Origin of the sequence: Streptococcus sp. 596553, assembly GCF_900411395.1 — a bacterium.
Classification (GTDB): Bacteria; Bacillota; Bacilli; order Lactobacillales; family Streptococcaceae; genus Streptococcus; species Streptococcus mitis_BA.
The window spans coordinates 1-41955 of the sequence record NZ_OXCQ01000012.1 but is presented as its reverse complement, the minus strand read 5'-3'; the positions used below and the strand labels follow the sequence as shown (position 1 = coordinate 41955).

The window sequence follows — 41955 nt, the reverse complement described above, 5'->3', positions numbered from 1 at the left end:
GGATTTCGGAACTTTGAAAACTTCAAAAAACGGATTTTTATCGCTCTGAATATCAAAAAAGAAAGGACGAAATTTGTCCTTTCTCGAGCTTAGCTTTTCTTCAACCCACTACAGTTGACAAAGAGCCATTTTTAATAGTTATTGTCTCTGGTAAAACCTAAAAAAGAGGGCTCTATTCGAGTCCCTCTCTCTAATTAGTCTGCATAAATATATGTCACAAAACCTTCAGAAGTCGTTGTTGGATTAAACCATCCACGGTGGTTTCCAAGTGTGCGATTACCTGCATAGTTTGATTCTGATACTTGGATACGTGTTGTTGATTCAACAGCTGTAACAACCGCTACGTGTCCATATCCACCATCGTTCCAACATGCAATTGCTCCAACTTGAGGTGTCGATCCTGTACGGAATCCTGCTGCAGCTGCACTTGTAGCCCACTGTGCTCCATTACCCCAGTAGTCTCCAGCCCAAGGTGCTAATGTTTTAACTCCCCATGTACATTCTCCAATTGGATAAGTTGAGGCATCCGTGTTATATGTTGGACGTACTTTAGCCTGAACAGGTGCTACTGCAGATTCAGATACTGCTTGTACCTGTGCTGTTAGGTTTGTATTCCCTGAAGCAAGTACTGATTGTTGTTGGCTAGCTTGTTTTTCTTTATAAGCTGCTTCTGCTGCCGCAGCTGCACGAGCCTCTGCCTCAGCTGCTGCTTTTTGTTCTAATAGACTTGCCTTTTCCCCTTCAGCTGTCGCTTTCTCAGCAGCAAGACTCAATTCAGCAGCTTTTAGTTCTGCCTGTTTCGTAGTCAATGCTTGAGCATCATCAGCTAATTTTTGTTGATTAGCAATTACAGTATTGATAGCATCATTATTTGCTACTTGTTTTTCAGAAATAGCTTTTTTATCTGCCTTTTGTTGTTCTAACATTTTGTTATTCGCAGATACGATTTCACTCATTGCAGCAACACGTGAAATAGCTTCTGTAATTGATTTTGAGTTTACGATTGTATTGATGTAGCTAGTTGCGGCTCCATTTGTTTGAGCACTACGAGCTTGTTTTTCCAAAGATTGGTTACGAGAAACAATGTTTTTAGAAAGTTCTGTAATCTCACCCTCGAGTTTCTTAGATTCTGCTTGTAATCTATCATTTTCAGATTGCAAGTTAGATTGCTCTGCTTGAATAGCAGATACTTGCTCCTGAATTTGATCAACTTGTTTTTGTGCTTCTTCTTGTTGTGCTGTTAAGTTACTAATTTTATTATCTTGAGCAGCAATTTTGTCATCAGTTGTTTCTGCATGGGCAGTCGTCAATACTGCTGCCTGGGAAACCATTACTGTACTTAATAAAAGCGAGGCTAAGATTTTTTTCTTCATGGTTAATAAATACTCCTTCTGTTTAAGACAATACTAGTATACCAAAAAAAACTCCAATAAATATTACGCCTTTGTTACATTTATATGTCGTTCTTATAGATAATATTTTTCAAAAATAAATTGAAAAACAGTAATCCATAAAAAATTTAAAATCATCGTCGGTACCAAACCATATACTATAAAAATCGACATGTTATCCACTGTCAGCCCTACCATAAAAGCCAAAAGATAACTACCCATTTCAAACAGGAAGGTCAGGACAATCATAGAGAGCATTCGTGTCCAACGATTCAACAAAATAACACTATTCAATTTATGAAGAAAGGCTCCCAATAAGATAAATAAGAGAGTTGCAATCCCTATTAGATGGAAAAAGTAAACATCGTAAACCAAGCCCACCATAAAACAATAGACTAGGTAGAGATACTCTGATACTTCTATCGTCTCAAATAAGAGAAATAGAAAAAGAAAATGACTAGCTAAATGTACATGGGGGAAAAATGAGCCCAGAAGCTGGCTAATATGGGCGTCAATTAGAACAAAGAAAGGGAGCAATAAAAACACTCCAACCCGCTTCAACTGTCTCATTATGAATTCCCCACTAATTCTATCACATCCACATTATGAGTATCTGCACTCAATTTAACAGTTACTTCTCGTGTCAAATAGTCTGTACTGTGCATTGTGGCAACCACTTCACCAACAGGAATATCCGCAACGTTAAAGTTTCCTAATCCACCCGTTGTCACCTTATCGCCTGCACTAATATCGCTATTGCTATTTAATTGGCTAATTTTAAGAACTTCATTTTCCTTGTCGTAGCCAACAATAATTCCATAAATTGTGGTAGTGCCGTGTTGAATTTTAACAGAAATCTTATCAGTATTTTCTGTGTTTGTCAGAAGGTTGACCATAGTAGAGTTGTCCTCCACTTTTGAAACACTCCCAATCAAGCCACCATTTGCAATAGCTAACATGTTCTCAGAAGCCCCTTTTGATCTACCTGCATCTAAGGTCAACTCCTGCTTCCAAGATACCGGAGAACGCATAATAACATCTGCTGCTAAAGTCTTTGTGGCTTGCAATTTAGACCTCATATCAAGCAATTGGCGCAATTGTTCATTTTCTGTCTTTAAACTTTCCGCCTCATTTGATTTAACTTCTAACTGGTAAATCTGTTTCTTCAAACTTTCATTTTCATTATATGTTCGTGTCAAATGAGCCAGATCTGATTTGACAGAATCAAACCACCGAAAAGGTTTTTGCACAACCCTATCAACCAATGAGATTCCATCTCCTAATTTTGTCACAATTGTACTTGAATAAGTCGTCGCTAAGAGAGCTGACACAAGCAGAACAGTGACAAAAACAATAATGACATATTTTGATTTTTTAAAACGGTTCATATCCCTACCTTTATATCAAGAACTGTTACAGTAACTTTTAATCAATTCTTTAAATGCTACTAAGATTTTAAGAAAAATAAGCAACAACCAAGTACGAGAATAACAAGAATGGTCAGCGTATCCTTTCGAGTCCATTTCAATTGTCGGTATTGACTTCTACCTTTTCCACCCTGATAACCACGCGCTTCCATGGCGATAGCCAAGGAATCTGCACGTTTTAAACTTGTCGCAAAAAGAGGAATCAAAATGGGAATCATCGCCTTTACTTTTTGAACGATGCTTCCTTCACCAAAATCCACTCCACGTGCTTTCTGCGCATTCATAATCCGCGTCGTATCATCCATCAATGTTGGAACAAAACGTAGACTCATGGACAGCATCAATCCAATTTCATGAACTGGAACTTTCACACGCTTTAAAGGCGCTAACAAAGCTTCGACAGCTGATGCCAAACTTAAGGGCATGGTTGTTAAGGTTAACAAAGTTGAAAAGAAAATAATCAATACAAAGCGACAAAAAATAATTCCAGCTTGTTGCAAAGCATAATCCGTGATTCTCACAAACGAAAACTCAAATAAAACATTCCCATTAGAAATGAAAAACAGTTGAAAAATAGTTGTGAAGGCAATCAAGAAAAACATAGACTTCAAGCCCTGAATAAAAAATGAAAGAGATACTCCTGACAAGGCAATAAATATCCCTGTCGCTATAAAAAGAATTAAATTTGTCATGGGATTATTAGCCCAAAAAACGATCAAAATTAGTAGCATCATAGCCAGCAATTTGCTACGTGGATCCAATCGGTGAACAATCGAATCCCCTGGGATATAACGCCCCAAAATCATACTATCCATTTAGCGACTCCTTGAACTCCTCTATCTTAATCGGTAATCGTTTAAATGACACACCTCTATCAGCCAATCGTTTACAAAAGGCCGTAATTTTAGGTACTCCCAACTGCACTTCTTCCATAAAGACAACATCTTGAAAGACATCACTTGGCTTACCACCCTTAACTAGACGTCCCTTTTCCATCACATAGACTTGATTCGCATATTCAGCAACATCATCCATCAAATGCGTTACCAAGACAATGGTCATCCCTGACTGGTGGAGTTTTTTGAACAAATTCATCAACTCTTTTCTACCCAGAGGATCCAGGCCTGCTGTGGGTTCATCTAAGACTAATACAGCTGGCTCCATGGCAAGTATGCCTGCAATGGCCACACGTCTCATTTGTCCCCCTGACAGCTCAAACGGGCTACGATTTAAAAGTGATTCATCAATTCCAACCAGAGCCAGTTTCTCACGCGCAATCTTCTCCGCATCTTCTTCAGAAACTCCAAAATTTTGCGGTCCAAAAGCAACGTCCTTCAAAACCGTTTCTTCAAAAATCTGATTTTCAGCAAACTGAAATACCAAGCCAACTTGTTTTCTAATTTGACGAATATCTTTATTTTTAGAAGTCGAGGTGATTAAGGTATCAAAAACCCTCACACTCCCTTGACTTGGCACCAATAAACCATTTAAGAGTTGTAAAATAGTTGATTTCCCGCTACCTGTATGTCCAATTAAGGCCGTATAAGAACCATCCTCAATCGTCAAAGAAACATCCGACAAAGCTGCTGAAGCTAAGGGAGTACCTTCTTGATATGTAAAACTCACATTTTCTAGAGCAATTCCCATAGCTTATCCTCTAGCTCACTTTCTGTCAAATAATTTTCAGGTAAATCATAGCCATTCTGGCTCAAAGAATGTTTTAATTGATTGGCAAAAGGATCGTCTAATCCAATTTGATCCAAATCATTTCGAGAGAAAAGATCTCTTGGACTATTAGTTGATTCAATTTCCCCTTTTTTCATGACCAACACACGATCACTCATGGCAACTTCTTCCAAATCATGTGTAATGGAAATGACCGTCATATCATAGTCTTTCCGAATTCCTTTTACTGTCTCAATCAGTTCTCTACGTCCCTCAGGATCCAACATACTTGTTGCTTCATCTAAGATTAAAATAGCTGGTCTTAGGGCTACAACACCTGCAATGGCCACACGTTGCTTTTGGCCACCTGATAGACGCGCCGGCTCTCTCTTTTTAAAGTCCAACATGCCAACCAAATCCAGAGCTTCCTCCACTCTCTTTTTCATTTCTTGACGAGAAAGGCCCTGATTTTCCAAACCAAAGGCAACATCATCTTCAACAGTCGCTCCAACAAATTGATTGTCTGGATTTTGAAAAACCATACCGATTTGACGACGTATTTTCCAAACATTTTCCTCAGTCAGCCGTTGGCCATCAATTACAATCTCTCCGGATTCTGCTTCCAGTAAGCCATCAATTAAGCGAACCGTCGTTGATTTACCACTACCATTATGCCCTACAATCGAAAGCCATTCTCCACGTTTCACGTGAAACGTAATATCTTTCACATCATAGTATTCCTGACTTTCCTTATAGCGAAAAGAAAGATTTTTTACATCAATTATTGATTTCATTTCGAACCAAATGTCCCTTTAAATACATAAGCACTACCCTTGAAATAATCATAGCCAGAGTAGATAGTGAAAAACAAGGCTACATAAAGTAGAACTTGACCAAGCAAAGTCCAATGTAATAGCAAGAAAATAATCGCAAACATCTGACTAAAAGTTTTAATTTTTCCAGGCATTGCCGCTGCTAAAACTGTTCCACCAGTTTCAACCAATAAAAGCCTTAAACCTGTCACAGCCAACTCACGACAGATAATTACTGCAACAATCCAAGCTGGAGCCATACCTAACTCAATCAGCATAATAAAAGCCGACATAACTAGTAACTTATCCGCCATAGGATCTGCAAATTTACCAAAATTACTGACCACATTCCATTTACGTGCTAAATATCCATCTAAATAGTCGGTAATACTGGCAACAGCAAAGATAATAGCTGCCACTATATGACTCTCTATCGAATTTCCTACTGTTAAAATAAAGATAAAAATAGGTATAAAGAGAATTCGACCTATTGTTAAGAGATTGGGAATTTGTTCTTTTTTCATTCGTTTTTCCTTAATTTTTAGTAAAGGTTACATTGATTTGTCCAGTCTGCGCTGTTAACTTCGATAAATCAACAGTCTGATTATCTACTGTCAAAGTAACACCTTTTACAACACCTAACGTAATGGTTACAGGACTTTTAGTTGCAACTGTTGCTTCTGCACTTTTATTATCCGGTGATAAGGTTACACCGCCCTCAAGTTCGCTTTCTGAAACACTGACCCAACTTGTAACATCTGAAACTGCCAATTGCAATTTAACTGTTTCCTTACTTGTCTTATAAGCGATTTCTACATGATTTCCTTCGCCTGATACACTTATCGCTGATTCTACACTAGAAGAATTGCTAGATGAACTACTACTTGAGGAGTGGGGAACAGAGCTAGTTGAACTTATTGAACTTGTTGATTGAACCACACTGTAATTAGAAAGAGAAGGCCCCTCTGGTTGAGTTTGAATATAGTTCCAAACATAATAGGTCACAAAAATTAAAATAGATAAGGCAAAAAGGATAAAATAAAATAAAGGTAAAAATGATGTTTTTTTCTTCTTTTTCTTACTTGAACGTCTACGACCTGTCAACTCGTCTTCATCAACATCTACTTCCTCATAAGTAATCATACTCCCAGAATCATAAGCATCCAAAACAATTTGGTCATCTAACTCAACAGCCCATGCATATTTTCTCAAGAAAGAACGCGTGTAAAAAGGACTTGGAAGTTGATCGAAATCGTCTGCTTCCATTGCTTCCAACATATCTAACTGGATTTCTGTTTTTTTCTGCAATTCATCTAAACTCAATCCCTGATTGATTCTAGCTAATCGTAAAACCTCTCCAATTGTTTTTTTTCTCATACTTGTCATCCCTTCTTTCTAGTGTCTATTATGATAGGTTACTACGATGGGAATATTGTAAAATCAACTATATCCCCTTCATCTATTAAATGATGTCCAGCATCAAGGACATCCTCTAAAGTAATTTCCTGTAAAATCTTCGGCAAATCAAAGATTGTCTCACCTTGTCCAAAAGTATCATATTGCGTCGCAATAAATTCAAGAGAGTTCATGCTACTGAAAAATTCTCCAAACATCTCTCTTTTGATAGTATCCAAATGATCCTCTGTAATATCTAAATCCTTTGTAAAATTACGAATGGCCTTCCTAAACTGATGAGATAAAGCAACTGGCTCTTTTGTATCCATTGTCAACATGACAAAATGAAAGCGACTTGTTACTTCAACTTCCAGAGATAAGGACGCATCAATTTTACCTGATTCATATAATTTTTGAAAACGATCAGAAGTCCAACCAAACATCATTGCAAACAATAATTTTAATAAAATATGATGTCGATAGCAATCGGCCTCAGCAACTTCTCGCTTACCTCTAATCCCAATCGCTAATTTAGGAGAAGACACTTCCATTCTCATACTGTCTGTTTGCTTTACATCTTGTAAAACAAACTTTTCTCTTGCTACTTCCTGAACATCTAAATCTTTACGTTCTTTTCTTTCAAAGTAGTCCTGTACTTGATCCACATCAAAATTACCAACTAAAAACAGAGACATGTTTACAGGTTTGTAAAATCTTGTAAAATTTTCTTGCAAATTAGTTAGATTGATTTGGAAAATGGACTCCTCACTACCAACTATATCAGTTGCTAAAGGTGTTCCTGGATACAAATTCGCTAAAGTTGAAAAGAATAAACACGAATCTGGATCATCTTGATACATTTCTCGTTCTTGCTGGATAATATCCTGCTCTCTCAGAATGGAGTCTTCAGTAAAGTGTGCTGATGTTACCAATTCATCAAGTAAGTCTAAATTTTCTAAAAAATGATCCGTTGCTGAAAAAAGATAACTTGTTTTTGTAAAGCTTGTAAAGGCATTACTATCTGCACCTAGACTCGTAAAAGCCGACATCAAGTCGCTAGAATCTTCTCTTTCAAATAATTTATGTTCAAGAAAATGAGCAATTCCTGCAGGATATTGTTTTACAGATCCGTCAACTCCTGTGACAAGCGCATCTGCTGAACCAAACTGAACAGTGACACTCCCGTAAACCTCTTTAAATTCCTTTTTAGGCAAAAGAGCAACTGTCAATCCGTTGGCCAAACGAGTCCGATAAACCATTTCTTTTACAGCTGGATAGTATTTTTCTTCAAAAATAACCTTTGTCATTCTATTCCTTCCATAAAGTAAATCGCCTGTAGTTTCACATTATTAGCTGCTCTACAAATATCATCTTTGGCAACTTGCTCGAGTTTTGCAATCCAACTTTTAAAGTCTGCCGAAAATTTTCCAAGTAAGGCATTTTGATAAGCACGTTCAATCAATGAAGATTGATTATCTTGAGAAAGTAACAAAGACCGACGAATCATTTCCTTGGTCTGCTCTAACTCAAGCTCTGTAAAATATCCTTTTTTTAAATCAATCAGTTGATTATTCATCATTTTACGAGCCTGGTTACGATTTTCTCGATTGATACCAGCATACATCCTCAAGAATCCACTAAACAAATCAAGCTGACTTGAAATAGTATAAGCCAATCCAGCATTTTCACGGACATTTGTAAATAGTTTAGAGTGAGCAAATCCACCAAGTAAACCATTCATTACAATCATGGGGAAATGTTGCTCATCACCATATTCAGCAGAGCAATGATATCCCAACTCTAAAATAGACTGTCCCACATTTTTCCTAACCATGCCTTCTTGCAAGATATTGGAATAAGGTTGGCAATATTGAATCTTCACATCCACTTCTCGACCTTTAAAGGCAAATGATTCTAATACATTTTGAATTTCAACCTCATTAAAATCACCTAGGAAAAAGAAATCGATTCGATCATTGGCCAAAAATTCTTGGAAACAAGAATAAGAACTTTGTGGAGTTTCAGCTAAAATACGATTTCGTAAATCACTATATTCCAATTGGAGACGTTCATCATGAAAAAATAATTTATCTAATTCTTTATGTGCGAAATAAAAAGAATCATCCATATCAGCTGCTAAACTTGCTAGCAATTGCTTTTTCTCAATTTCAAATAAGGCCGAATCAAACCCATTATCAACTACTACGGGTGAAAAAAGAGTTTCTTTTACAAGTTCCAAAACCTGAGAAGTTAGCATATTTTTCCTACTTAAAAACTCATCACGAACATAGGTAAATGTCAATTCTACAATGTGACTTTGCCCTCTTCTGAAACAATTGGTTGACATATCTGTACCGTATAGACTGGCTAAATGTCTTCTCAAATCTTGAGAAGTGGGGTACATCTGATTAGCAGTCTCTAGCATACTCGCACTCAACATGCGACCTGCAATCGTATCGAGGGATAATGGAGTGGTAAAACGCACGGCGATTTTGTTCGTTTTAAACTTTTTTGATTGGATAAAATGTGTTGAAATTCCATGCACTAACTCCATGATTTACCTCCTTATATACAGACTTCTATTATATCACGAAAACCTGAAATTTTCTTGTTCTCTGTAACACTTTTGAAATAAAAATCGCTTACATTTCTCCCTGTTTCTCTCACTATTTTTAGGAAAATATGGTATAATACCAAAGATTGAGGTGAATTATGGAATACAAATTATTTGAAGAATTTATTACTCTCCAAGCACTACTCAAAGAACTTGGAATTACACATAGCGGAGGAGCTATCAAATCCTTTCTCTCTGAACATTCTGTTTACTTTAATGGGGAATTAGAGAGTCGTCGCGGTAAAAAACTTCGTATTGGCGATAAAGTTGACATCCCTGACATGAATATTGACATCTTGTTGACACAACCTACTTCTGAAGAACTAGATGAATACCAAGCTGATAAAGTTGAAAAAGAACGAATCGCTAAACTTGTTAAGGAGATGAATAAAGGAGTAAAAAAAGACAACTCTAAACCTACTTCATCACCAAAAAGCAAACAAGCTCCGCGATTCCCTGGTAGATAATCATGTGGCTACAACACCTATCTCTCAAGACTTTTCGTAATTACAAAGAGACGAAAATAGACTTTAATCCTAAATTGAATGTCTTTTTGGGACGTAATGCACAAGGAAAAACAAATATGTTAGAGGCTATCTATTTTTTAGCCTTAACGCGTAGTCATCGAACTCGAACAGATAAAAATCTCATTCATTTTGATGAGGAACAACTTCATCTTTCAGGTCTTGTTCAGAAAAAAACGGGATCTATTCCCCTCGAAATCGAACTAACACAAAAAGGACGTGTGACAAAAGTTAATCATTTAAAACAGGCACGCCTTTCAGATTATGTAGGACACATGAATGTTGTCTTATTTGCTCCTGAAGATTTACAACTAATTAAAGGAGCACCTTCGGTTCGACGAAAATTCATTGATATGGAACTTGGACAAATCAAGCCAATCTATTTATCTGACTTAACCAATTATAACCACATCCTAAAGCAAAGAAACACTTACCTAAAATCAGCTCAAAAAATAGATGAAACCTTCCTTTCAGTCTTAGATGATCAGCTAGTTGATTATGGATGTCGTGTAATGAATCACCGCTTAGATTTCATAAAAAAACTAGAGCATTTTGGTTGTAAGAAACATTTTGAACTTTCTAATCAGATTGAAGAACTGTCAATATCCTATCAATCTTCTGTAAAGATAACTGACAAGGAAGACTTATCAGAATCTTTCAAAATTGCTTTAGAAAAAAGTAGGACCAGAGATTTATTTAAAAAGAATACTGGTGTTGGGCCTCATCGAGATGATATTTCTTTTTATATAAATGGGATGGATGCTAGTTTTGGAAGTCAAGGTCAACATCGTAGTCTCGTCCTCTCGATAAAATTAGCAGAAATCGAATTAATGGAAAACATTACTACAGAATCTCCAATATTACTGCTTGACGATGTTATGAGCGAACTTGACAATACTAGACAACTAAAATTATTAGAAACGATTTCTCATTCAATCCAAACCTTTATCACAACAACAAGCTTAGATCATCTTCAAAATCTGCCAGAAAATCTAAGTATCTTTACTATTCAGGATGGTAAAGTTAGTGTAAATTAAAATTGACAATATCGTAAAAGAACTCCTGTTTTCACGGGAGTTCTTTTCATTGTTTTTTACATAGAATAATTTGGTGCCTCATTAGTAATTTGCACATCATGAGGATGGCTTTCTTTCAAACCAGCACCAGACATTTCAATAAATTGAGCATTATCATGTAGTTCTTTAAGGTTAGCCGCACCACAGTAACCCATACCAGATCGGATACCGCCAATCATTTGGAAGACAATATCAGCTGCCGCTCCTTTATAAGCAACACGACCTTCAATTCCTTCTGGAACAAGTTTGTTTGCTTCATTAACAGAACCTTGGAAGTAACGATCGCTTGAGCCTTTTTTCATAGCAGCAATTGATCCCATACCACGATAAGTCTTGAACTTACGTCCTTGGAAGATTTCAGTTTCACCTGGAGCTTCATCAGTTCCAGCAAACATAGATCCAAGCATAACTGCATTTCCACCTGCAGCAAGGGCTTTTACAATATCTCCAGAATACTTGATTCCACCGTCAGCAATGATCGTTTTTCCATATTCACGCGCAACAGCTGCAGCATCGTAGATAGCTGTTACTTGCGGAACACCAACACCAGCAATCACACGAGTAGTACAGATAGAACCTGGTCCAATCCCAACCTTGACAACATCTACACCTGCTTCGTAAAGGGCACGTGCACCTTCAGCAGTTGCAATATTTCCAGCAATCAAAGTACGATCTGGGAAGTGAGCACGAATCTCAGCAATTTTACGCAAGACACCTGCAGAATGACCATGTGCAGTATCAATAACAATCGCATCCGCTCCTGCTTCAAAAAGAGCCTCTGCACGTTCAAATGTATCTGAAGTAACACCTACTGCACCTGCAACTAGTAGACGACCAAACTCATCTTTAGCAGCATTTGGAAACTCAATAACTTTTTCAATATCTTTGATAGTAATCAAACCAGAAAGACGACCTTCTTCATCTACCAACGGAAGCTTTTCAATACGGTGTTCTTGAAGAATGCTCTCAGCTATTGCAAGATCTGTACCCACAGGAGCAGTCACAAGATTTTCACTAGTCATATGGTTTGAAATTGGTTGGTTATAATCTGAAATAAAACGAAGATCTCGGTTTGTCAAAATACCAACCAATTTACGATTTTCAAGTGTTTCAACAACTGGAACACCACTGATGCGGTAACGACCCATAAGCTCATCTGCTTCAGCAATTGTATGTTCAGGCGTCAAGAAGAACGGATCAATAATAACTCCATTTTCAGAACGTTTTACCTTGCGAACCTCGTCTGCTTGTTGAGCAATTGACATGTTTTTATGGATAACTCCGAGACCGCCTGCACGAGCAATAGCAATGGCCATTTGACTCTCTGTAACTGTGTCCATGGCAGCGGTAATAATTGGGATATTTAAAGTCAGATTATCTGCCAATTTAGTTGTTAAATCTGCATCGTTAGGCAACACATGACTTTCAGCTGGAATAAGCAATACATCATCAAAGGTAAAACCTTTTTTCAAAAATTTAGTGTCCCAATTAGACATTCGAAGTTTCCTCTTTTCTTTCTTTTTGAGCTTGACTCTTTTTATATTGTATCTATCATACCATTCTATAAAAATTTGTCAAATGTTACAGGGGTAAATAAAAAACTATCTTTTCTTCGAGATAGAAATGATAGTTTCTTGTAAAATAAACTTAGTTAAAGTAATGAAGTCCCATTGCTCCTTTAACATCAGATAGGGTTTGACCCGCAACTTCACGCGCTCTTTCACTACCTTTTTGAAGCATATTATAAACTTCTCCCATATCCTTAGCAAATTCAATACGGCGATCACGAATAGGACCCAGTTCACGTTCTAATATTTCAAGTAGATAACGCTTGGTCTTCACATCACCAAGACCACCTCGTTGATAATGTTCTTTCATGTCAGCAATTTCTTGAGCATCTTCTGGACGACCAAAAACATCTAGATAATGGAAAACCATATTTCCTTCAATTTTACCTGGATCCTCAACGCGGATATGATCTGGATCTGTATACATACTCATCACTTTTTTACGCAAAGTATCCGCATCATCAGCTAAATAAATACCGTTATTGAGTGATTTAGACATTTTAGCATTTCCATCTAAACCAGGTAAACGCCCTGCTCTCTCATTTTCTGGATAAATACCTTCCGGTTCTACCAAGATATCACAGTTATATGCATTATTAAAAGAACGGACAATTTCACGAGTTTGCTCAATCATTGGTTTCTGATCTGTCCCAACAGGAACATAATTAGCCTTAAAAGCAGTGATGTCAGCTGCTTGAGCTATTGGATAGACCAAGAATCCTGTCGGAATGCTTTCTCCAAATCCTTTCTGAGCAATTTCTGTCTTAACAGTTGGATTACGCTCCAGACGTGCTAATGACACCAGATTCATATAATACATAGACAACTCAGCCAACTCTGGAATCTGGCTTTGAATAAAGATAGTTGATTTACTTGGATCCAATCCAACTGCAAGGTAATCCAAAGCCACATTTCCGATAGACTCTACAATTGTTTGAGGGTCTTTAGCATGATCTGTCAAGGCTTGTTGGTCAGCCAAGAACACAAACATATCATACTTATCCTCTTCCTGTAATAATACTCGATTTTTGAGACTTCCAACATAATGTCCAATATGCAATTTTCCTGTTGGACGGTCTCCTGTTAAAATAATGGGTTTAGTCATTTTGTTCTCCTTCGATATAGTCCCTTCAATTATAGCATTTTTTTAATGAAATAACCGCAATTTATCAAAATAAATCAACCTTACTATTCACGGATTTGTGTAAAGTATAATGTAAATATAATTTACACAAAATTGACAGATAAAAATTTGAATATTTCCGTATTTTCTAGTAGAATAAATATATTACACATATAGGAGAAAAACATTGCTTACAGTATCTGATGTTTCACTACGTTTTAGTGATCGCAAACTTTTTGATGATGTCAATATCAAATTTACAGAAGGAAATACTTATGGATTAATCGGTGCTAATGGTGCCGGAAAATCAACCTTTTTAAAAATTTTAGCTGGAGATATCGAACCTACTACTGGTCACATCTCTCTTGGTCCAGATGAACGTCTCTCTGTTCTCCGTCAAAATCACTTTGACTATGAAGATGAACGTGCCATTGATGTTGTTATCATGGGAAATGAAAAACTTTATAGCATCATGAAAGAGAAAGATGCAATCTACATGAAGGAAGATTTCTCAGACGAGGACGGGGTTCGTGCTGCCGAACTCGAAGGAGAGTTTGCCGAACTTGGAGGTTGGGAAGCAGAGAGTGAAGCCTCTCAACTCCTTCAAAACCTAAATATCCCAGAAGAATTACACTACCAAAACATGAGCGAATTAGCCAACGGTGAGAAAGTAAAGGTTCTCCTTGCCAAAGCACTTTTTGGTAAACCTGATGTTCTTCTTTTGGACGAGCCTACCAACGGTTTGGATATCCAATCGATTACTTGGTTAGAAGACTTCTTGATTGACTTTGATAACACAGTTATCGTAGTATCCCACGACCGTCACTTCTTAAACAAAGTATGTACTCACATGGCCGACCTTGACTTTGGAAAAATCAAACTCTATGTCGGAAACTACGACTTCTGGAAGGAGTCTTCTGAGCTCGCTGCTAAATTGCTAGCAGACCGTAATGCTAAAGCAGAAGAAAAAATTAAACAATTGCAAGAATTCGTAGCTCGTTTCTCTGCTAATGCTTCTAAATCAAGACAAGCAACATCACGTAAGAAAATGCTTGATAAGATTGAGCTAGAAGAGATTGTACCATCTAGTCGTAAATATCCATTTATCAACTTTAAAGCGGAACGTGAGATTGGTAATGATCTCTTGACAGTAGAAAATCTAACTGTAAAGATTGATGGTGAAACTATCTTGGATAATATTAGTTTCATCTTGCGTCCAGGTGATAAGACAGCGCTTATTGGACAAAATGACATCCAAACGACTGCATTAATTCGTGCAATCATGGGGGACATTGACTATGAAGGAACTGTCAAGTGGGGAGTTACCACTAGTCAATCTTATCTGCCAAAAGATAACTCAGCTGATTTTGCAGGAGGAGAGTCAATCCTTGACTGGTTGCGTCAATTCGCAAGTAAAGAAGAAGATGACAATACTTTCCTACGTGGCTTCCTCGGCCGTATGCTCTTCTCTGGAGATGAGGTTAACAAACCTGTAAATGTCTTGTCAGGGGGAGAAAAAGTTCGTGTCATGCTTTCAAAACTCATGCTCTTAAAATCAAATGTCCTTGTACTTGATGATCCAACCAATCACTTGGACTTGGAATCTATCTCAAGCTTGAATGATGGATTGAAAAACTTTAAAGAATCAATCATCTTTGCCAGCCATGACCACGAGTTTATTCAAACTCTAGCCAACCATATCATTGTCTTGTCTAAAAATGGCGTCATTGACCGTATCGATGAAACCTATGATGAATTCCTAGAAAATGCAGAAGTACAAGCAAAAGTTAAAGAACTTTGGAAAGACTAAATAAAACTTCAAAACTCAGTTGGGTTAACCAGCTGAGTTTTCTAACATTTTATGAGGTAACATGAAATTATTTTTTAAAACATATTGGACCTATTTTGTTTCTTTCATCATTCCCATAATCATTATGATAGGAGTATATCTATCTCAAGGTATCTACTGGAATAGCGATACATCTCCACTATTAGGAGATGGGTTTCATCAATACGTTATTTTTGATATATCTCTAAGAAATATCCTACACGGAAATGGTAGTTTGTTTTACACCTTTACAAGTGGCCTCGGATTAAATTTCTATGCCCTATCTAGTTATTACTTGGGTAGTTTCTTTTCACCACTAGTTTACTTTTTTGATCTAACAAATATGCCAGATGCTGTCTATCTGACAACTCTCTTAAAATTTGGATTGATTGGACTGTCAACTTACTTTAGTTTAAATAAATTATTTCAATCGATTCCTAATCCTTTAAAACTAGCTTTATCTACTTCCTATGCTCTGATGAGCTTTACCGTTAGTCAGTTAGAGATAAAAACCTGGTTAGATGTTTTTATCTTGATTCCTTTAATTATCACTGGTTTACATCTACTGATAACTGAAAAGAAATTCACATTATACTTTACAAGTCTGTCAATCTTATTTATCCAAAACTATTATTTTGGCTATATGACAGCATTATTTCTTATTTTCTGGTATCTCTGTCAAATTTCGTGGGATTTTAAGACTCGAAAATCATCGGTTCTTGATTTCATAGTTATCTCCTTTTTAGCTGGTATGGCTAGTTTGATTATGACTCTTCCCACTCTGTTTGATTTACAGACACATGGGGAAAAATTGACTGAAGTTACAAAGTTTCAAACTGAAAGTAGCTGGTATCTTGATCTCTTTGCTAAGCAATTCATCGGTTCCTTTGATACAACAAAGTATAGGGCTATTCCAATGATTTTTGTAGGACTACTTCCCTTTATTTTGACCATTTTATTTTTTACACTGAAATCTATTAAGTTTCACGTGAAACTTATCTATGCAATTTTCTTTGCATTTCTAATTGCCAGCTTTTATATAGAAGCTCTTGATTTATTTTGGCAAGGTATGCATACTCCAAATATGTTTTTACATCGCTATTCTTGGATTTTCTCTACCTTGTTAATTTACACAGCAGCGGAAGTCTTAAATCGTCTGAAAGAAATTAAAATCTGGAATTTTTTAGTTTCGCTTTTTCTTATAGTAACAGGATTTTTAGCTACCATCTATCTAAAATCACATTATTCTTTTTTAACAGATTTGAATATTCTACTGACTCTTGAATTTTTAGTTGTCTATTCTCTTTTACTCCTTGCAGTTATCAAAAAGTTTATCTCTGTAAATCTATTTGCCATTCTAATCTCTTTATTTATAATAGTTGAAATAAGTTTAAATGCTTCATCTCAAATGGACGGAATTGCTAAAGAATGGGGCTTTGCTTCTCGAAGTGCATATAATCGAGATATCCCAGCTATGGAATCTTTCTCAACATATATTGGAAATCAATTTACTCGTACTGAGAAACTAGAGACTCAGACAGGAAATGACAGTATGAAATTCAACTACAATGGAATCTCTCAATTTTCATCTGTTCGAAATCGTTCAGCAAGCTCTACTTTGGATAAACTTGGATTTAAATCCTCTGGGACTAATCTCAATCTCCGTTATGCCAATAATAGTATTTTGGCTGATAGTTTATTTGGAATCCAGTATAATATCTCAGAAAACCCTATTGATAAGTATGGTTTCCAAGATGTATATCAAAAAGATAATCTTACCCTATATGAAAATCAATTCTCTCTTCCAATTGCATTTGCTAGTCAATCTGTTTACAATGATGTCAAGTTCACTGAACACACTCTAGATAATCAGGCCTCGTTTTTAAATCAACTTGCTAACGTCGATTTTGATTATTTTTCTCCAATTCCTTATGACAAAACAGAAAATACTAATGATTTGATTAGTGTTACAAGTTCTTCAAATGAGGATGCAGCAATCCAGTATCAAATTGAGGTTCCCGAAAACAGTCAAGTTTATCTTTCTTTCACAAACCTTCACTTTTCTAATGACAAACAAAAAAAGGTTGACATTCTTGTAAATGGAGAAAAGAAAACTTTTACAACTGATAATGTCTTCTCCTTCTTTAATCTAGGCTATACAAAAGATACAAAAACTTTTAATATTCATGTTAGTTTCCCTGGAAATTCACAAGTATCATTTGAATCTCCTACCTTCTACCGTTTAGATACCCAAACTTTAACTGAGGCAATTCAAAAAATTAAAGAACAACCTGTCACAGTATCAACTTCTAAAAACAATGTTTTTGCTACATATGATGTCCAACAAGATACATCTATTTTTTTCACTATTCCTTATGACAAAGGTTGGTCTGCCTACCAAGATGATAAGAAAATAGAAATGAAACAAGCTCAAACTGGCTTTATGAAAGTTGACGTTCCTAAGGGAAAAGGAACTATTACACTTTCCTTTATTCCCAATGGTTTTATTACTGGAGCAATCTGTTCCTTTACTTCTCTTTTACTATTTGGAATCTATAATCACAAACGAAAATCATCTAAGACATAAAAAAATCGACCAGTTGGTCGATTTTTTTAATCTTCTTCCATTTTCTTAGGTTGATAGGCTAGCATACCTAAACAAATAAATAGTACTAATATAACGGCAAGGAAAATAACTTGATGATGAATATTTCCTGTCATAGAGATTGTTTGTCGTAATCCCGAAACTGAATAACTCATTGGTAACCAGGGATTAATAGCTCTAAAGAAATCATTTGTCAAGGCAAGTGGATAAGTACCTGCACTTGATGCTAACTGTAATAAAAGCAAGATAAGAGAAAAGAAAGCTCCTATACGACTATTCCATGTTGTTAAAGCGGTCACCATGGACATGAATACTAAACTTGTTAGGATAATGAGAATAAATGTTCTCATCTCATGATTTGCAGTTAAACCAATAAGATGAACTCCTCCATATACCAAAATTCCTGCTAAAACAGCTATAATACCATTTATTTCTGCTCGAGATTTCAACCAAGCCCAACGGCTCTCTGGATGACGTCCTGAAGGCAACTTCGCAAAGATCATATTCGTTGATATTGCTGCAACAAAGAGAGCAACTGATATCATATAAGGAGCCATTGCAATTCCATTTACAGGAACTTGGTCATTGTCAGTTTTGGATAGACTGAGAGGATTTGACAAAATCTCTGCATTTTTAGATTCTGTTGATGCTGACTTGAGTTGATCACTAGCATTACCTAATCCTTGTCCCAAAGAAGCAACTCCTATCTGTAAACCTTCCAATCCAGAAGTTAACTTTGTTCCACCTTCTGCTAGTTTCCCAGCTCCATCTGCCAATTTATTAGCTCCACTTTCTAATTGAGAAGCACCTGAAAGTAACTGACTGGATTTGTCAACTAGTTGGCTAGAGCCTGACTGCAATTTATCAACTCCTGCTATCAATTCTTGACTCTTTTGATTCAATTGGTTAGAGCCAGTTGATAATTTTTCAATCCCAGACACTAATTCTGGAGTTTTTTCAACTAATTGACCAACTCCTGCTGTCAAGTTAGAAGATTTTTGTGTCAAGGTATTTGAGCCTGAAACTAGTTGATCCAAACTACCTGTCAAGGTGGAATTTTTTTCACTTAGTTGACTTGCGCCTTGAGAAATTTTATCAACACCTGCAGTATATGCATTTACACCTGTTGCAATCGACTGACTGACAGGAACTAATTTACTCGTCACTACTCCTTGTATTTCTGTTAATCCACTTGACAATCCTGTCAAAGAAGTAAAAGCAAGCGGTAATACTTGATTAGCTTGATTTTTTAAAATCGAAAGATTAGAAGATTGATTTTGTAAGTTTTCTAAACTTCCCTGTAAACCTTGTACTAAAGCTACAATTGACTGAGCCGATTGAATACTATCAGTCGAATTTTGAGATACAGAAGCACTTATTTCAGCTTGTTGCTCACTTGTCAATGATTGATAAGCTGCTGTCGATTGAATATTGGCTAATGTAGTTGCTTTTTCAGACTGAGCACTTACTAACATTTGATTAGAAAGAGATGCTATACTTGATAAAACAGAATCTAATTGTTTTGTATCTTCAACATCAATATTTTGAATAACTTGATTTAACTGATTCAAACCAGAAGATAATTGAACAATTTGATCTTTTTGCTCAGACGAAGCATCTAACTTGCTAGAAAGTTGTTGAATCCCTTCATTTAATTGCTCCACACCCATTCGAAGTGTAGCTGATTGATTAGATAACTGATTCGCACCTGTTGCAAGATTTCCCACTCCATTTGTATAGGCACTAACACCAGATGAGAATTGATTCAGACCAACATTGAGTTTAGAAACACCGCCAGTATAGGACTCTACACCAGTATATAGTTGATTGATTCCTCCTACCAATTCAGGACTTTTAGAAGATAATTGACCTAATCCACTATCTAATTGACTCACTGCACCAGTATATGTAACTAAACCACTATTAAAATTCCCTAAGCCAAGATGAAGTTGTTCGACACCAGAAACATAAGAGGATAATCCTCTAGTAAACTGCTCCGTTCCATTTGAAAATCTTAAACTTGAAGCTGCTAAAGAGTGTAGGTTAGTAGTTAATGTTTGACTTCCTGCCACTAACTGATTCGCCCCATCAGTTAATTTTTCACTACCAGAAGCTGCTTGACTCATTCCATCCTTTAAATCAACCATTTTGTTAAATAAAGCCTTAGTATAGGTCTCGGTTACATTGGTAGAAACATTCTGCTTTAATTGTGTCATCGCAGAATCGCTCATCTTGCTGGCAATAAAACTATGACCACTTGAAGTCTGATAATCGATTTGCATTTGCTCTGGATGATCCGTTAAAATAGAAGCTGCTTTTTCAGATAAATCACTTGGTAAAGTCACTACCATATAGTAATCGCCATCTTCCAATCCCTTCTTTCCTTCCTCTTCATCTACAAAATGAAAATCCAAGGTTTTATTTTCTTTTAAATTGGACACCATGTCTTTTCCTATTGCCATAGTATTACCATTATAGGAAGCCTCTTTATCATTATTGACAACTGCCACAGGTAAGTCAGACAATTGACCATATGGATCCCACATTGATGACAAAAATATGATATTGTACAGAGCTGGAATAAGAGAAATCCCTATCATGACAATAATAAAGGTTGGTTTTTTAAAAATTGCTTTCCATTCTTTAAACATAGATTCTCCTTTTTTAAACATATTGTCTAAAATTTTGATATAATAGATTATACATTAAAAAATCTAAATTACAAGATAAAAAATCCATTTTTTAGACAGATAGTCTAATTTGTTTACAAGGAGGAACTATGCAAGAAAGTAACAAACGCTTAAAAACAAAGCGAACTATTGAAAATGCTATGGTACAATTACTGATGGAACAGCCATTTGATCAAATTTCTACTGTCAAGCTAGCAGAAAAAGCCGGAATTAGTCGTTCCAGCTTCTATACTCACTATAAGGATAAGTATGATATGATCGAGCACTATCAAAGCAAACTATTCCATACATTTGAATATATTTTTCAAAAACATACTCATCACAAAAGAGAAGCTATTTTAGAAGTATTTGAATATCTGGAGTCAGAACCACTTCTGGCTGCCCTTCTTTCTGAAAATGGGACTAAAGAAATCCAAAATTTCTTACGAAATAAACTTCATATCATGCTCAGTACAGATTTACAAAAGCGATTTATTCAACTAAATCTAAACACCACTGAATTAGAATATAGTAGCATCTATCTAACTCATGCACTTTTTGGTGTCTGTCAAACTTGGATTGCACATGGAAAAAAAGAAAGTCCTCAAGAAATAACAGATTTCCTTATGAAGATGCTTGGTGATACAAATTGATACAAAAAGAGGAACACAGTTGTGTTCCTTTTTATCTATACTCCGCCAGTAGGACTCGAACCTACGACATCATGATTAACAGTCATGCGCTACTACCAACTGAGCTATGGCGGATAAAATAGTCCGTACGGGATTCGAACCCGTGTTACCGCCGTGAAAAGGCGGTGTCTTAACCCCTTGACCAACGGACCTTCTATCTGTAGCAGATATAACCATTATATCAATTTCTTACTAATTGTCAATCACTTTTTAGATTTTTTCTCTAAAATATCTTTTAATTTTCTAATTTTTAATCTTGAAATAGGACAACGATGATCTTCATAGAAAACAATTTCTAGGTTTTTTCGATCAATCTCTCTAATATTGCCTATATTTACCAAAAATGACTTATGAGGAGAATAAAATCGCTGAGTATGTTTGTCCTTTTCCTGAATATCTGTCATGGTACCGTAAAACTCTTTGGCAAAATTCTTACCAATAATACGTAATTTATGAGAGACTCCTGTCGTTTCAATATACAAAATATCATGGTAAGGGATTTTTAAATCATTTCCCTTGTAATTGTAGTCAAAATAATCCACCACATCTTCATTTTCAAGTAACATACTCTTCGTGTAAAAGATATTTTGCTCAATTCTCTTCTTAAACATCTCATCGTTGATATCCTTATCAACAAAATCTAGGGCTGATACCTGGTATTTATAGGTTAGAGTCGCAAACTCTGATCGACTGGTGATAAAGACGATAATAGCGTAAGGATTGTAATGACGAATGAGCTGAGCCACTTCAAATCCCTTTTTCTCAATTCCATGAATATCAATATCTAGGAAATAAAGCTGATTTACTTCATCGTTTTCAATGTATTCTTCAAATTCACGGACTTTTCCTGTTGTCTTGTATGATATTGGAATATTCGATTCTTTCGAAATTTCATCCAATATTCTCTCTAGTCTCACTTGATGTTCAATAACATCTTCTAAAATTAAAACTTTCATTCAAATTCCCTCTTAAATCTAATAATTTGTCTAAATGTACTGCCTTCCATCTCTGTTTCTAAAATAATATTGTTGTACTTATCTAGTAGTTCTTTCACATTATTTAATCCTACCCCGCGATTTCTTCCCTTAGTGGAGAATCCTAAAGCAAATAGATCTCCTGAAGGAGTCATCGTCATTTTACATGAATTCTGAATCACAATAACTGTTTCAGTTTCCATCTTAATAATTGCTACTTCCATCTGCTTTTTATAGCTATCAGCCGATCCTTCGACAGCATTGTTCAATAAAACGCTCATGATACGAACCAAATCCAATAGTTCAATTGGGAGCTTGGTAATCGTATCTTTTACTTCCAGTGTAAACTCTACACCATTATTTCGAGCATAGACAATAGACTGAGCAACCAAACTTCGTAAAGCTGAATCTTCTATGTTGTTCAAATCAAAGTAAGTGTACTTATCTGAACGCAATTTATGATTTGCTTTGACCAAAACTTCATTGTAAACTCTGTCAATTTCCTGTAAATCACCACTGTCAATTGCCATCTGCATACTGACAAGCATTCCAGCATAGTCATGTCGAAAACCACGGATTTCATTATACAGTCCGACAATTTCATCTGTATAATTCTGTAAATGTTTCTGTTCAAATTTCTTCTGCTTCAAAGCAATCTCTTTTTCCATTTGTTCTTTATGCGAATTCATTGCAAAGAAGGTCAAAAGGAGAGAAATAAAGACAATAGATGACAAGATACTTCCAAAACTATTCAAATGTTTAATCGTACTTACTATATCTGAAACGAAAGATAAAAGATGTAACAATAGTAAAGCAAAAAATACTTTTTTCAAGAAAGGATAAAGGTAGTCCTTGTCAAAATAGGTTAGTTCTAAGTGGAAATAATGAATGATTTTTAATATAACAACATAAGTCAACACCGTTACAACGAAAAAGAATGGGAAATGATATTGTGAAACAAAATTGTCTCCTGTTATAGAGGAGAAAGTTACGGACAGAAAGTTATGAGTGCTCTCATATAAAAGAGATAGTAGTAAACTTAGGAATAGTCCTCTATCCCTCTCATACTGTTTCATCCATCGAAAATAGGAATATAAGCCCAAAGGAAATAAAAATCTTTCAATCCCTATTTTATCTAAATATGGAAGATAAAAGGAAAGTTCAAGTACTGCTTCTACTAGTAATGTATAGATACCAAAAACATATAGTTCTTTTCTATTTATTTGACCTTTACAAATTAAACGGTAACTGTGACTAATAATTAAAAAATGAACAATAACTGTCCCAAATCCAAGTAAATCCATTACTCTTTCTCCTTATTTTATTACTTTTTTCGTAGGAAAAGAAAATCAAGGATGATTCTTGAAACCCTACTTTCCCCACCTCGAATCTCCTGCAAGTCTTTTTCCTTCAAGGCTACAAACTGTTCCAATTTAACTGTGTTTTTCATAATAAAATCTCCTAAAATGTTTTTTTCTTGTAAGCTAACTTACAAAAACCATTATACAAAATGGAATTTCATTTTAGATAAAATTCTCTCAACTGTCTTTTTTTTCTCCCCAAGTGTACTTTTTTAAGAAAAAAGCCGGGAAAATTCCCAGCTTTGCTACTATATTGATCCCAGCAGGATTCGAACCTGCGACCGTTCGCTTAGAAGGCGAATGCTCTATCCAGCTGAGCTATGAGACCTAACACAATTATTCTACCAAAAATTCAATTAAAAGTCAATTCTCTATTTATGATAGGGTGATCCCTGCTGAATCGTAAAAGCGCGATAGATTTGTTCAACAAGAACTAGTCTCATTAACTGATGGGGCAAGGTTAAACGGCCAAAGCTGACAGAAAGATTGGCTCTCTTTTTTACAGCTGATGATAATCCTAAACTCCCTCCAATGATAAAGGTAAGAGTAGAAAATCCTTTTATAGAAGCTTCTTCTAAATTCTTACTAAATTCTTCCGAGGAGAAAGTTTTCCCTTCAATGGCTAACACAATAACAAAATCACGGTCACCAACTTTTGATAAAATTCTCTGACCTTCTATTTCTAAAATCTTTTGATTTTCTGATTCACTGGCCCTATCTGGTGTTTTTTCATCTGCTAACTCAATCATTTCAAGTTTAGCAAATCGAGAAATTCGTTTTGAATACTCTGCAATACCATCTTTTAAATACTTTTCTTTCAGTTTCCCAACTGTTACAACTTTAATTTTCATGACTCTATTCTAACATATTCTCTATTTTTTCACATCTTATTCACAAAATAAAAAATAGATTTCAATTGAGAAAATCACAGTTTTAAAAGAGTTATCCACAGTTTGTGTAAAACTTTTTGTGTTTAAGTTATAATTAAGCTAGTCAGTTTATACTTTCAGTAATTCAAAAATATGGAGGCAAATATGAAACATTTAAAAACATTTTACAAAAAAGGGTTTCAATTATTAGTCGTTATCGTCATTAGCTTTTTTAGTGGAGCCTTGGGTAGTTTTTCAATAGCTCAACTAACTCAAAAAAGTGGTGTAAGTAGCTCGAACAACAATAGCACTATCACACAGACTGCCTATAAAAACGAAAATTCAACAACGCAGGCTGTTAATAAAGTAAAAGATGCCGTTGTATCCGTTATTACTTATTCAGCAAATAGACAAAATAGCGTATTTGGCAATGATGAGACTGATACAGATTCTCAACAAATCTCTAGTGAAGGATCTGGAGTTATTTATAAAAAGAATGATAAAGAAGCTTACATCGTCACCAACAATCACGTTATAAATGGCGCTAGCAAAGTAGATATTCGATTGTCAGATGGGACTAAAGTACCTGGAGAAATTGTCGGAGCGGACACTTTCTCTGATATTGCTGTCGTCAAAATCTCTTCAGAAAAAGTGACAACAGTAGCTGAGTTTGGTGATTCTAGCAAGTTAACCGTAGGAGAAACTGCTATTGCCATTGGTAGCCCGTTAGGTTCTGAATATGCAAATACTGTCACTCAAGGTATCGTATCTAGTCTTAATCGAAATGTATCTTTAAAATCTGAAGATGGACAAGCCATTTCTACAAAAGCCATCCAAACTGATACTGCTATTAACCCAGGTAACTCTGGTGGCCCACTGATCAATATTCAAGGACAGGTTATCGGAATTACCTCAAGTAAAATTGCCACAAATGGAGGAACATCTGTAGAGGGCCTTGGTTTTGCAATTCCTGCAAATGATGCTATCAATATTATTGAACAGTTAGAAAAGAACGGAAAAGTGACACGCCCAGCTTTGGGAATCCAGATGGTTAATTTATCTAATATAAGTACAAGCGACATCAGAAGACTCAATATTCCAAGTAATGTTACATCTGGTGTAGTTGTTCGTTCTGTACAAAGTAATATGCCTGCCAATGGTCACCTTGAAAAATACGATGTGATTACAAAAGTAGATGACAAAGAGATTGCTTCATCAACAGACTTACAAAGTGCTCTTTACAATCATTCTATCGGAGACACCATTAAGATCACTTACTATCGTAACGGTAAAGAAGAAACTACATCTATTAAACTTGACAAGAGTTCAGGTGATTTAGAATCTTAATTGACATCTATGTAAAGAAAGCTTTACATAAGAGAAAAGATATGTTAGTGTAGAATCATGGAAAAATTTGAAATGATTTCTATCACGGATATACAAAAAAATCCCTATCAACCTCGAAAAGAATTTGATGGAGAAAAACTAGATGAACTAGCACAGTCTATCAAAGAAAATGGACTCATTCAACCGATTATTGTTCGTCAATCTCCTGTGATTGGTTATGAAATCCTTGCAGGAGAGAGACGCTATCGGGCTTCACTTTTAGCTGGTCTAAGGTCTATCCCAGCTGTTATTAAACAGCTTTCAGACCAAGAGATGATGATCCAGTCCATTATTGAAAATTTGCAGAGAGAAAATTTAAATCCTATAGAAGAAGCACGCGCCTATGAATCTCTCGTAGAGAAAGGATTTACCCATGCTGAAATTGCAGATAAAATGGGCAAGTCTCGTCCATATATCAGCAACTCCATTCGTTTGCTTTACTTGCCAGAACAGATTCTCTCAGAAGTAGAAAATGGCAAACTATCACAAGCACATGCTCGTTCGCTAGTTGGGTTGAATAAGGAACAACAAGACTATTTCTTTCAACGGATTATAGAAGAAGATATTTCTGTAAGGAAGTTAGAAGCTCTTCTGACAGAGAAAAAACAAAAGAGACAGCAAAAAACGAATCATTTCATACAGAATGAAGAAGAACAGTTAAGAAAACTACTCGGATTAGATGTAGAAATCAAACTTTCTAAAAAAGATAGTGGAAAAATCATTATTGCTTTTTCAAATCAAGAAGAATACAGTAGAATTATCAACAGCCTGAAATAAGGCTGTTCTTTTATTTTTTTATCTCACAAGGTTATCCACTATATTTTTCAATAAAAAGCTTAATAAATCAATAGTTTCTAACTTTATCCCCAACCTGTGGATAAAACTTGATAACATTGTGGATTATTTTTCACAGCTTGTGGAAAATTCTTACTATCTATGGTAAAATAGGTCTAGTATTAAACTTTTAAATAGTAAAGGAGGAGAAAGGATTGAAAGAAAAACAATTTTGGAATCGTATCTTAGAATTTGCTCAAGAAAGACTGACTCGATCCATGTATGATTTCTATGCTATTCAAGCTGAACTCGTCAAGGTAGAAGAAAATGTTGCCACTATATTTTTACCACGATCTGAAATGGAAATGGTCTGGGAAAAACAACTAAAAGATATTATTGTAGTAGCTGGATTTGAAATTTATGATGCTGAAATAACTCCCCACTATATTTTCACCAAACCTCAAGATACGGCTATCTCACAAGTTGAAGAATCTACAAATTCAACTCTTTATGACTATAGTCCAAAGTTAGCATCTATTCCGTATTCGGATACTGGGTTAAAAGAAAAGTATACCTTTGATAATTTTATTCAAGGGGATGGAAATGTTTGGGCAGTATCAGCCGCTTTGGCTGTCTCTGAAGATTTGGCTCTGACCTATAACCCTCTTTTTATCTATGGAGGACCTGGGCTTGGTAAGACTCACCTGTTAAACGCTATTGGAAATGAAATTCTAAAAAATATTCCAAATGCGCGTGTCAAATACATACCTGCTGAAAGCTTTATTAATGACTTTCTTGATCACTTAAGGCTTGGGGAAATGGAAAAATTTAAAAAAACCTATCGTAGTCTTGATCTTTTGTTAATCGATGATATCCAGTCACTCAGCGGAAAAAAAGTCGCAACTCAGGAAGAATTTTTCAATACCTTTAACGCCCTTCATGACAAGCAAAAACAGATTGTCCTAACCAGTGATCGTAGTCCAAAACATCTAGAAGGACTCGAGGAGAGGCTTGTCACGCGCTTTAGTTGGGGGTTGACACAAACTATCACACCCCCTGACTTTGAAACACGCATTGCCATTTTACAAAGTAAAACGGAACATTTAGGCTACAATTTCCAAAGTGATACTCTAGAATACCTAGCTGGGCAATTTGATTCAAATGTTCGAGATCTTGAGGGAGCTATCAACGACATCACTTTAATTGCCAGAGTAAAAAACATCAAGGATATCACTATTGATATTGCTGCAGAAGCTATTAGAGCTCGAAAACAAGATGTTAGCCAAATGCTCGTCATCCCAATTGACAAAATCCAAAATGAAGTTGGTAACTTCTATGGAGTTAGTGTCAAAGAAATGAAGGGAAGCAGACGCCTTCAAAACATTGTGTTAGCCCGTCAAGTAGCCATGTATTTATCTAGAGAACTAACAGATAATAGTCTTCCAAAAATTGGGAAGGAATTTGGTGGAAAAGATCATACAACAGTTATTCATGCCCATGCTAAAATTAAATCTTTGATTGATGAAGACGATAATTTACGCTTAGAAATTGAATCAATCAAAAAGAAAATCAAATAAGTTGTGGATAACTTTTACTTTATTATCTTTTTTATCCACATTTTTTAAACAAGCCAAAAAACTTGATATGACTTGTTTAAAGTCTGTTTTCCACAGATTTCACAGACTCTATTATTACTATTATCCTTCTAATACTAAAAATAAATAAAGGAGAATCCATGATTCATTTTTCAATTAATAAAAATTTATTTCTACAAGCATTAAATACTACTAAGAGAGCTATTAGTTCTAAAAATGCCATTCCTATTTTATCAACCGTAAAAATTGACGTGACCAATGAAGGTGTTACTTTAATTGGTTCAAATGGTCAGATTTCAATTGAAAATTTTATTTCTCAAAAAAATGAAGATGCTGGTTTGTTAATTACTTCTTTAGGTTCGATTCTTCTTGAAGCTTCTTTCTTTATCAATGTAGTATCTAGTCTACCTGATGTGACTCTTGATTTTAAAGAAATTGAACAAAATCAAATTGTTTTAACCAGTGGAAAATCAGAAATTACCCTAAAAGGAAAAGATAGCGAACAGTACCCACGAATCCAAGAAATTTCAGTAAGCACTCCTTTGGTTCTTGAAACAAAATTACTCAAGAAAATTATCAATGAAACAGCTTTTGCTGCAAGTACACAAGAGAGTCGTCCAATTTTGACAGGTGTTCATTTTGTATTGAGTCAACACAAAGAGTTAAAAACAGTTGCAACAGACTCTCATCGTCTAAGCCAGAAAAAATTAACGCTTGAGAAAAATAGTGATGATTTTGATGTTGTCATTCCTAGCCGTTCTCTACGCGAATTTTCAGCGGTATTTACAGATGATATTGAAACTGTAGAGATTTTCTTTGCCAATAACCAAATTCTCTTTAGAAGCGAAAATATTAGCTTCTATACTCGTCTCCTAGAAGGAAACTATCCTGATACAGATCGCTTGATTCCAACAGACTTTAACACTACTATTACTTTTGATGTGCTAAACTTACGCCAGTCAATGGAACGTGCTCGTCTTTTATCAAGTGCGACTCAAAATGGTACTGTGAAACTTGAAATTAAAGATGGGGTTGTTAGCGCCCATGTTCATTCTCCAGAAGTTGGTAAAGTAAACGAAGAAATCGATACTGATCAGGTTACTGGTGAAGATTTGACTATTAGTTTCAACCCAACTTACTTGATTGATTCACTCAAGGCTTTAAATAGCGAAAAGGTGACCATTAGCTTTATCTCAGCTGTTCGTCCATTTACTCTTGTGCCAGCAGACACTGATGAGGACTTCATGCAGCTCATCACCCCAGTTCGTACAAATTAAGTGAAAGAGGTTGAGCCTAGCTCGCCTCTTTTATGATATAATCGAAAAAGAAAAGGAGAGTAGTATGTATCAAGTTGGAAATTTTGTTGAGATGAAAAAACCACATGCTTGTACTATCAAGTCAACTGGTAAAAAAGCAAATCGTTGGGAAATTACACGTGTAGGGGCAGATATCAAAATCAAATGCAGTAATTGTGACCATGTTGTCATGATGGGGCGCTATGATTTTGATCGAAAAATGAATAAAATTATTGACTGAGAACCCTTAGTTAGAGGGTTAGCAAGTTTTCCCTTTTTGTGTTATAATATTAGGGATTGAAATGAAAACGGAGAATGAGAAAATATGGCTTTAACAGCAGGTATCGTTGGTTTGCCAAACGTTGGTAAATCAACACTATTTAATGCAATTACAAAAGCAGGAGCAGAGGCAGCTAACTACCCATTTGCAACGATTGACCCAAACGTTGGAATGGTAGAAGTTCCAGATGAACGTCTACAAAAATTGACTGAAATGATTACTCCTAAAAAGACAGTGCCAACAACATTTGAATTTACAGATATTGCAGGGATTGTAAAAGGAGCTTCAAAAGGAGAAGGATTAGGGAATAAATTCTTGGCCAATATCCGTGAAGTAGATGCCATTGTTCATGTAGTTCGTGCTTTTGATGATGAAAATGTCATGCGCGAGCAAGGACGTGAAGATGCCTTTGTGGATCCACTTGCAGATATTGATACCATTAACCTGGAATTGATTCTTGCTGACTTAGAATCAGTCAATAAACGCTATGCGCGTGTAGAAAAGATGGCACGTACGCAAAAAGATAAAGAATCTGTAGCAGAATTTAATGTTCTTCAAAAGATTAAACCAGTCCTTGAAGATGGAAAATCAGCTCGTACAATCGAATTTACAGATGAAGAACAAAAAGTTGTCAAAGGTCTCTTTCTGTTGACAACTAAACCAGTGCTCTATGTTGCCAATGTGGATGAGGATGTGGTTTCAGAACCTGACTCTATCGACTATGTTAAACAAATTCGTGAATTCGCAGCGACAGAAAATGCTGAAGTAGTCGTTATTTCTGCGCGTTCTGAGGAAGAAATTTCTGAGTTAGACGATGAAGATAAAAAAGAGTTTCTTGAAGCCATTGGTTTGACAGAATCAGGTGTAGATAAGTTGACGCGTGCAGCTTACCACTTACTTGGATTGGGAACTTACTTCACAGCTGGTGAAAAAGAAGTTCGAGCTTGGACATTCAAACGTGGTATGAAGGCTCCTCAAGCAGCTGGGATTATCCACTCAGACTTTGAAAAAGGCTTTATTCGTGCAGTAACCATGTCATATGAGGATCTAGTGAAATACGGATCTGAAAAGGCGGTAAAAGAAGCTGGACGCTTGCGTGAAGAAGGAAAAGAATATATCGTTCAAGATGGCGATATCATGGAATTCCGCTTTAATGTCTAAAAAATTAATAAATGGTGTCAATTAGGTTGGAAAAAAATTCCAACCCTTTTGGCTTTTGAAAGGAAAAATAAATGACCAAATTACTTGTAGGCTTGGGAAATCCAGGGGATAAATATTTTGAAACAAAACACAATGTTGGTTTTATGTTGATTGATCAACTAGCGAAGAAACAGAGTGTCACTTTTACACACGATAAGATATTTCAAGCTGATCTAGCATCCTTTTTCCTAAATGGAGAAAAAATTTATCTGATTAAACCAACGACCTTTATGAATGAAAGTGGAAAAGCAGTTCATGCTTTATTGACTTACTATGGTTTGGATATTGAAGATTTACTCATCATTTACGATGATCTTGACATGGAAGTTGGAAAGATTCGTTTAAGAGCAAAGGGATCCGCAGGTGGTCACAATGGCATTAAGTCTATTATTCAACATATAGGAACTCAGGTCTTTAATCGTGTTAAGATAGGAATTGGAAGACCTAAAAATGGTATGTCAGTTGTTCACCATGTTTTGAGTACCTTTGACAAGGATGAGTATATTGGTATTTTACAGTCTATTGACAAGGTTGACGATTCTGTAAACTACTATTTACAAGAGAAAAATTTTGAGAAAACAATGCAGAGGTATAATGGATAAATGGTGACCCTATTAGATTTATTCTCAGAAAATGATCAGATTAAAAAATGGCATCAAAATTTAACAGATAAGAAAAGACAACTAATACTAGGTTTATCAACGTCTACTAAGGTTCTTGCAATTGCAAGCAGTTTAGAAAAAGAAGATAAGATTGTGTTGTTGACGTCAACTTATGGAGAAGCAGAAGGACTTGTTAGTGATCTTCTATCTATCTTGGGTGAGGAACTTGTCTATCCATTTTTGGTAGATGATACTCCTATGGTGGAGTTTTTGATGTCTTCACAAGAAAAAATCATTTCACGGGTTGAAGCCTTGCGTTTTTTGACTGATTCCTCTAAGAGAGGGATTTTAGTTTGTAATATCGCAGCAAGTCGATTGATTTTACCGTCTCCCAATGTATTCAAAGATAGTGTTGTAAAAATCTCAGTTGGTGAAGAATATGACCAAAACACACTTATCTATCAGTTAAAAGAAATCGGCTATCGAAAAGTTACACAAGTACAAACTCAGGGAGAGTTTAGTATACGAGGAGATATTTTAGATATTTTTGAAATATCCCAGTTAGAACCTTGCCGAATTGAGTTTTTTGGTGATGAAATTGATGGTATCAGGTCATTTGAAGTCGAAACACAATTATCGAAAGAAAATCAGACAGAATTCACCATCTTTCCAGCTAGTGATATGCTTTTGAGAGAAAAGGATTATCAACGAGGTCAGTCAGCTTTAGAAAAACAAATTTCAAAAACGTTATCACCTATTTTAAAATCCTACCTAGAAGAAATTCTTTCAAGTTTTCACCAAAAACAAATGCATTCTGATTCACGGAAATTTTTATCTTTATGCTATGATAAGACATGGACTGTATTTGATTATATTGAAAAAAACATACCAATATTCTTTGATGATTATCAAAAATTGATGAATCAGTATGAAGTCTTTGAAAGAGAATTAGCGCAGTACTTTACAGAAGAATTACAGAATAGTAAAGCATTTTCTGAGATACAGTATTTTGCAGATACAGAGCAAATTTATAAAAAACAGAGTCCGGTTACCTTTTTCTCTAATCTACAAAAGGGGTTAGGAAATCTCAAGTTTGACAAAAATTATCAATTTAATCAATATCCTATGCAGGAGTTTTTCAATCAGTTTTCTTTTCTAAAAGAAGAAATTGAACGATACAAAAAAATGAATTATACTATTATCCTGCAGTCTAGCAATTCAATGGGAAGTAAAACATTGGAGGATGTTTTAGAGGAATACCAGATTAAATTGGATTCTAGAGATAAGTCAAGTGTTTGTAAAGAATCTGTAAACTTAATCGAGGGTAATCTCAGACATGGTTTTCATTTTGTAGATGAAAAGGTTTTATTGATAACTGAACATGAGATTTTTCAAAAGAAATTGAAACGTCGTTTTCGAAGACAACATGTTTCAAACGCAGAGAGATTAAAAGATTACAATGAACTTGAAAAAGGAGATTACGTTGTTCACCATATCCATGGAATTGGTCAATATCTAGGGATTGAAACCATTGAAATTAAGGGGATTCACCGTGATTATGTCAGTGTTCAATACCAAAACGGGGATCAAATCTCTATCCCAGTGGAACAGATTCATCTACTTTCCAAATACGTTTCAAGTGACGGTAAAGCACCTAAACTCAATAAATTAAATGACGGTCATTTTAAAAAGGCCAAGCAAAAAGTTAAGAACCAGGTAGAGGATATAGCTGATGATTTAATCAAACTCTATTCTGAACGCAGTCAGTTGAAGGGCTTTGCTTTTTCAGCCGATGATGAAGAGCAAGATGCTTTTGATGATGCCTTTCCTTATGTTGAAACGGATGATCAACTTCGTAGTGTTGAGGAAATCAAGAGAGATATGCAGGCTTCTCAGCCAATGGATCGACTTTTAGTTGGGGATGTTGGTTTTGGAAAGACTGAAGTTGCAATGCGTGCAGCCTTTAAGGCTGTCAATGATCACAAACAGGTTGTCGTTCTAGTTCCGACGACGGTTTTAGCGCAACAGCACTATACCAATTTTAAGGAACGATTCCAAAATTTTGCAGTTAATATTGATGTATTGAGTCGTTTTAGAAGTAAAAAAGAGCAGACCGAAACACTTGAAAAATTGAAAAACGGTCAAGTTGATATTTTGATTGGAACCCATCGTGTTTTGTCAAAAGATGTTGTGTTTGCTGATTTAGGCTTGATGATTATTGATGAGGAACAGCGATTTGGTGTCAAGCATAAGGAAACCTTGAAAGAACTGAAGAAACAAGTGGATGTCCTAACCTTGACAGCAACGCCAATTCCTCGTACCCTTCACATGTCTATGCTGGGAATCAGAGATTTGTCTGTTATTGAAACTCCGCCGACTAATCGTTATCCAGTGCAAACCTATGTTTTAGAAAAGAATGATAGTGTCATTCGTGATGCTGTCTTACGTGAAATGGAGCGTGGAGGTCAAGTTTACTATCTTTACAATAAAGTTGACACGATTGACCAGAAGGTTTCAGAATTACAGGAGTTGATTCCAGAGGCTTCGATTGGTTATGTTCATGGTCGCATGAGTGAAATCCAGTTGGAAAATACTCTACTAGACTTTATTGAGGGACAATACGATATCTTGGTGACGACTACCATTATTGAGACAGGGGTGGACATTCCAAATGCTAATACTTTATTTATTGAAAATGCGGACCATATGGGTTTGTCAACCTTGTATCAGTTAAGAGGAAGAGTCGGTCGTAGTAATCGTATTGCTTATGCCTATCTCATGTATCGTCCAGAAAAATCAATTAGTGAAGTTTCCGAGAAGAGATTAGAAGCGATTAAAGGATTTACAGAATTGGGATCCGGATTTAAGATTGCTATGCGAGATCTTTCGATTCGTGGAGCAGGAAATCTCCTAGGAAAATCCCAGTCTGGTTTCATTGATTCTGTTGGTTTTGAATTGTATTCGCAGTTATTAGAGGAAGCTATTGCTAAACGAAACGGTAATGCTAACGCTAACACAAGAACCAAAGGGAATGCTGAGTTGATTTTGCAAATTGATGCCTATCTTCCTGATACTTATATTTCTGATCAACGACATAAGATTGAAATTTACAAGAAAATTCGTCAAATTGACAACCGTGTCAATTATGAAGAGTTACAAGAGGAGTTGATAGACCGTTTTGGAGAATACCCAGATGTAGTAGCATATCTTTTAGAGATTGGTTTAGTCAAGTCATATTTGGACAAGGTCTTTGTTCAACGTGTGGAAAGAAAAGATAATAAAATTACAGTTCAATTTGAAAAAGTCACTCAACGACTGTTTTTAGCTCAAGATTATTTTAAAGCTTTATCCGCAACGAACTTAAAAGCAGGCATCGCTGAGAATAAGGGATTAATGGAGCTTGTATTTGATGTCCAAAATAAGAAAGATTATGAAATTTTAGAAGGTCTGCTGATTTTTGGAGAAAGTTTATTAGAGATAAAAGAGTCTAAGAAAGAAAATTCCATTTGATATTTTTCTTCTATAAAATAGATAAAAATGGTACAATAATAAGTTGAGGTAATAAGGATGAGATTAGACAAATATTTAAAAGTATCGCGAATTATCAAGCGTCGTACAGTCGCAAAAGAAGTAGCAGATAAAGGCAGAATCAAGGTGAATGGAATCTTGGCCAAAAGTTCAACGGATTTGAAAGTTAATGACCAAGTTGAAATTCGCTTTGGCAATAAGTTGCTACTTGTCAAAGTACTAGAGATGAAAGATAGTACAAAAAAAGAAGATGCAGCAGGCATGTATGAAATTATCAGTGAAACACGGGTAGAAGAAAATGTCTAAAAATATTGTACAATTGAATAATTCTTTTATTCAAAATGAACACCAACGTCGTCGCTACCTGATGAAAGAACGACAAAAACGGAATCGTTTTATGGGGTGGGTATTGATTTTGATTATGCTATTATTTATCTTGCCAACTTTTAATTTAGCGCAGAGCTATCAACAATTACTCCAAAGACGTCAGCAACTAGCAGACTTGCAAACTCAGTATCAGACTTTGAGTGATGAAAAGGATAAGGAGACAGCATTTGCTACCAAGTTGAAAGATGAGGATTATGCTGCCAAATATACACGAGCGAAGTACTATTATTCTAAGTCGAGGGAAATAGTTTATACGATTCCTGACTTGCTTCAAAGGTGATAAAATGGAAAATTTACTAGACGTAATTGAGCAATTTTTGAGTTTATCAGATGAAAAACTGGAAGAGTTGGCTGATAAAAATCAATTATTGCGTTTACAAGAAGAAAAGGAAAGGAAGAATGCGTAAATTCTTAATTATTTTGTTGCTACCAAGTTTTTTGACCATTTCAAAAGTTGTTAGCACAGAAAAAGAAGTTGTCTATACTTCGAAAGAAATTTATTACCTTTCACAATCTGACTTTGGTATTTATTTTAGAGAAAAATTAAGTTCTCCCGTGGTTTATGGAGAGGTTCCTGTTTATGCAAATGAAGATTTAGTGGTAGAAACTGGAAAATTGACTCCCCAAACAAGTTTTCAAATAACCGAGTGGCGCTTAAATAAACAAGGAATTCCGGTATTTAAGCTATCAAATCATCAATTTATAGCTGCGGACAAACGATTTTTATATGATCAATCAGAGGTAACTCCAACAATAAAAAAAGTATGGTTAGAATCTGATTTTAAACTGTACAATAGTCCTTATGACTTAAAAGAAGTGAAATCATCCTTATCAGCTTATTCGCAAGTATCGATTGACAAGACCATGTTTGTAGAAGGAAGAGAATTTCTACATATTGATCAGGTTGGATGGGTAGCTAAAGAATCAACTTCTGAAGAAGATAATCGGATGAGTAAAGTCCAAGAAATGTTATCGGAAAAATATCAGAAGGATTCATTCTCTATTTATGTTAAGCAACTGACTACTGGAAAAGAGGCTGGTATCAATCAAGATGAAAAGATGTATGCAGCTAGTGTTTTGAAACTCCCTTATCTCTATTATGCGCAAGAAAAAATAAATGAGGGTCTTTATCAGTTAGATACGACTGTAAAATATGTATCTGCAATCAATGATTTTCCAGGTTCTTATAAACCAGAAGGAAGTGGTAGTCTTCCTAAAAAAGAGGATAATAAAGAGTATTCTCTCAAGGACTTAATCACAAAAGTATCTAAAGAATCTGATAATGTAGCTCATAACATATTGGGATATTACATTTCAAACCAATCTGATGCCACATTTAAATCCAAGATGTCTGCCATTATGGGAGATGATTGGGATCCAAAAGAAAAATTGATTTCTTCTAAAATGGCTGGAAAAGTCATGGAAGCTATTTATAATCAAAATGGATTTGTATTGGAGTCTTTGACTAAAACAGATTTTGATAATCAGCGAATTGCCAAAGATGTTTCTGTGAAGGTAGCTCATAAAATTGGGGATGCGGACGAATTTAAGCATGATACGGGTGTCGTCTATGCAGATTCTCCATTTGTGCTTTCTATTTTTACTAAAGATTCTGATTACGATACGATTTCCAAGATAGCCAAGGATGTTTATGAGGTTCTAAAATGAGGGAACAGGATTTTTTAAATCATTTTCTCAGGAAGGGATATTTCAAAAAGCATACTAAGGTGGTGCTAGCTCTTTCTGGTGGATTAGATTCTATGTTTCTATTTAAGGTATTATCTACTTATCAAAAAGAGTTAGAAATTGAATTGATTCTAGCCCATGTGAATCATAAGCAGAGAATTGAATCAGATTGGGAAGAAAAGGAATTAAGGAAGTTGGCTGCTGAAGCAGAGCTTCCTATTTATATCAGCAATTTTTCAGGAGAATTTTCAGAAGCACATGCACGACATTTTCGTTATGATTTTTTTCAAGAGGTCATGAAAAAGACAGGTGCGACAGCTTTAGTCACTGCCCACCATGCTGATGATCAGGTGGAAACGATTTTGATGCGTTTGATTCGAGGGACTCGCTTGCGCTATCTATCAGGAATTAAGGAGAAGCAAGTAGTCGGAGAGATAGAAATCATTCGCCCCTTCTTGCATTTTCAGAAAAAAGACTTTCCACCAATTTTTCACTTTGAAGATACATCAAATAAGGAAAATCATTATTTTCGCAACCGTATTCGAAACTCTTATTTACCAGATTTAGAAAAAGAAAATCCTCGATTTAGAGATGCAATCTTAAGTATCGGCAATGAAATTTTAGATTATGACTTAGCTATAACTGAATTATCTAACAATATTGATGTGGAAAATTTAGAGCAGCTATTGTCTTACTCTGAGTCGACACAAAGAGTTTTACTTCAAACTTATCTGAATCGTTTTCCAGATTTGAATCTTACAAAAGCTCAGTTTGAAGAAGTTAGGCAAATTTTAAAAACTAAAAGCCAGTATCGTCATCTGCTTAAAAATGGCTATGAATTGATAAAAGAGTATCAACAGTTTCAGATTTGTAAAATCAGTCCGCAGGCTGATGAAAAGGAAGATGAACTTGTGTTACACTATCAAAATCAGGTAACTTATCAGGGATATTTATTTTCCTTTGGACTTCCTTTAGAAGGTGAATCAATTCAACAAATATCTGTTTCACGGGAAACATCCATACACATTCGTCATCGAAAAACAGGAGATGTTTTGATTCAAAATGGGCATAGAAAAAAACTCAGACGTCTATTTATTGATTTGAAAATCCCTATGGAAAAGCGAAAATCTGCTCTGATTATTGAGCAATTTGGTGAAATTGTCTCAATTTTGGGAATTGCGACTAGTGATTTGAGTAAAAACACGAAAAATGATATAATGAACACTGTACTTTATATAGAAAAAATAGATAGGTAAAAAAATGTTAGAAAACGATATTAAAAAAATCCTCGTTTCACACGATGAAATTACAGAAGCTGCTAAAAAATTAGGTGCTCAATTAACTAAGGACTATGCAGGAAAAAATCCAATCTTGGTTGGGATTTTAAAAGGATCTATTCCTTTTATGGCTGAATTGGTCAAACATATTGATACACATATTGAAATGGACTTCATGATGGTTTCTAGCTACCATGGTGGAACAGCAAGTAGTGGTGTCATCAATATCAAGCAAGATGTAACTCAAGATATTAAAGGAAGACATGTTCTATTTGTAGAGGATATCATTGATACAGGTCAAACTTTGAAGAATTTGCGAGATATGTTTATTGCAAGAGATGCAGCTTCTGTTAACATTGCAACCTTGTTGGATAAACCAGAGGGACGTGTTGTAGAAATTGAGGCAGACTATACCTGCTTTACTATCCCAAATGAGTTTGTAGTAGGTTATGGTTTAGACTACAAAGAAAATTATCGTAACCTTCCTTATGTTGGAGTATTGAAAGAAGAAGTGTATTCAAATTAGAAAGAACAATTTTTAATGAAAAAACAAAATAATGGTTTAATTAAAAATCCATTTCTATGGTTATTACTTATTTTTTTCCTAGTTACAGCTTACCAGTATTTTAGTACAGGTAGTGTTGCAGGGAAAAGTGAGCAAATTAATTATACAGAATTGGTAAAAGAAATTACCGATGACAATGTAAAAGAATTAACCTACCAACCAAATGGCAGTGTTATCGAAGTTTCGGGTGTCTATAAAAATCCTAAAACAAGTAAAGAAGAAACAGGCATTCAGTTCTTTTCTCCATCTGTTACAACAGTAGAGAAATTTTCAAGTATTATTCTTCCCTCTGATACCACAGTATCAGAATTGCAAAAACTTGCTTCGGACCATAAAGCAGAAGTAACTATTAAGCATGAAAGTTCAAGTGGTATGTGGATTAATCTACTCGTATCCATTGTGCCATTTGGAATTCTATTCTTCTTCCTATTCTCTATGATGGGAAATATGGGGGGAGGCAATGGTCGTAACCCAATGAGTTTTGGACGTAGTAAGGCTAAAGCTGCAAATAAAGAGGATATTAAAGTAAGATTTTCAGATGTTGCTGGAGCTGAGGAAGAAAAGCAAGAACTAGTTGAAGTTGTTGAATTCTTAAAAGATCCAAAACGATTTACAAAACTTGGAGCCCGTATTCCAGCAGGTGTTCTTTTGGAGGGGCCTCCGGGAACAGGTAAGACCTTGCTTGCTAAGGCAGTCGCTGGAGAAGCAGGCGTTCCATTCTTTAGTATCTCAGGTTCTGACTTTGTAGAAATGTTTGTCGGAGTTGGAGCTAGTCGTGTTCGTTCTCTTTTTGAAGATGCCAAAAAAGCAGCGCCAGCTATTATCTTTATCGATGAAATTGATGCTGTTGGTCGTCAACGTGGTGTCGGCCTCGGTGGAGGAAATGATGAACGTGAACAAACCTTGAACCAACTTTTGATTGAGATGGATGGTTTTGAGGGAAATGAAGGGATTATCGTCATCGCTGCGACAAACCGTTCAGATGTACTTGATCCTGCCCTTTTGCGTCCAGGACGTTTTGATAGAAAAGTATTGGTTGGTCGTCCTGATGTTAAGGGGCGCGAAGCAATCTTGAAAGTTCATGCTAAGAACAAGCCTTTAGCAGAAGATGTAGATTTGAAATTAGTTGCTCAACAAACTCCAGGCTTTGTTGGTGCTGATTTGGAAAACGTTCTAAATGAGGCAGCCTTAGTTGCTGCCCGTCGCAACAAGTCAGTTATTGATGCTTCAGATATTGATGAAGCAGAAGATAGAGTGATTGCTGGTCCTTCTAAGAAAGATAAGACAGTTTCACAAAAAGAACGTGAATTGGTTGCCTATCATGAGGCAGGACATACCATTGTTGGTCTAGTCTTATCGAATGCCCGAGTTGTCCATAAGGTTACAATTGTACCACGTGGTCGTGCAGGTGGTTATATGATTGCACTTCCTAAGGAAGACCAAATGCTTCTATCTAAAGAAGATATGAAAGAGCAATTGGCTGGCTTAATGGGTGGACGTGTAGCTGAAGAAATTATCTTTAATGTCCAAACTACAGGAGCTTCAAACGACTTTGAACAAGCGACACAAATGGCGCGTGCAATGGTTACAGAGTACGGTATGAGTGAAAAACTTGGTCCAGTTCAATATGAAGGAAATCATGCCATGTTTGGTGCACAAAGCCCTCAAAAATCAATTTCAGAACAAACAGCTTATGAAATTGACGAAGAGGTTCGTTCATTATTGAATGAGGCACGAAATAAAGCCGCTGAAATTATTCAGTCAAATCGTGAAACTCACAAGTTGATTGCAGAAGCATTATTGAAATACGAAACATTGGATAGTACACAAATTAAATCTCTCTATGAAACAGGAAAGATGCCTGAAACAGTAGAAGAGGAATCTCATGCATTATCTTATGATGAAGTAAAATCAAAAATGAATGACGAAAAATAACCCAAAGAGAGGCTGAGCCTCTCTTTTTTGTGCAGTTTAGACGGTGTAGGGAACAGAATGGGGAGAAATAACCAAATTAGCTTTTTGTTTTGTTAAACTGTATTTAGAAAGGGGAAAAGAATGATTAAAGAATTGTATGAAGAAGTCCAAGGAATTGTATACAAGTGTAGAAATGAATATTACCTTCATTTATGGGAGTTATCGGACTGGGATCAAGAGGGAATGATATGTCTACATGAATTGATTAGTAGAGAAGAAGAGCTGGCAGAAGATATTCCTCGTTTACGTAAATATTTCAAAACAAAATTCCGGAATCGAATTTTAGATTATCTCCGTAAGCAAGAAAGTCACAAACGGAGATATGATAAAGAGCTTTATGAAGAAGTGGGTGAGATAAGTCATCGTATAAGTGAGGGCGGTCTCTGGCTAGATGATTATTATCTCTTTCATGAAACACTAAGGGATTATAGAAACAAACAAACTAAAGATCAACAAGAAGAACTAGAACGCATCTTAAGAAATGAACGATTCCGAGGTCGTCAAAGAGTATTAAGAGACTTACGTATTGTGTTTAAAGAGTTTGACATCCGTACCCATTAGGAATTCATGAAAAAACGGTAAATTCCCAAACTAAGTTCCACTGCTAATCCAAGTGGAAGTTAGTGTGAGACGTTGGAATGGGGTTGAAGATTAGTTTTTAGAACTTATGTTGGAGTAATGTAGACGACTGACAGACGTCTTCTGCAGGTATTTTAGAAATGCCGAGAAGCTTAGGAATTTCTTCTCCATAAGTAAAGGCAAAGAGTTCATAAGCTGACTTTCCATTCAAAGCAGCACGTTTGACGCTGTTGA

38 protein-coding genes, 3 tRNA genes and 1 pseudogene are annotated in these 41955 nt (G+C 35.7%); 21 read left to right on the top strand and 21 right to left on the bottom strand.

Features of this window, described 5'->3' with window-relative positions; translation table 11 throughout:
- Positions 1-194: 194 nt before the first annotated feature.
- The 10 genes from pcsB to yfmF all read right to left on the bottom strand — a co-directional run bounded on the left by pcsB (position 195) and on the right by yfmF (position 9244).
- Entirely contained in the window at positions 195-1373 is a 1179-nt protein-coding gene (gene pcsB / locus DSY56_RS10040) for a peptidoglycan hydrolase PcsB (protein WP_112445445.1), read from the bottom strand.
- A 93-nt stretch (positions 1374-1466) separates the two neighbouring features.
- A complete protein-coding gene (mreD, locus tag DSY56_RS10035; protein WP_112445443.1) occupies positions 1467-1961 on the bottom strand; it encodes a rod shape-determining protein MreD in 495 nt (164 codons plus the stop codon).
- Complete coding sequence (gene mreC, locus DSY56_RS10030) at positions 1961-2779, bottom strand: rod shape-determining protein MreC (RefSeq protein ID WP_112445441.1); 819 nt, start codon at positions 2777-2779, stop codon at positions 1961-1963. The genes mreD and mreC overlap by 1 nt, the downstream gene beginning before the upstream one ends.
- 59 nt (positions 2780-2838) lie before the next feature.
- On the bottom strand, positions 2839-3633 hold the full coding sequence (locus tag DSY56_RS10025; RefSeq protein ID WP_112445439.1) for an energy-coupling factor transporter transmembrane component T family protein: 795 nt from the start codon (positions 3631-3633) through the stop codon (positions 2839-2841).
- Positions 3626-4465 (bottom strand): energy-coupling factor transporter ATPase, encoded by an 840-nt coding sequence (locus DSY56_RS10020; protein ID WP_023940630.1) that lies wholly within the window; start codon positions 4463-4465, stop codon positions 3626-3628. The genes DSY56_RS10025 and DSY56_RS10020 overlap by 8 nt, the downstream gene beginning before the upstream one ends.
- A complete protein-coding gene (locus DSY56_RS10015; protein WP_112445437.1) occupies positions 4450-5277 on the bottom strand; it encodes an energy-coupling factor ABC transporter ATP-binding protein in 828 nt (275 codons plus the stop codon). Before DSY56_RS10015 ends, DSY56_RS10020 begins: the two co-directional genes overlap by 16 nt.
- On the bottom strand, positions 5274-5819 hold the full coding sequence (pgsA, locus tag DSY56_RS10010; protein WP_050441171.1) for a CDP-diacylglycerol--glycerol-3-phosphate 3-phosphatidyltransferase: 546 nt from the start codon (positions 5817-5819) through the stop codon (positions 5274-5276). The genes DSY56_RS10015 and pgsA overlap by 4 nt, the downstream gene beginning before the upstream one ends.
- Before the next feature lie 10 nt (positions 5820-5829).
- Complete coding sequence (rodZ, locus tag DSY56_RS10005; protein ID WP_164226125.1) at positions 5830-6672, bottom strand: cytoskeleton protein RodZ; 843 nt, start codon at positions 6670-6672, stop codon at positions 5830-5832.
- A 41-nt stretch (positions 6673-6713) separates the two neighbouring features.
- Positions 6714-7997: an EF-P 5-aminopentanol modification-associated protein YfmH gene (yfmH, locus tag DSY56_RS10000; RefSeq protein WP_112445433.1), complete on the bottom strand. Its 1284-nt coding sequence runs from the start codon at positions 7995-7997 to the stop codon at positions 6714-6716.
- Complete coding sequence (gene yfmF, locus DSY56_RS09995; RefSeq protein WP_112445431.1) at positions 7994-9244, bottom strand: EF-P 5-aminopentanol modification-associated protein YfmF; 1251 nt, start codon at positions 9242-9244, stop codon at positions 7994-7996. Before yfmF ends, yfmH begins: the two co-directional genes overlap by 4 nt.
- A 158-nt stretch (positions 9245-9402) precedes the next feature.
- Between yfmF and yaaA the strand changes: the two genes are divergently transcribed.
- Positions 9403-9771 (top strand): S4 domain-containing protein YaaA, encoded by a 369-nt coding sequence (yaaA, locus tag DSY56_RS09990; protein WP_061438545.1) that lies wholly within the window; start codon positions 9403-9405, stop codon positions 9769-9771.
- 2 nt (positions 9772-9773) lie between these two features.
- Positions 9774-10865 (top strand): DNA replication/repair protein RecF, encoded by a 1092-nt coding sequence (gene recF, locus DSY56_RS09985; protein WP_112445429.1) that lies wholly within the window; start codon positions 9774-9776, stop codon positions 10863-10865.
- Between the two features lie 56 nt (positions 10866-10921).
- Here recF and guaB read toward each other — a convergent pair whose 3' ends face one another.
- Both guaB and trpS read right to left on the bottom strand, forming a co-directional pair.
- A complete protein-coding gene (guaB, locus tag DSY56_RS09980; RefSeq protein ID WP_000073402.1) occupies positions 10922-12400 on the bottom strand; it encodes an IMP dehydrogenase in 1479 nt (492 codons plus the stop codon).
- Between the two features lie 151 nt (positions 12401-12551).
- Entirely contained in the window at positions 12552-13577 is a 1026-nt protein-coding gene (gene trpS, locus DSY56_RS09975; protein WP_112445427.1) for a tryptophan--tRNA ligase, read from the bottom strand.
- A 205-nt stretch (positions 13578-13782) separates the two neighbouring features.
- On the opposite strand from trpS, the gene DSY56_RS09970 reads away from it, so the two are divergent.
- Positions 13783-15405 carry an ATP-binding cassette domain-containing protein gene (locus DSY56_RS09970; protein ID WP_000958772.1) on the top strand — a complete coding sequence of 541 codons (1623 nt, stop codon included), beginning with the start codon at positions 13783-13785 and terminating at the stop codon, positions 15403-15405.
- Between the two features lie 61 nt (positions 15406-15466).
- Entirely contained in the window at positions 15467-18010 is a 2544-nt protein-coding gene (locus DSY56_RS09965; RefSeq protein ID WP_112445425.1) for a YfhO family protein, read from the top strand.
- A 26-nt stretch (positions 18011-18036) separates the two neighbouring features.
- On the opposite strand, the gene DSY56_RS09960 is transcribed toward DSY56_RS09965, so the two are convergent.
- Complete coding sequence (locus DSY56_RS09960) at positions 18037-20679, bottom strand: YhgE/Pip family protein (RefSeq protein WP_112445423.1); 2643 nt, start codon at positions 20677-20679, stop codon at positions 18037-18039.
- Between the two features lie 128 nt (positions 20680-20807).
- Between DSY56_RS09960 and DSY56_RS09955 the strand changes: the two genes are divergently transcribed.
- Positions 20808-21350: a TetR/AcrR family transcriptional regulator gene (locus DSY56_RS09955; RefSeq protein WP_112445421.1), complete on the top strand. Its 543-nt coding sequence runs from the start codon at positions 20808-20810 to the stop codon at positions 21348-21350.
- Positions 21351-21390: 40 nt separating this feature from the next.
- On the opposite strand, the gene DSY56_RS09950 is transcribed toward DSY56_RS09955, so the two are convergent.
- The 7 genes from DSY56_RS09950 to rlmH all read right to left on the bottom strand — a co-directional run bounded on the left by DSY56_RS09950 (position 21391) and on the right by rlmH (position 24575).
- A tRNA-Asn gene (locus DSY56_RS09950) sits at positions 21391-21464 on the bottom strand.
- A 5-nt stretch (positions 21465-21469) separates the two neighbouring features.
- A tRNA-Glu gene (locus DSY56_RS09945) sits at positions 21470-21541 on the bottom strand.
- Between the two features lie 51 nt (positions 21542-21592).
- Entirely contained in the window at positions 21593-22345 is a 753-nt protein-coding gene (gene comE, locus DSY56_RS09940; RefSeq protein ID WP_000866064.1) for a competence system response regulator transcription factor ComE, read from the bottom strand.
- Complete coding sequence (comD, locus tag DSY56_RS09935; protein ID WP_112445419.1) at positions 22342-23667, bottom strand: competence system sensor histidine kinase ComD; 1326 nt, start codon at positions 23665-23667, stop codon at positions 22342-22344. Before comD ends, comE begins: the two co-directional genes overlap by 4 nt.
- Before the next feature lie 20 nt (positions 23668-23687).
- On the bottom strand, positions 23688-23813 hold the full coding sequence (gene comC / locus DSY56_RS09930; RefSeq protein WP_112445417.1) for a competence-stimulating peptide ComC: 126 nt from the start codon (positions 23811-23813) through the stop codon (positions 23688-23690).
- 165 nt (positions 23814-23978) lie between these two features.
- A tRNA-Arg gene (locus DSY56_RS09925) sits at positions 23979-24052 on the bottom strand.
- A 43-nt stretch (positions 24053-24095) separates the two neighbouring features.
- The gene (rlmH, locus tag DSY56_RS09920) at positions 24096-24575 is read right to left on the bottom strand and encodes a 23S rRNA (pseudouridine(1915)-N(3))-methyltransferase RlmH (protein ID WP_112445415.1); all 480 of its coding nucleotides are present in this window, start codon (positions 24573-24575) and stop codon (positions 24096-24098) included.
- A 183-nt stretch (positions 24576-24758) separates the two neighbouring features.
- On the opposite strand from rlmH, the gene DSY56_RS09915 reads away from it, so the two are divergent.
- The 16 genes from DSY56_RS09915 to DSY56_RS09845 all read left to right on the top strand — a co-directional run bounded on the left by DSY56_RS09915 (position 24759) and on the right by DSY56_RS09845 (position 41703).
- Positions 24759-25940 (top strand): S1C family serine protease, encoded by a 1182-nt coding sequence (locus DSY56_RS09915; RefSeq protein ID WP_112445413.1) that lies wholly within the window; start codon positions 24759-24761, stop codon positions 25938-25940.
- Positions 25941-25997: 57 nt separating this feature from the next.
- Positions 25998-26756 (top strand): ParB/RepB/Spo0J family partition protein, encoded by a 759-nt coding sequence (locus DSY56_RS09910; protein ID WP_112445411.1) that lies wholly within the window; start codon positions 25998-26000, stop codon positions 26754-26756.
- A 212-nt stretch (positions 26757-26968) separates the two neighbouring features.
- Entirely contained in the window at positions 26969-28330 is a 1362-nt protein-coding gene (gene dnaA, locus DSY56_RS09905) for a chromosomal replication initiator protein DnaA (RefSeq protein WP_112445409.1), read from the top strand.
- Positions 28331-28488: 158 nt separating this feature from the next.
- The gene (dnaN, locus tag DSY56_RS09900; protein WP_112445407.1) at positions 28489-29625 is read left to right on the top strand and encodes a DNA polymerase III subunit beta; all 1137 of its coding nucleotides are present in this window, start codon (positions 28489-28491) and stop codon (positions 29623-29625) included.
- 64 nt (positions 29626-29689) lie between these two features.
- Entirely contained in the window at positions 29690-29884 is a 195-nt protein-coding gene (locus tag DSY56_RS09895) for a DUF951 domain-containing protein (RefSeq protein ID WP_000285186.1), read from the top strand.
- Positions 29885-29968: 84 nt separating this feature from the next.
- Positions 29969-31084, top strand: a complete 1116-nt coding sequence (ychF, locus tag DSY56_RS09890; protein ID WP_112445405.1) for a redox-regulated ATPase YchF — start codon at positions 29969-29971, stop codon at positions 31082-31084.
- Between the two features lie 71 nt (positions 31085-31155).
- Complete coding sequence (gene pth / locus DSY56_RS09885; protein ID WP_112445403.1) at positions 31156-31725, top strand: aminoacyl-tRNA hydrolase; 570 nt, start codon at positions 31156-31158, stop codon at positions 31723-31725.
- Positions 31726-35235, top strand: coding sequence for a transcription-repair coupling factor (gene mfd, locus DSY56_RS09880; protein ID WP_112445401.1), 3510 nt, complete (start codon positions 31726-31728; stop codon positions 35233-35235). It begins immediately after the preceding gene.
- Positions 35236-35292: 57 nt separating this feature from the next.
- Positions 35293-35559 carry an RNA-binding S4 domain-containing protein gene (locus DSY56_RS09875; RefSeq protein ID WP_001234978.1) on the top strand — a complete coding sequence of 89 codons (267 nt, stop codon included), beginning with the start codon at positions 35293-35295 and terminating at the stop codon, positions 35557-35559.
- Positions 35552-35920 carry a septum formation initiator family protein gene (locus DSY56_RS09870; RefSeq protein WP_000041903.1) on the top strand — a complete coding sequence of 123 codons (369 nt, stop codon included), beginning with the start codon at positions 35552-35554 and terminating at the stop codon, positions 35918-35920. Before DSY56_RS09875 ends, DSY56_RS09870 begins: the two co-directional genes overlap by 8 nt.
- Positions 35921-35924: 4 nt before the next feature.
- On the top strand, positions 35925-36047 hold the full coding sequence (locus DSY56_RS12615) for an SP_0009 family protein (protein WP_000429334.1): 123 nt from the start codon (positions 35925-35927) through the stop codon (positions 36045-36047).
- Positions 36040-37308: a serine hydrolase gene (locus DSY56_RS09865; RefSeq protein WP_112445399.1), complete on the top strand. Its 1269-nt coding sequence runs from the start codon at positions 36040-36042 to the stop codon at positions 37306-37308. Before DSY56_RS12615 ends, DSY56_RS09865 begins: the two co-directional genes overlap by 8 nt.
- The gene (gene tilS, locus DSY56_RS09860; protein ID WP_112445396.1) at positions 37305-38582 is read left to right on the top strand and encodes a tRNA lysidine(34) synthetase TilS; all 1278 of its coding nucleotides are present in this window, start codon (positions 37305-37307) and stop codon (positions 38580-38582) included. Before DSY56_RS09865 ends, tilS begins: the two co-directional genes overlap by 4 nt.
- 4 nt (positions 38583-38586) lie before the next feature.
- Entirely contained in the window at positions 38587-39129 is a 543-nt protein-coding gene (gene hpt, locus DSY56_RS09855; RefSeq protein WP_000892172.1) for a hypoxanthine phosphoribosyltransferase, read from the top strand.
- Between the two features lie 15 nt (positions 39130-39144).
- The gene (gene ftsH, locus DSY56_RS09850; RefSeq protein WP_112445394.1) at positions 39145-41103 is read left to right on the top strand and encodes an ATP-dependent zinc metalloprotease FtsH; all 1959 of its coding nucleotides are present in this window, start codon (positions 39145-39147) and stop codon (positions 41101-41103) included.
- A 120-nt stretch (positions 41104-41223) separates the two neighbouring features.
- Positions 41224-41703, top strand: a complete 480-nt coding sequence (locus tag DSY56_RS09845; RefSeq protein ID WP_112445392.1) for a sigma-70 family RNA polymerase sigma factor — start codon at positions 41224-41226, stop codon at positions 41701-41703.
- 97 nt (positions 41704-41800) lie between these two features.
- On the opposite strand, the pseudogene DSY56_RS09840 reads toward DSY56_RS09845, so the two are convergent.
- Positions 41801-41955: pseudogene (locus tag DSY56_RS09840) on the bottom strand (IS30 family transposase); the annotation flags it as partial.

Bases quoted from the DNA above. Each gene is read 5' to 3' on its own strand.
- yaaA (WP_061438545.1), top strand. From the start codon at position 9,403: ATGGAATACAAATTATTTGAAGAATTTATTACTCTCCAAGCACTACTC.
- DSY56_RS09865 (WP_112445399.1), top strand. From the start codon at position 36,040: ATGCGTAAATTCTTAATTATTTTGTTGCTACCAAGTTTTTTGACCATT.
- mreD (WP_112445443.1), bottom strand. From the start codon at position 1,961: ATGAGACAGTTGAAGCGGGTTGGAGTGTTTTTATTGCTCCCTTTCTTT.
- mfd (WP_112445401.1), top strand. From the start codon at position 31,726: ATGGTGACCCTATTAGATTTATTCTCAGAAAATGATCAGATTAAAAAA.
- ychF (WP_112445405.1), top strand. From the start codon at position 29,969: ATGGCTTTAACAGCAGGTATCGTTGGTTTGCCAAACGTTGGTAAATCA.
- DSY56_RS10020 (WP_023940630.1), bottom strand. From the start codon at position 4,465: ATGGGAATTGCTCTAGAAAATGTGAGTTTTACATATCAAGAAGGTACT.
- DSY56_RS09955 (WP_112445421.1), top strand. From the start codon at position 20,808: ATGCAAGAAAGTAACAAACGCTTAAAAACAAAGCGAACTATTGAAAAT.
- rodZ (WP_164226125.1), bottom strand. From the start codon at position 6,672: ATGAGAAAAAAAACAATTGGAGAGGTTTTACGATTAGCTAGAATCAAT.
- DSY56_RS10015 (WP_112445437.1), bottom strand. From the start codon at position 5,277: ATGAAATCAATAATTGATGTAAAAAATCTTTCTTTTCGCTATAAGGAA.
- DSY56_RS09870 (WP_000041903.1), top strand. From the start codon at position 35,552: ATGTCTAAAAATATTGTACAATTGAATAATTCTTTTATTCAAAATGAA.
- DSY56_RS09895 (WP_000285186.1), top strand. From the start codon at position 29,690: ATGTATCAAGTTGGAAATTTTGTTGAGATGAAAAAACCACATGCTTGT.
- pth (WP_112445403.1), top strand. From the start codon at position 31,156: ATGACCAAATTACTTGTAGGCTTGGGAAATCCAGGGGATAAATATTTT.
- hpt (WP_000892172.1), top strand. From the start codon at position 38,587: ATGTTAGAAAACGATATTAAAAAAATCCTCGTTTCACACGATGAAATT.
- yfmH (WP_112445433.1), bottom strand. From the start codon at position 7,997: ATGACAAAGGTTATTTTTGAAGAAAAATACTATCCAGCTGTAAAAGAA.
- yfmF (WP_112445431.1), bottom strand. From the start codon at position 9,244: ATGGAGTTAGTGCATGGAATTTCAACACATTTTATCCAATCAAAAAAG.
- DSY56_RS09960 (WP_112445423.1), bottom strand. From the start codon at position 20,679: ATGTTTAAAGAATGGAAAGCAATTTTTAAAAAACCAACCTTTATTATT.
- comD (WP_112445419.1), bottom strand. From the start codon at position 23,667: ATGGATTTACTTGGATTTGGGACAGTTATTGTTCATTTTTTAATTATT.
- trpS (WP_112445427.1), bottom strand. From the start codon at position 13,577: ATGACTAAACCCATTATTTTAACAGGAGACCGTCCAACAGGAAAATTG.
- DSY56_RS09915 (WP_112445413.1), top strand. From the start codon at position 24,759: ATGAAACATTTAAAAACATTTTACAAAAAAGGGTTTCAATTATTAGTC.
- ftsH (WP_112445394.1), top strand. From the start codon at position 39,145: ATGAAAAAACAAAATAATGGTTTAATTAAAAATCCATTTCTATGGTTA.
- DSY56_RS09845 (WP_112445392.1), top strand. From the start codon at position 41,224: ATGATTAAAGAATTGTATGAAGAAGTCCAAGGAATTGTATACAAGTGT.
- guaB (WP_000073402.1), bottom strand. From the start codon at position 12,400: ATGTCTAATTGGGACACTAAATTTTTGAAAAAAGGTTTTACCTTTGAT.
- DSY56_RS12615 (WP_000429334.1), top strand. From the start codon at position 35,925: ATGGAAAATTTACTAGACGTAATTGAGCAATTTTTGAGTTTATCAGAT.
- comE (WP_000866064.1), bottom strand. From the start codon at position 22,345: ATGAAAGTTTTAATTTTAGAAGATGTTATTGAACATCAAGTGAGACTA.
- pcsB (WP_112445445.1), bottom strand. From the start codon at position 1,373: ATGAAGAAAAAAATCTTAGCCTCGCTTTTATTAAGTACAGTAATGGTT.
- tilS (WP_112445396.1), top strand. From the start codon at position 37,305: ATGAGGGAACAGGATTTTTTAAATCATTTTCTCAGGAAGGGATATTTC.
- mreC (WP_112445441.1), bottom strand. From the start codon at position 2,779: ATGAACCGTTTTAAAAAATCAAAATATGTCATTATTGTTTTTGTCACT.
- pgsA (WP_050441171.1), bottom strand. From the start codon at position 5,819: ATGAAAAAAGAACAAATTCCCAATCTCTTAACAATAGGTCGAATTCTC.
- DSY56_RS10025 (WP_112445439.1), bottom strand. From the start codon at position 3,633: ATGGATAGTATGATTTTGGGGCGTTATATCCCAGGGGATTCGATTGTT.
- comC (WP_112445417.1), bottom strand. From the start codon at position 23,813: ATGAAAAACACAGTTAAATTGGAACAGTTTGTAGCCTTGAAGGAAAAA.
- recF (WP_112445429.1), top strand. From the start codon at position 9,774: ATGTGGCTACAACACCTATCTCTCAAGACTTTTCGTAATTACAAAGAG.
- DSY56_RS09965 (WP_112445425.1), top strand. From the start codon at position 15,467: ATGAAATTATTTTTTAAAACATATTGGACCTATTTTGTTTCTTTCATC.
- DSY56_RS09875 (WP_001234978.1), top strand. From the start codon at position 35,293: ATGAGATTAGACAAATATTTAAAAGTATCGCGAATTATCAAGCGTCGT.
- rlmH (WP_112445415.1), bottom strand. From the start codon at position 24,575: ATGAAAATTAAAGTTGTAACAGTTGGGAAACTGAAAGAAAAGTATTTA.
- DSY56_RS09910 (WP_112445411.1), top strand. From the start codon at position 25,998: ATGGAAAAATTTGAAATGATTTCTATCACGGATATACAAAAAAATCCC.
- dnaN (WP_112445407.1), top strand. From the start codon at position 28,489: ATGATTCATTTTTCAATTAATAAAAATTTATTTCTACAAGCATTAAAT.